Origin of the sequence: Xenorhabdus sp. PB61.4, assembly GCF_963894935.1 — a bacterium.
In the GTDB taxonomy this organism is placed as follows: domain Bacteria; phylum Pseudomonadota; class Gammaproteobacteria; order Enterobacterales; family Enterobacteriaceae; genus Xenorhabdus; species Xenorhabdus stockiae.
Genome location: NZ_CAWQJR010000154.1, coordinates 1 through 40,600 on the forward strand (window position 1 = coordinate 1; position 40,600 = coordinate 40,600).

At 42.1% G+C, this 40,600-nt stretch carries 34 protein-coding genes; 23 read left to right on the forward strand and 11 right to left on the reverse strand.

What is annotated here, in order from left to right:
- Positions 1-365: 365 nt before the first annotated feature.
- Positions 366-1,223 (reverse strand): queuosine precursor transporter, encoded by an 858-nt coding sequence (locus AACX68_RS09835; RefSeq protein WP_228858986.1) that lies wholly within the window; start codon positions 1,221-1,223, stop codon positions 366-368.
- Positions 1,207-1,821 carry a helix-turn-helix domain-containing protein gene (locus AACX68_RS09840; RefSeq protein WP_228858987.1) on the reverse strand — a complete coding sequence of 205 codons (615 nt, stop codon included), beginning with the start codon at positions 1,819-1,821 and terminating at the stop codon, positions 1,207-1,209. The genes AACX68_RS09835 and AACX68_RS09840 overlap by 17 nt, the downstream gene beginning before the upstream one ends.
- A 410-nt stretch (positions 1,822-2,231) precedes the next feature.
- Between AACX68_RS09840 and AACX68_RS09845 the strand changes: the two genes are divergently transcribed.
- On the forward strand, positions 2,232-2,927 hold the full coding sequence (locus AACX68_RS09845) for a helix-turn-helix transcriptional regulator (RefSeq protein ID WP_228858988.1): 696 nt from the start codon (positions 2,232-2,234) through the stop codon (positions 2,925-2,927).
- A 17-nt stretch (positions 2,928-2,944) separates the two neighbouring features.
- Positions 2,945-4,234 (forward strand): cytosine permease, encoded by a 1,290-nt coding sequence (locus AACX68_RS09850; RefSeq protein ID WP_228858989.1) that lies wholly within the window; start codon positions 2,945-2,947, stop codon positions 4,232-4,234.
- A gap of 113 nt (positions 4,235-4,347) precedes the next feature.
- Here AACX68_RS09850 and iolB read toward each other — a convergent pair whose 3' ends face one another.
- The 8 genes from iolB to AACX68_RS09890 all read right to left on the reverse strand — a co-directional run bounded on the left by iolB (position 4,348) and on the right by AACX68_RS09890 (position 15,975).
- A complete protein-coding gene (gene iolB / locus AACX68_RS09855; RefSeq protein ID WP_228858990.1) occupies positions 4,348-5,178 on the reverse strand; it encodes a 5-deoxy-glucuronate isomerase in 831 nt (276 codons plus the stop codon).
- Between the two features lie 36 nt (positions 5,179-5,214).
- Positions 5,215-6,105 carry a myo-inosose-2 dehydratase gene (iolE, locus tag AACX68_RS09860; RefSeq protein ID WP_228858991.1) on the reverse strand — a complete coding sequence of 297 codons (891 nt, stop codon included), beginning with the start codon at positions 6,103-6,105 and terminating at the stop codon, positions 5,215-5,217.
- Entirely contained in the window at positions 6,102-8,075 is a 1,974-nt protein-coding gene (locus AACX68_RS09865; protein ID WP_228858992.1) for a bifunctional 5-dehydro-2-deoxygluconokinase/5-dehydro-2-deoxyphosphogluconate aldolase, read from the reverse strand. The genes iolE and AACX68_RS09865 overlap by 4 nt, the downstream gene beginning before the upstream one ends.
- A gap of 73 nt (positions 8,076-8,148) precedes the next feature.
- Entirely contained in the window at positions 8,149-9,282 is a 1,134-nt protein-coding gene (locus AACX68_RS09870; RefSeq protein ID WP_228858993.1) for a Gfo/Idh/MocA family protein, read from the reverse strand.
- 30 nt (positions 9,283-9,312) lie between these two features.
- Complete coding sequence (locus tag AACX68_RS09875) at positions 9,313-11,001, reverse strand: solute:sodium symporter family transporter (protein ID WP_228858994.1); 1,689 nt, start codon at positions 10,999-11,001, stop codon at positions 9,313-9,315.
- Positions 11,002-11,027: 26 nt separating this feature from the next.
- Positions 11,028-12,014, reverse strand: coding sequence for an inositol 2-dehydrogenase (iolG, locus tag AACX68_RS09880; protein WP_228858995.1), 987 nt, complete (start codon positions 12,012-12,014; stop codon positions 11,028-11,030).
- Between the two features lie 435 nt (positions 12,015-12,449).
- A complete protein-coding gene (iolD, locus tag AACX68_RS09885; RefSeq protein WP_228859015.1) occupies positions 12,450-14,414 on the reverse strand; it encodes a 3D-(3,5/4)-trihydroxycyclohexane-1,2-dione acylhydrolase (decyclizing) in 1,965 nt (654 codons plus the stop codon).
- Between the two features lie 49 nt (positions 14,415-14,463).
- Positions 14,464-15,975, reverse strand: a complete 1,512-nt coding sequence (locus tag AACX68_RS09890) for a CoA-acylating methylmalonate-semialdehyde dehydrogenase (protein WP_228858996.1) — start codon at positions 15,973-15,975, stop codon at positions 14,464-14,466.
- Between the two features lie 327 nt (positions 15,976-16,302).
- Here AACX68_RS09890 and AACX68_RS09895 point away from each other — a divergent pair, with 327 nt between their 5' ends.
- Positions 16,303-17,136, forward strand: coding sequence for a MurR/RpiR family transcriptional regulator (locus AACX68_RS09895; RefSeq protein ID WP_228858997.1), 834 nt, complete (start codon positions 16,303-16,305; stop codon positions 17,134-17,136).
- A gap of 550 nt (positions 17,137-17,686) precedes the next feature.
- Here AACX68_RS09895 and hpaR read toward each other — a convergent pair.
- Positions 17,687-18,133, reverse strand: coding sequence for a homoprotocatechuate degradation operon regulator HpaR (gene hpaR, locus AACX68_RS09900; RefSeq protein ID WP_099121413.1), 447 nt, complete (start codon positions 18,131-18,133; stop codon positions 17,687-17,689).
- A gap of 386 nt (positions 18,134-18,519) precedes the next feature.
- On the opposite strand from hpaR, the gene AACX68_RS09905 reads away from it, so the two are divergent.
- The 20 genes from AACX68_RS09905 to pgk form a co-directional block, all read left to right on the forward strand.
- Positions 18,520-19,167 (forward strand): fumarylacetoacetate hydrolase family protein, encoded by a 648-nt coding sequence (locus tag AACX68_RS09905; RefSeq protein ID WP_228858998.1) that lies wholly within the window; start codon positions 18,520-18,522, stop codon positions 19,165-19,167.
- On the forward strand, positions 19,164-19,928 hold the full coding sequence (locus AACX68_RS09910) for a fumarylacetoacetate hydrolase family protein (protein WP_228858999.1): 765 nt from the start codon (positions 19,164-19,166) through the stop codon (positions 19,926-19,928). Before AACX68_RS09905 ends, AACX68_RS09910 begins: the two co-directional genes overlap by 4 nt.
- A complete protein-coding gene (gene hpaE / locus AACX68_RS09915) occupies positions 19,925-21,391 on the forward strand; it encodes a 5-carboxymethyl-2-hydroxymuconate semialdehyde dehydrogenase (RefSeq protein ID WP_228859000.1) in 1,467 nt (488 codons plus the stop codon). The genes AACX68_RS09910 and hpaE overlap by 4 nt, the downstream gene beginning before the upstream one ends.
- 110 nt (positions 21,392-21,501) lie before the next feature.
- Complete coding sequence (gene hpaD, locus AACX68_RS09920; protein ID WP_099121417.1) at positions 21,502-22,377, forward strand: 3,4-dihydroxyphenylacetate 2,3-dioxygenase; 876 nt, start codon at positions 21,502-21,504, stop codon at positions 22,375-22,377.
- 12 nt (positions 22,378-22,389) lie between these two features.
- Complete coding sequence (locus AACX68_RS09925) at positions 22,390-22,788, forward strand: 5-carboxymethyl-2-hydroxymuconate Delta-isomerase (protein WP_228859001.1); 399 nt, start codon at positions 22,390-22,392, stop codon at positions 22,786-22,788.
- An 86-nt stretch (positions 22,789-22,874) separates the two neighbouring features.
- A complete protein-coding gene (locus AACX68_RS09930; RefSeq protein WP_228859002.1) occupies positions 22,875-24,347 on the forward strand; it encodes an NAD-dependent succinate-semialdehyde dehydrogenase in 1,473 nt (490 codons plus the stop codon).
- A 20-nt stretch (positions 24,348-24,367) separates the two neighbouring features.
- Positions 24,368-25,171 carry a 2-oxo-hept-4-ene-1,7-dioate hydratase gene (hpaH, locus tag AACX68_RS09935; RefSeq protein WP_228859003.1) on the forward strand — a complete coding sequence of 268 codons (804 nt, stop codon included), beginning with the start codon at positions 24,368-24,370 and terminating at the stop codon, positions 25,169-25,171.
- A gap of 64 nt (positions 25,172-25,235) precedes the next feature.
- Complete coding sequence (hpaI, locus tag AACX68_RS09940) at positions 25,236-26,045, forward strand: 4-hydroxy-2-oxoheptanedioate aldolase (RefSeq protein WP_228859004.1); 810 nt, start codon at positions 25,236-25,238, stop codon at positions 26,043-26,045.
- A 20-nt stretch (positions 26,046-26,065) separates the two neighbouring features.
- Positions 26,066-27,415, forward strand: coding sequence for a 4-hydroxyphenylacetate permease (gene hpaX, locus AACX68_RS09945; protein WP_228859005.1), 1,350 nt, complete (start codon positions 26,066-26,068; stop codon positions 27,413-27,415).
- A 63-nt stretch (positions 27,416-27,478) separates the two neighbouring features.
- On the forward strand, positions 27,479-28,378 hold the full coding sequence (gene hpaA, locus AACX68_RS09950) for a 4-hydroxyphenylacetate catabolism regulatory protein HpaA (RefSeq protein ID WP_228859016.1): 900 nt from the start codon (positions 27,479-27,481) through the stop codon (positions 28,376-28,378).
- A gap of 263 nt (positions 28,379-28,641) precedes the next feature.
- Complete coding sequence (gene hpaB, locus AACX68_RS09955; protein ID WP_228859006.1) at positions 28,642-30,204, forward strand: 4-hydroxyphenylacetate 3-monooxygenase, oxygenase component; 1,563 nt, start codon at positions 28,642-28,644, stop codon at positions 30,202-30,204.
- A gap of 21 nt (positions 30,205-30,225) precedes the next feature.
- A complete protein-coding gene (gene hpaC, locus AACX68_RS09960) occupies positions 30,226-30,744 on the forward strand; it encodes a 4-hydroxyphenylacetate 3-monooxygenase, reductase component (protein WP_099110478.1) in 519 nt (172 codons plus the stop codon).
- Positions 30,745-31,146: 402 nt separating this feature from the next.
- Positions 31,147-32,307, forward strand: coding sequence for an iron-containing alcohol dehydrogenase (locus AACX68_RS09965; RefSeq protein ID WP_228859007.1), 1,161 nt, complete (start codon positions 31,147-31,149; stop codon positions 32,305-32,307).
- Positions 32,304-33,302: a zinc-dependent alcohol dehydrogenase gene (locus tag AACX68_RS09970; protein ID WP_228859008.1), complete on the forward strand. Its 999-nt coding sequence runs from the start codon at positions 32,304-32,306 to the stop codon at positions 33,300-33,302. Before AACX68_RS09965 ends, AACX68_RS09970 begins: the two co-directional genes overlap by 4 nt.
- Positions 33,302-34,369, forward strand: coding sequence for an N-acetyl-gamma-glutamyl-phosphate reductase (gene argC, locus AACX68_RS09975; protein WP_228859009.1), 1,068 nt, complete (start codon positions 33,302-33,304; stop codon positions 34,367-34,369). Before AACX68_RS09970 ends, argC begins: the two co-directional genes overlap by 1 nt.
- On the forward strand, positions 34,359-35,288 hold the full coding sequence (locus AACX68_RS09980; RefSeq protein WP_228859010.1) for an NAD(P)-dependent oxidoreductase: 930 nt from the start codon (positions 34,359-34,361) through the stop codon (positions 35,286-35,288). Before argC ends, AACX68_RS09980 begins: the two co-directional genes overlap by 11 nt.
- Positions 35,289-35,348: 60 nt before the next feature.
- Positions 35,349-36,200, forward strand: coding sequence for a phosphoenolpyruvate mutase (gene aepX, locus AACX68_RS09985; protein ID WP_228859011.1), 852 nt, complete (start codon positions 35,349-35,351; stop codon positions 36,198-36,200).
- Positions 36,201-36,296: 96 nt separating this feature from the next.
- Positions 36,297-38,477: an FAD/NAD(P)-binding protein gene (locus AACX68_RS09990; protein ID WP_228859012.1), complete on the forward strand. Its 2,181-nt coding sequence runs from the start codon at positions 36,297-36,299 to the stop codon at positions 38,475-38,477.
- A 114-nt stretch (positions 38,478-38,591) separates the two neighbouring features.
- Entirely contained in the window at positions 38,592-39,893 is a 1,302-nt protein-coding gene (locus AACX68_RS09995; protein ID WP_228859013.1) for an aminotransferase class III-fold pyridoxal phosphate-dependent enzyme, read from the forward strand.
- On the forward strand, positions 39,890-40,600 hold a 711-nt coding region (gene pgk, locus AACX68_RS10000), incomplete at its 3' end, for a phosphoglycerate kinase (RefSeq protein WP_228859014.1). The genes AACX68_RS09995 and pgk, both read left to right, overlap by 4 nt.

Genomic DNA, 40,600 nt, shown 5'->3' on the forward strand with positions numbered 1-40,600 from the left:
ACATTAGGTTATATAATTGATTTATATGAATAAAAATTTAAAATATTGTGTTTGTTACTAAACGCAAAAAAATAAGCATATTTTACAAAATTTATTGCATAGATAACGTGAATATGAAAAGTACTACTGTATAAATATACGGAATTTATAGCATCCTTTTAATCACGATAAAATTTAAATTGAAGGATAACCATCAGCCATTTCATCAATATAATCCCATGAGTTTCGAGTTGTATTACGACAATAAAGGCGCCCATACAACAAAGAATCAACATGGAAAACAGGGGATATAGCAGGATGTTATACTACATTAGGCAGGATTTTATCGATGAAATAGCATGGAGAAATGCTCTCCATGCGGTTGATTAATGTGCAGCCTTAACAACCCAGCGATTGAACAAATAACGCGAGCCATAGGCAGGAAAGACGTTAAACAAAGCAAAGAAGATTTTAATTAAGATCTGCACTACCATCATTCCAATGATCTGATTGGTAGGAAGTTTTCCGTAGAATGCAACAAAACAGAAAACAAAACTATCAAGGATTGATGCTATAAACGTACTAAAAAACACCCTCAGTGCCAGAAACCGAGAATTTGTCATGTCTTTTAACTTACACAAGACATACGAATTAACCAGCTCTGAGACTAAAAATGACAATGAAGAAGCAAAAATCGCCGACAAGATGTGATTCATCAAAGCATTATACTGCTCATTCAACCCCCAGCCCGGAATAGCCGGTAGACCCGTCGATATACTTAATAACGAGACAATAATCAGATTAGAAGCCAGAGACATGTATATGGCTTTTCTTGCCAGCCGGAATCCGTAAAACTCACTGAGCAAGTCAATAACTAAAAATGAGAACGGATAAATGAACGTCCCCGGAGTCACAATAATATCAAAATATTCAATATAGACAGGTTTCGCTGCTGCTATATTACTGAAAGTATAGAAAATTGTTAGCAACAGGGCGAGAAGTGAATAAACACCCCAGGACTTTTCGTTACGCTCCTCAATTTCATAGATTGAGGGGGAATTTGGAAAACTAGAGTATATTTTTCTGTAGAGCGATTTCGTTTCGTGACTATCGAAGTCATCTGCTATTTCACTCTTTTCTAACTCCTTCACATTGATTTTTAAAACTTTTCCTGTTGATAAAATCAATACATTGGCTGTATTATCGTAACTGTTAAATCCCAATAATTTATATTTTTTTCCCATACCCAAACCGCTCTTCCATTATATCTCCAATCACTGCAAAATCGTCTGAATTCTCAACACAAGACTCATTGATATGAAACTTTTTCTGTTTTGGATCGAAACATAATTTAGGATTATCGCTCTGATAATTACCTCTCCTGACTATTAGTAAATCACCAGCATTATATTTACCCGAAAAATCATTCTCAAGTAAAATAGCGACAATATTAGGGCCAGAACCAAAATAATAAGTTAGTGTTCTTCCAACAATAAGTGTGCCAATTTTACTTTCATAAAACTCGGCAGTAACACACTCAGATTGCATAAACAGCGGGACAGCACACGGATTCATATTCCCTTCATAAGAAACAATTGCATCAATGCGCTCTTTTTCTGCAATATCAATCGCTTCGATCTCACTGTAAGAAATACCAAAAAAATTAGATACTTTTTGGATTGTTGAGGAGTGAACACTTTGTACCCGACCATCTAAAATATTGTAGATCGTTGTTCGATTAAGCCCCGTCCGGTCACAAAGTGACACCCGGGTTTCCCCTCTAGAATCAAGTAAATACTGTAAATTTTTTCTCAGGTATTCCATTTTTTGTTTTTTATACATAGCAATGCCCAGAAAAATATGTAACCATCTAATTTATATGACCTTTTAGAATAAACATTTTTTATTAAACTTCGGAAGAGTGAAGAACACTCTTGCTATAAAACTTAAAAAATGATAGCAACTTACTTGCTAACCTTATTATTTAATAATACAACTAAATTGTTTTTTATGGAAAATATTAATTTTTCGAGTTATATTTTGATTAACACCATTAAAAAATAATAATAAAAATACAAAAATAATATTAAATAAAGTGAATATGACTTATGCCAATGCTTTTTATTAAAAGATCGCCCATTCCATCTCAAAATGATGACTTCTATTTAAAGATAGATGAGGAATAACATATAGATATATTGGTTACTATTTACATAATAAAATTTACCACATGTAAACTATATGAGATAAAAATGAGTTCACTCTATAAAAATAATGAACCCTACTTGAAAGGGTTGATCGCTATGATGGAACATCTCAGCGATCCTTGGGGCATTAAGGATTTAGAGTCCCGTCATATCTATATGAATAAAGCAGCCTATCTATACACTAATACACCTGAAAATTTTGACGTAGAGGGTAAACTTGATTGTGAATTTCCGGCTCACTGGTCTGAAGATCAATTTACACAGGATTTAAAAGAGCATGACCGGAGAACCGAAGAATCAAAAGACAGGGTTTCCATCATCGAAACCCATTATTGGTACGGAAAAAATAGCCTCGCCCCTTTTATCAGCGAAAAATTCCCTGTGTACAACGATGAAAAAGAGTGCATTGGCATTGTCTGGAATGCCAAGCCACTCAGTAGTCTTTCCCCTCTGAAATATATTAATCAACATAAACCCAGTGTGTTAACAACAGAGGCTGAAACAGACCTGTTTACCAAGGGAGAACTGGACGTCATCTTTTTGATGTTGCAAAGGCGTTCAAGTAAGGAAATAGCTCAGATTTACAATGTCACTCCTAAGACAATAGAAAATCGCATATATAACATCTATCAGAAAGCGAATGTTCACTCGCATCAGCAATTTGAGGAATTTTGCAGGCATTTACAATTAGATAGCTATATTCCTGAACGTTTAATTGAGAAAGGCGTTCTATTTATCTAAAAATCAGGGAATGATCGATGGTAGTTGTCAAAATTGAACACAGCCCACTAAGCCGAGTACCACAACAACAACGTTTATCTTTGCTAAGCGTGGCTATCGTCCATATGGGCATGTTAACCGCATTGGATCAATTTATGTTAGGTGCTGTCCTCGGCAACGCTATGACACTGACCGATGCATTTATTGCTATTTTTATTGGCAGTCTGATATTTGGCATTGTAACTTTTGGCCTCGGCTTTGCCGGCATGCGTGAAGGCTTATCCGGTAGTTTATTGGCCCGGTGGTGCGGTTTTGGACGAATAGGCTCCGTGTTGATCGGTCTTGTTATTGCCGTCAGTTTATTAGGCTGGTTTGGCATTCAGAATGCTATTTTTGCTAAATCCCTTAACTTCGCTTGCGGGGATAAACTTGGCTTTAGTCTAGCGGCAATCATATCCGGTACTATATTGACGACTCTTGTGGCTTTTGGTTTTAAAGCATTACGATTCACCGCCAGAGTTGCTGTCCCCATGTTTATCCTGTTAGTTGTTTATATTTCCACCATTGTACTGTCCGGTGATTCTGGCCAGAATTGGTATGAAATTATGCAGCTACCTCATTCAGATGAAACTTTATCTATCAGTGCAGGTATCACGATAGTTGTCGGTGGCGCAATTGTTGCCAGTTTGATGACTCCTGATCTGACTCGTTATACCAAATCAGGGCAACATGTTTTTGGGATCACGCTGTTGACGATTCTTGCCGGTGAGTTTGTTATTAATGGTCTGGCTATTTTAATCGCGAAAGCACTAAATACAGCCGATGTTGTCACCATTATGTCCCAGGCCGCGGGCGGGACGGGTTTGTTCGTTGTAGTGTTTTCAACATTAAGAGTGAATGACCTGAATCTGTACTCTTCATCATTGGGAGTTATCAATGCGGTCGAAGGAGTCACCGGGAAAAAACTACATTACCCTCCAACAACAATAGTAATTGGGATATTGGGAACCCTATTTTCTATTTTGGGTATTCTGGATCGATTTGTGGATTTCCTTACTGTACTCGGCGTTGTCTTCCCACCGATTTTGGGAGTCATGCTGGTTGATTACTATATTTTGCGTTCTTATCGAAAGGTATTGGATGAAAGTAGACAAAAAGGACAACTTCCTCCTGAAACACCGGTTATAGGCTGGGCTGCTATTATCGCCAGCCTCGTTGGCAGTATTATTGGGTTAACTGTTGAATGGGGAATACCAGCACTTAATTCATTATTAATAGCAAGTGGAGTTTACTGGTTCACTAAATCTGCTGTTAAACGCTTACCATGATTCTCCCCAGATATTGCTCCCTACTGAGGGAGCAATCTACTTTTCGTCTTTTAATTTATTCTTTAACCATCAAGTATTATCTTTAAGCTCATTGTGCACATAATAAAAAACTCTTAGTTCTTACTGTGCTTTTCAGCGTATCTGTCACTATTAACCCATTGATGATCTGTTTCCCATGTAAACAGCCACTTACGCGTAGGCCCAGCCATTACGTTCAGGTAATAACTATCATATCCGGCAATTGTTGCTACAGGGTGATACCCTCTCGGAACCATCACAACATCTTTGTTATACACTGCCATTGTTTCATCTAATAAGCGATCATCAGTGTAAACACGCTGTAAACAAAAGCCCTGCGGTGGGTTCAGACGATGATAATAAGTCTCCTCCAAATAGGTTTCCTGAGGTTCATTATCAGTGTCATGTTTATGGCTAGGATAAGAGCTGGTACAACCTTCATCAGTATAAACTTCCACTACCAATAAACTATCAGCTGGCTGGTGATCAGGAAGAATGTTATGAACATAACGACGATTATGTCCATTTCCCCGCTGTTCAGCCCCAATATCCTGTGGTGTAATTAAGCGAGTTGGATAATTTCCTTTCCCTTTTGCCTGACAAACCGCCAGTTCAAGATGGGTTTGAGCAATAATCTCTATCGCCTCATGTGGCGCGATATAAACAGCATAAGGTTTTTTACGCTCAAACGGACTCATACGATCACCAATTTGTTCAAATCGCTGTTGAGCAGTGTTCACTGTTGCTTTTCCTGCAACTAAAACCAGACAGGTTTCATTTTCAGAAGCAGCTAATGTTATTGACTCCCCCGTATCCAGCTCGTAAACATCAAAATGAACATATCCCCAGTTTGCGATTTCTGGCGAGATATGTTGTGTCCGCTTGTTTTGATCGGGTTTATGATATTTTGACAGCAGCTTAGACATACAATCTACCTCAAGGTCACTTTTTAATGTCAGTGTTCACATCAGCCCTGCATCTTTAGCAAGCCGATGTAAATTTTTATACCCTAATATGGCGTAAGTCAGCGGATGTGCAACTGCAGGGTCCTGCTCTGCTTCAACAACTAGCCAGCCGTGATAGTCGTTATCTCTCAATACATTGAAAATATCTGAATAATTTACACAGCCATCACCCGGCACAGTAAAAACACCACTTAACACTGCATCCAGAAAACTGGTTTTCCGGTTTTTGACATCTTCCAGTACCTCCGGCCGTATATCTTTGCAATGCACGTGGTTAATTCGTTTACCCCAGCGTTTTGCGACAGTCAGCGGATCATCTCCGGCAAAGGTTAAATGCCCTGTATCCAGCAACAGCCCAACCTCTTCACCCGTGTTTTCCATCAGACGATTAATGTCTTCAGCACTTTCAATCACTGTTCCCATATGATGGTGATAAGCAATCTGAACCCCATGAGACTGAGTATAACGGGCAAACTCTGTTAATTTTTCTCCATACTCCTGCCAGCGCTCCGCCGGAAAAAGGGGGCGTAAATACACAGGCTTAGTCTGGTCACCGTGTATACAGTCTGTCACTTCGGCAAAGACCATCACCGTCGCTCCCAGTTCACGCAGCAGCGTTAAATGTGGCTGAACAGCTGCAATTTCTTCTTCGACACTACGTGTCAACAATTGCCCGGAATACCAGCCAGATACTAATTTCAGATAATGGGAAGCCAGAATAGGCCCTAATATCTGCGATTGGCGGGGGAATTTATTACCCAATTCAAAACCCGCAAACCCTGCTTGACGCCCTTCTGATAAACAGGTTTCCAGCGATGTTTCTGCTCCCAGAGAAGGCAGGTCATCATTAGTCCATGTCAGAGGGTTGATGCCAAGTTGAACAGTCATGACGGTTCTCCTGTATATTGAGGATTCAGTTCTTCTTTTGCATTTTTTTCATCACGCTGACGCCAGTCATTAATCAGATTGTGGTAGTTCTTTTTTACTTGGAGAACGAGTGTCTCATCATCAATTTCGCCAGCCAGCCATTTCTGTGATGCTTTACCGAATAATGTGCGACCAACGGCAAACCCTTTGACAATGGATTTACCTGCTGCCGCATTAAAACCTGCCTTGAGTGTTTTTGCGGGTGCATCCAGCCCCAGAATCACAACTCCGCGACAATCAGGGTCCCGTTGCATAATCAAATCTTCAATTTGATCCCACGTTGTAGATTGCATGGGAGGCAATTTCCACCAGTCAGGCTTGATACCAAGATTGTAGAACCGCTTGAGTGCACGTAGATAAAATTCATCTGAACGAGTCATGCCAGATGGTAAGATCACTTCTAAGAGTAGCTCATGGCCTGACTGGCAACAGGCTGCATAAACTTCCTTCACTATTTCTTCCTGCTCCAGACGCAGAGTGCTGTTATCTTCAGGATGGAAGAACACCAGACATTTCACGATATGTTCCAATGGCCAACTAACCAGCTGGGAACCAATATTTCCATGTTCTAAACAGAGTGGACGGGAGCCGGGTAATTCAATCGGACGCCCTATCCATAACCCCTGCCCGGTCGCAGCATCAAGAACGTCCTGTCCAAAAGTACTGTCACATAATATGCCTGAGTGACCTTTTAGATTAGCTTCTGTACTCACCTCCTGACTGGCTTGGAATAACAATTTTTTCAGAGGTGGAATGAGATCAAGACTGGCATTCACTTCACGTGCCATTTCAACAAATTGAATCCGGTGATCAAACGCCATCACACACAATTCCTGCCACTGCTTATGACGGCTACTCACGCGATGAAGATGATTCAGGTGGATATCTAAATCAGGGCGATAACCTGTTGCTGTTGACGCAAGTTTTTTTGCTCGCACGATATAGTTATCCAGTTCTGTTTTATCCGGCATTGCAGGCGCACAGCCATGTCGTGAAACGACCAAAGCACCACAGGCATTTGCATAAGCACAACTTTGTTCCCAACTTTCGTTATTCAGGTAGCCACGCAATAGACCAGACATAAACGCATCACCCGCCCCCAACACGTTCAGTATTTCTACTTTAACGCCTTGAATAGTGATCCCTTCATCAAGAGTCTCAGGAATATTCCCGGTAAATACAGAGCACCCTAGAGCCCCACGTTTACAGACCAGAGTGGCAGAACTCAGTTTCCTGACGCTGCGTAAGGCATCTAAGGTATTTTTAGAGCCACCAGCGATATGAAATTCTTCTTCTGTACCCACTATCAGATCAAATTGAGAGAGTACTTCCTGTAATTGAGCAGTCACCTGCTTTGAGGCGATATAACGGGTTTCACCGTCACCCAGTGAAGTCAGCCCCCACAAAACAGGGCGATAGTCGATATCAATAACTGTTTTTACCCCATTACGGCGGGCATATTGTAATGCGGTCAGCACGGCAGCTCTGGTTTTCGGGTGAGAAAGATGGGTTCCGGTAATCGCCAAACAACGGGCAGAAGCAATATATTCCTCACTGAAATCATCGCGGGTAATCGCCATATCAGCACAATTGTCACGGTAGAAAACCAGCGGGAAAGTTTCTTTGTCTTTTATACCGAGTAACACCAAAGCCGTAAGACGCTCTTTATCAGTAATTAAATGGCTGGTATCACATCCTACCCTCTCCAGCTCTTCACGTAGAAAACGCCCCATATGCTCATCACCGACTCTGGCCAGCATGGACGATTTTAATCCCTGACGCGCTGTACCATAAGCTACGTTGCCAGAAGAGCCTCCCAGATATTTAGAGAAACTGGTCATGTCCTCCAAACGTGCACCTATCTGCTGACCATATAAATCGACCGCAATACGTCCCATACAGATAACATCAAACTTTTTATGTTGCTCCATCGCTCCACCTCTTACCCAATGTGCGTTTTGCTAACTTATGTTGCTAACCCATGTATGTTGCTAACTGCGAGATTTAATTAATTTCAGTGACGTTAACCCAGCGTTTTTGTTCATGAGAGCAGACAATCGCATCCAGAATGCGAGAGACTTTCCAGCCTTCAGTAAAATCAGGCCAGATATCCTGATCCAACGCGATACCATCAACTAAATCTTTCACTTCCACTGTTTTCTGGTCATTGAAGCCAATACCATGCCCGGTGCCGTGACAGAAAGGGGCATAATCCGGATGTTCCGGCCCGACCAAAATAGTTTTAAAACCCTGACGATTGGCCGGTTCATCGTGCCGGTAGAGTTTCAGCTCCGCCATTCGTTCCTGAGTAAAACTTAGAGTACCTTTAGTCCCTGTGACGACATAAGTCAGCCCCATTTTTCGTCCACAGGCTATGCGGGAAGTTTCAATCACACCTATAGCTCCGCTATCAAAACGTACCATTGCATGAGCCTGATCTTCGTTTTCAACGGGGATCAATACAGAAGAACCTGATATTTCAGGGCGTACTTTCACAATTGTTTTCATATCACCACAAACAGTTGTGATATCTCCCACCAGATACTGCGCCATATTAATAATATGCGCGCCAAGATCGCCCAATGCACCCAAACCGGCCTCATTCTTAAAGCAGTGCCAATGAATCGGACTCAGGGGATCAGCCATATAATCTTCATTATGTGTGCCGTAAAAATGCACAACTTCGCCAATCTCACCACTCGATATAATCTCTTTAGCCAGCTGAGCAGTCGGGTTTTTCATATAATTAAACCCCACCAGCGTCTTCACTCCGGCGATAGTGGCTGCTGCTGCCATCTGTTTTGCATCATGTGAATTCAGGGCCAGTGGTTTTTCGCAATAAATATGTTTACCGTGCTTAATGGCTTCTAATGCCATTTCTTTGTGCAAATAATTTGGCGTACATATATCAACTACATCAATATCAGGATCAGCAACCAGTTCTCGCCAATCGCCCGTTGAGCGTAGAAAACCGAGTTCTTTTGCTTGAGTCTGAGCAAGCTCCGGTGTGATCCCAGCAATCATTGCACGTACTAATTTCCCTTTTAATGGAAATACCGTCGGTGCTTGCGCATAGGCTATAGCATGGGCTCGCCCGATATATCCCGCACCAATCAGGCCAATCCGAATTTCTTTCATATTATTTGGATTCCCCATCACTCAGATTTTTTAGGCGTTTTCACGATGAATGGAGCGCTTAGACAACACCTTACTGATTTGATAAGCGACATATCCCAGAATTCCGGCTGCAAACAGATAATAAAGTGTCATTACATAATTCGGCACATTCTGAGCCAGAAAAACGTACATTGAGACAGCAGCCAGTGTAATTAGCCATCCCATAGGTTTCACCATTGACCACGGGGTAATATCTACCTGTTTTGTATACACTTCTTCATAACTTTCAGCAGGGAAGAAATAACCGACTGTCAGCATAAAAATGACATTCAGCACAAATAAGATGCCGACCAGATGGAAGAAATGGATATCAATATGCAGGATAAAGTTACAAACAATATATGCTGACATACCAAACAGCAGCCCCAGTTTTGCCGCAATCGGAGGAACCCGTTTTGTCATCAGTCCGACCAGCACAACACTGAGAATAGGAGCATTAAAAATCCCCTGTAATTGCTGGATCAGGTAAAACAAACCATCGGGTGCATTTGCAACGAGCGGAGCGATCAGCATGGTTACCAACGCCAGAGCAATACCTAGATATTTTCCGACAGCTACACTTCGAGCTTCACTGGCATTCGGGTTAATTCTCTGTTTGTAAATATTGACAGTAAATAAAGTAACGGAGGAGTTCAGACCACCACTGAATGTAGAGAATACAGCCCCAACAACCACCGCAGCAAAAAAGCCAACCAGAATTTTAGGCAAAACTAATTGTACTAATGCGGGGTAAGCATTATCCGGGTTATCTATTTGCCCATTAAAAATATGGAATGCAATAACACCCGGTAAAATAATGATGGAAGGAATAAGCAATTTTAATACAGCGCATAACATGACCCCTTTTTGCCCTTCCGCCAGATTCTTCGCACCCAATGATTTTTGTACAATGGATTGGTTGGTGCACCAGAAGAACATATTGGAAATAATTAATCCGGTAAACAGGGTTGAAAATGGAACAAGTGAGTCTTCACTACCAATAGAGTTAAATTTATCAGGGTGCGCCTGATAAACATCAGTTAGCCCTTGCCAGGCACTGCCATCCCCGACATACAGTAAGGCGAAAATCGTAACGATGCCTCCGCCGATAATTAACCCAATGCCATTGATGGTATCAGCTACAGCAATCGCTTTAATCCCGCCAAAAATAGCGTAAATTGCCCCCAGCCCGCCGACACCCCAAACCATAATCCATAACGCGGTGGTTTTATCGACATTGAATACCTGAGAAACCTGAAATAAACTTTCCAGCGCAATAGCTCCGGTATATAACACGATAGGCAATAACGAAATAACATACATAGCCAGAAATAAAACAGAGGTAATCAGCAAAGTATTTTTGTCAAATCGCCGTTCTAAATATTCTGGAATTGTTGATATCCCCAATTTTAAATATTTGGGCAGGAAGTAAATGGCAAACAGTACAATAGTTAAGGCGGCTATAACTTCCCATGCCATAACAATAAATCCCGTTCTGAATGCCAGCCCATTTAAACCGACCAGATGTTCTGTAGACAAATTCATTAATAACATGGAGCTGCCGATATAAACTCCGGTCAGAGAACGCCCACCTAGAAAATAACCTTCAGTGGAATCAATTAAATGTTTATTCCTTGTTTTATAATAAGCAATCCCTGCCACCAGCAGGGTAAAACCAATAAAAGAAAGAAAAGCTGACATGTAATGCTCCCCTGTTTTTCTATGATCTATAATTTGATTTCTTTACCGGACAACAGGGATTCCAGCGCCTTATCAGCAAGATATAATGCCTGTTCACCATCAAAACCGGTTGTTTCTGGAATAGCTCTGCCAGCCATAACATCGACAAAATGATTCCATTCCGCGATATATGCCTCACGATAACGTTGCAGGAAAAAATGTTCGGGTTTAGCAGAAAGACACCCGTTGTCTCCCCATAATTCCACACTGTTTTCCTTAATATTACCGGCTGTCAGTAAACCTTTTTCACCATGCAGTTCAAGACGCTGGTCATAGCCATACCCCGAACGGCGGCTATTAGCGATGCTCACCATAGCGCCGGAAGGAAATTTCATCACAATAAACGCAGTATCAATATCGCCCGCTGAGCCAATGGCAGGATCAACCAGATTACTGCCTTGTGCATAAATAGCACACGGCTCTTCTCCGATAATAAAACGTGCCATGTCAAAATCATGAATCGTCATATCCCGAAACATACCACCGGAAAACCGGATATATTCAGCGGGTGGCGGAGCAGGATCACGGGATGTGATCATCAGGGATTCTGCTTTACCGATTTTTCCTGCATGAAACAGATTTTTCATCTGACGGAACTGAGGGTCATAGCGGCGATTAAAGCCGACAAACAGAGGAACCTGACTCTCTTTTACCACAGCAAGACACTGCCGCACCCGTTCAAGCTCAAGGTGAACCGGCTTCTCACAGAAAATCATTTTATTATTGCGGGCAGCCTGTTCGATTAAATCAGCATGTGTATCTGTTGCTGAGGCAATAAGTACGCCATGAACCTCCGGATCAGACATGGCTTCTTCAGTTGTTTGTATTTTGACCTGATATTTCTGTGCCAGTGTTTCAGCATTTACCTGATAAGGATCAACGACAGAGTAGAGGCAGGTTTCTTTATGACTGGCAATGCTAACCGCATGCACCAGACCAATTCTGCCAGCACCAAATAATGCAATATTAAACATGAATGCTCCTTGATACCTCTGTATCCCCGTCGTCTTTCAGATTGCTGCGTTATGGGCCATTTTCTGAAATCCATCGGGTATATCTGCTTTGGGTTTGAATAAAAATATATCAATCAAAATATTTATTTCAATTTAACAGACATTGGAAATTTTATTTTTTAGAGGCGGTTAGCATTTTGAGATGAAAATGATGTAATTAGTGTTATATCTATCACGAAACATAAGCTATCAGGTCTGAGTAAATTAATAAAAAATCATTAAAATCATATAATAATAACAATGAAGCACTCAACTACAGCAAAGTTGAACGCATTGAGATCACAACTGTGGTGAAGAAATAACGAAGGAGTTTGGTATGAAATAAATATTCCATACCTTGTATAAACAGAGCAATTTCACGGCCAGATGAAAGGCATGAAACAATATATAAGAATATTAGTACTGCCGAGTATATTTCTCCACATACCGCCTGATGTTTTCAGCCGCAGTGGTAACCGCCGGGTTATCTGCAACCTGCGCTGTTCCTGTTCTCCACCATGATTCATAATCGTGGGTCATGGTTTTCGGCAACACTTTAATATCAATCAGAGTGGCACATGGTTGTTTACGGGCATCCTGCAAAGCAGTAATCAATTGTTGTTCGTTATGCACCCGATAACTTTTGCAGCCGTAACTTTCTGCATTTTTGGCAAAATCTACCGGAACCAGTGCGCCATCCAGCCGCCCGCTTTGTTGATTACGATACCGATTTTCTGTCACAAAACTGCCCATGCCCTGACTCATCTGTAAGTTATTGATGCAGCCAAACCCCGCATTATCAAATAACAGCACAGTAATTTTGATGTTTTCCTGAATCGCCGTTTGTAGCTCACTGTGTAACATCATATAAGACCCATCCCCCACCATTGCGTAAACTGGCTGGTTAGGGCAGGCAATTTTTGCCCCCAGTGCTGCGGCAATTTCATATCCCATACAGGAATAACCATATTCAAGGTGATAGGTATCCGGCTCTTTGGGTTGCCACAGGCGTTGCAAATCCCCCGGCAAAGAACCGGCTGCACCAACAATAATGGCGTTATCTTCCAGATACTGATCCATCAGCCCAAGTACGCGCGTCTGCGCCAGATTAGTCTGCAATGCGTCACTGTATTCATTTAATTTCTCATCCAGATGACCTGCAATTTCTGGCCTGTCTCCGGCCTGATACTGGATAGAAAACAGCCGTGACAGTTCTTCCTGCCAGACTGATTTAGCCTTAACAACCTCCTGTTGCCAACCGGAATGCCATCCCGTTTTTGCTAATGCCTGAGTCATCGCAGATAACCCTTCTCTTGCATCAGCAATCACTGCGACAGCATCCAGTTTGTAGGCATCAAACTCTGCCACGTTAATGATAAGAAATTCGGCTTGCGGATTTTGGAACAAGGATTTGGATGCTGTCGTAAAATCAGTAAAGCGCGTGCCGATACCAATAATTAAATCTGTCTCTTTAGCCAGTAAATTAGCCGCCAGCCCCCCCGTTGTACCGATTCCACCGCAATTCAACGGATGTGCCGCAACAATGGCGCTTTTTCCTGCCTGTGTTTCTGCAAATGGGATATTAAAAGTTTCTGCAAACTGACGGAAAGCTTCATGTGCGCCGGAATAACGTACTCCTCCTCCACAAATCAGTAATGGCTTTTTCTTACGCTGTATCAGCTCTACGGCATTCTGAATACGGGATAAGGAGGCAGGCCGGCGTTCAAGATGATGTACCCGTTTCTGGAAGAAGTAATCAGGGTAATCCCAGACTTCTCCCTGTACATCCTGCGGCAAACAGACAGTCACTGCCCCGGTATCCGCCGGATCAGTCAATACCCGCATGGCCTGAATCATCGCTGCCATTAATTGTTCAGGTCTGGATATGCGATCCCAGTAGCGAGAAACAGGCCGGAAACAATCGTTAGTACTGATAGTACCATCCCAATACTGTTCAACCTGCTGTAAAACCGGATCCGGCTGGCGGCATGCAAAAGTATCTCCCGGTAATAACAGGAGTGGGATCCGGTTAGCCGTCGCTGTAGCTGCGGCTGTAACCATATTGGCAGCGCCCGGCCCGACAGAGGAAGTGACGGCAAAAATCTGTTGCCGTTTTTTCTGCCGGGAAAAGCCGGTGGCTATATGTGCCATTCCCTGTTCATTACACCCCTGATAGATTCGAAGATGCCCCGGCTCCTGTTCCAGCGCTTGCCCCAACCCCACAACATTGCCGTGACCAAATATAGTGAAAACACCACAGACAAAGGGTAATTCCTCTCCATCAACGTTGATATACTGCTGATTGAGAAACCTGACCAAAGCCTGAGCCATAGTCATTTTTTGAGTGTGTCTTGTCTGAGAAGATGTTGCCGATGCTTTCATGGAACTGATATTTACAGAGCCAGTATTTATGGGCTTGGTATTCATAAGATTACTCCATCGTTGGCATGACAAAACTGCTGCTATGGTGTTCCAGACGAACGCTGGCAGGCCAACGGCTCGTGACTGTTTTCATGCGAGTATAAAAACGTACACCATCATTGCCATGTACATTCAGAGGACCAAAGATAGAACGTTTCCAGCCCCCAAAACTATGGAATGCCATAGGGACAGGAATAGGGATATTGATGCCAACCATACCAGCCTGTACATCTTCACTGAATTGACGGGCAGTTTCACCATCACAGGTAAAAATAGCAGCGCCATTACCGTACTCATGGTGGTTAATCAATTTCAGTGCCGTGTGATAATCAGGTACGCGCACAATGGACAGTACAGGCCCAAAGATCTCTTCTTTATAAATTTTCATCTCTGGGGTGACATAATCAAACAAAGTTGGCCCCACGAAATAACCCTTCTCATGGCCTGTGACCTGATATCCTCGCCCATCCACCAGCAGCTTTGCTCCCTGCTCTACGCCACTGTTAATGTAATCACAGATTTTTGACCGGTGTTGTTCAGAAATGACCGGTCCCATATCGTTTTCCCGCCCCTCGCTGATCCCAGCACCCACAACCATTCTGTCAATTTGCTGCCGAAGTTTTGTTACCAGCTCATCCGCTATTTCATCCCCTACGGCCAGAACAACAGACAGTGCCATACAGCGTTCTCCTGCGGCACCAAAGGCGGCCCCTATAATGGCATTTGCCGCCATATCCAAATCAGCATCCGGCATAAGAATGCTGTGGTTCTTAGCGCCACCCAGCGCCTGACAACGCTTACCATGTGATGATGCCGTTGCATAAACATACTCGGCAACCGGTGTTGAACCCACAAAACTGACAGCTTGAACATGCGGATCAGTCAGCAAGACATCAACGGCTTCCTTATCCCCTTGTACGACGTTGAATACACCATCCGGCAATCCCGCCTGCTGTAACAATTTAGCCAGTTCAATAGAGAGAGAAGGATCTTTTTCGGAGGGTTTCAGAACAAACGTGTTGCCTGTTGCTAACGCAATCGGGAACATCCACATTGCAACCATAGCAGGAAAATTAAATGGGGTGATCCCTGCGCATACGCCCAGTGGCTGCATCAGGGAATGGCTATCCACTCCTGCCCCTACATTGGCTGAGTGCTCGCCTTTTTGTAAGTGAGGAATGCCACAGGCGAACTCAACCACTTCAAGGCCACGGGTCAGTTCTCCCACAGCATCAGAATATATTTTCCCATGTTCTTCAGAAATCAGGCGAGCCAGATGTGCCTGATTTTCCTCAAGGAGTGACTTAAATTTGAACATGATCCGGGCTCTTTTCAATGGCGAGGTTTTAGACCACTCCTCAAAAGCCTGATGGGCAGATTCGATAGCAGATTTTGTTTCATGGGCTGTGCTCAATGCAACCTGCCGAATGGATTCCCCCGTTGCAGGGTTAAAAACAGGTAAGGTTCGTACACTTTGACTACTGATAAATTTCCCGCCAATAAAATTTTTAATCTGTTCCATTTTGAGCCTCTCTCAATACAATTATATACACTTCGTCTTTCAAGTTTCCTCTTTGTTGGCTGCGCTCGCTCACCCCAGTCACATAGCTATCTATGCTCCTGGAGATGAACTCCCTTGCCGCCGCGATGCATCTTGAAATCCATTGTGTATAGGCCTAACCACATACAGGCTGAACCACGTAAGATGAGTTGAATCATTATGAATTGAATCACGATGCTAAAGATATATGAAATATCCATTTCATTTTCAATCTGAATTGAAATACTATTTTATTAATGTGATCAACACGCTATTTTTGTGCAATTACAATTTATTAGGGAGACATTTATGTCTGCTGCATCGAATCTGCCCGAACTACAGGAACAAATTCACTCTCGTTATGACGAGTTAAGTAAGCGGTTACAACAAGTGGCAAGGTATGTTCTGGATAATACCAATAGCGTGGCATTTGATACGGTTGCGGTTATTGCAAAAGAAGCTGATGTTCCACCTTCTACTCTTATCCGCTTTGCCAATGCCTTTGACTTCAACGGATTCAATGAGATGAAACAATTATTCCGCATGAATCTGGTAGAAGAAACCGCCAGTTATACCGACCGTGCCCGCCTGTTCAGGGCACTGAATAGTGATAACCAGCAAGTGGAAGACCCGCAACATATTTTGCAGGAGTTTGCCCATTCCAATGCACAGGCTATGCAGCAACTTGCCGCCCGCACTCCGGCAGAAGACTTAAATAAGGCAGTAGATTTACTGGCAAGCGCTCAAAATATCTACATTATCGGGCTGCGCCGCTCGTTCAGTGTCGCATCATACTTAACCTATGCCCTGAGCCATCTGGAATGTCGCCCTTTGCTGGTAGATGGTCTGGGAGGTATGTTCCGCGAACAAATGAATATGATTGGGGCAAATGATGTAGTTGTTTCCATCAGCTTTACCCCCTATGCCGAAGAAACCGTGATGGTCAGTGAAAGAGCTGCACAGGCTGGAGCAAAACAGATTGTGATTACTGACAGCCAAATCAGCCCATTAGCGAGTTTTAACGATGTTTGTTTTGTGGTGAAGGAAGCAAAAGTTGATGCATTCCGCTCCCAGTCTGCCACGTTATGTCTGGTGCAATCACTGGCTGTTGCTTTGGCTTACCGGCAGGAAAATGCCGGATAATCATCCTATACCCTATGGATTTCGAGTTGCATCGCGGCGGCAAGGGAGTTCATCCCCGGGAACATAGATAGCCGTATGTTTATAAAAACGGTGACCGGGGTGAATGAGCGCAGCCAACAAAGAGGCAACTTGAAAGACGACGGGGATATTAATTTCAGGTTGTTGGCTGACGGGTTGCAGCCTGAAATATATTGCTTAATGAAACAGAGAATAACCCCTCATCAAAAATTAATTATTTCCGTCAGCCTATAAACTGTGATTATTTTTTCATTCAAATAATCACCAATCACACTCTATTCATTCTTTGAGTCAATAATCAATATTTATTATGGGTTATTTCATCCAGAGGTGTTTTAACATAAACATATTTTATGAAAATACGGCATTATAAATAAAATCTATAATACGATCAGGCGGCCAAATTTTTCTTAAATCAAAGAAAACACCGCAATAAACTGTTCAAAAAAATAACAGCCAGTTTATTCCGGTGCTCTTTCTCTTATTATGGAGAGATTTGATTAATTAATATATTAATACAAATATGTGTTTACTATTCTTCGTTTTCATCTATATCGGTTTGGGAATGATTGCCGATAGAAATAAGATCATCCAACAATTCTAACAACTGAGCTAATTTTTCTGGGGAAAAAGCAGCTTCAATTGCTTTATAGCCTTCATCGACTTCTCCTTTTGCCTGTTCATACAGCTCCTGACCTGCCGGAGTCAGAGAAACGTACAGCTTCCGCTGGTCATTCATTGGTTTTAAGCGAAAGATAAGACCGTCACGCTCCATGCGGGTCAGAATGCCCGTCAAACTTGGGCGTAAGATACAGGTAAGGTTAGCCAAATCATGAAAATCAATCGAGCGACTGCTTGCGAGTACGCGAACAATACGCCATTGCTGTTCAGTCAAATTATAACTCTTCAATATCGGGCGGAAAAAACCCATCGAGGTTTCCCGAGCTTGAAGCAATGCTAATGTCAGGGATTCATGCATAAGTAAAGGTGACTCTTAAGTTAACCACGGGCAATTCTCTATAAGTTGAACGCATGCGCTACCGATTATAGACAACATTAAAGTCGAAAAGACTAACATGCTCATAACTATCCACAAAGGAAAAAGAATTCAATATTAACAAATAAATAAAATTATTTTGCCATAAAAAGTTAACAGAAAGTTAAACACAATACCAAATGACCCTATCAGATAATATAACGGTTTGATCTTTATGTACTAAAAATAATCACGAACAGAATGTTGTTACAGAGATCACAATTAAAATTAACAATTAACTTAACATATTGAACATCATCGATTCTTGCTTTATTAATATATTAATAATTTATCTTGCGATACATCGCTCAGCTTGCAAGGAGTTGTTAATGAAAGGCACCGTCTTTGCCGTCGCTCTCAACCACAACAGTCAGCTCGATTTTTGGCGTAAGTCATTTCACAAAGCGCCATATAACGCGCTTCCTCAAACTCCAGTTTGGTTTATCAAACCCCGTAATACAGTGATTACGTCCGGTGATGTTATTCCCCATCCCATTGGGGAAACGGTGCAAAGCGGTGCGACGCTGGCACTGTTTATCAGCACAAATAACGCCGGCAAAGCTGCCCGCAAAGTTTCTGCCAAAGATGCCGAACAATACATAGCCGGATATGCACTGGCTAACGAAGTCAGCTTACCGGAGACTTCATTTTATCGCCCTGCCATAAAAGCAAAATGCCGCGATGGTTTTTGCCCAATTGGTCAGATGTCGGATGTGAAGACTATAAACTCACTGGATATCATCACCGAGATAAACGGGCAGGAAGTTGATCGCTGGTCAACTCATGATCTGGTGCGTTCCGCACCAGAACTTTTATCCGCATTAAGCGACTTTACCACCCTGAATGAAGGGGACGTCATTCTGCTGGGAACGCCTCACCAACGTGCCACTCTGCATCCCAATGATACTGTCACAATCAGGGCTGGTGGTTTCCCCATTTTACAAAACACCGTTGTATTGGCCGGAGGTCAGGCATGAAACACGCCAGAATTCACTATCAGGGTCAGGATTTACATGTCACTGTTGATGAGCAGGAGAATGTACTGCTACCTGATAGCAGCCGGATCAGCGGGCTTGATGTTGTATGGCTTCCGCCAGCCACCGGAACACTGTTCGCATTGGGTCTGAATTATGCCGATCATGCCACAGAGCTGGAATTTAAGCCGCCGGAGGAGCCTCTGGTATTTATCAAGGCAGCTAACAGTTTCACAGGCCACCGTCAGGTTTCCGTCCGTCCTGATAATGTGGAATATATGCATTATGAAGCCGAATTAGTTGTTGTCATTGGTAAACCAGCCCACAAAGTTTCCAGAGCTGATGCCATGGATTACGTTGCAGGCTATACCCTCTGTAACGACTACGCCGTTCGTGATTATCTGGAGAATTATTATCGCCCCAATCTGCGTGTAAAAAGCCGTGACACGTTAACGCCCATCGGGCCGTGGATTGTTGATAAGCACGAGATTGCCGATCCGCATAATCTGATCCTGAGTACCTGGGTTAATGGTGAATTACGCCAGCGTGGCACAACCGCAGATTTAATCTTTGATATCCCCTTTCTGATTGCCTATCTGAGCGATTTCATGACATTACAGCCAGGAGACATGATCGCCACGGGCACACCCAAAGGTTTATCCGATGTTGTTCCCGGAGATGAAGTGATTGTGGAAATCGAAGGTATCGGACGTCTGGTAAATCATATTGTCAGCCAGCAAGCATATGAGGAAAGCCTGTCATGACCACAATTAATCATTGGATCAACGGTAAAAACGTTGGCAGCAGTACCTATTTTGAAACAGTCAATCCCGCAACCGGTGAGGTATTGGCAGAAGTCGCTTCTGGCGGAAAAGAAGAAATTGCTCAGGCGGTGGCTGCCGCAAAAGACGCTTTTCCTAAATGGGCAAATACCCCAATGAAAGAACGCGCGCGTCTGATGCGACGTTTAGGCGAATTAATCGACCAGAATGTACCTGAAATTGCTGCAATGGAAACCAGTGATACGGGCTTGCCAATTCATCAGACAAAAAATGTCCTTATCCCACGTGCTTCCCACAATTTCGATTTCTTTGCGGAAACTTGTCAGCAGATGAACGGGCGCACTTATCCTGTCGATGACAAGATGCTGAATTATACCCTTATCCAGCCTGTAGGCGTCTGCGCACTAATTTCCCCGTGGAATGTGCCGTTCATGACTGCCACATGGAAAGTTGCCCCCTGTCTGGCTCTGGGAAACACCGCAGTCCTGAAAATGTCCGAGCTTTCACCACTGACCGCTAACCGTCTGGGAGAACTGGCTCTGGAAGCCGGTATCCCCGCAGGAGTACTGAATGTAGTGCAGGGATATGGCAATACTGCCGGTGATGCGCTGGTAAAACATCATGATGTCCGTGCCGTTTCTTTTACCGGCGGGACAGCTACCGGTCGCCTGATTATGCAGAACTCAGGGCTGAAAAAATACTCCATGGAACTGGGCGGCAAATCGCCGGTACTGATTTTTGAAGATGCCGATATTGAACGTGCGTTAGATGCTGCCCTGTTCACCATTTTTTCCCTCAATGGCGAACGCTGTACAGCAGGCTCCCGTATTTTCATTCAGGAAAGCATCTATCCTGAATTTGTGAAACGTTTTGCAGAACGCGCCAGCCGCCTGCGCGTTGGTGATCCGCAGGATCTGAATACCCAGGTTGGTAGCCTGATCAGCCACCAGCACTGGGAGAAAGTTTCCGGTTATATCCGACTGGGTATTGAAGAAGGCGCAACGCTGTTAACCGGAGGGCCGGACAAACCGGCAGACCTGCCTGATCATCTGAAAAATGGTCACTTCCTGCGACCAACCGTCCTCGCCGATGTAGATAACCGGATGCGTGTGGCACAGGAAGAAATTTTCGGCCCGGTCGCCTGTCTGTTGCCATTCAAGAGTGAAGAAGACGGCCTTCGCATGGCTAACAATGTGGAATATGGGCTGGCATCTTATATCTGGACTCAGGATGTGAGCAAAGTCCTGCGTCTGGCACAGGGAATTGAAGCTGGCATGGTCTTCGTCAATTCCCAGAACGTACGCGATCTGCGCCAGCCATTTGGTGGAATAAAAGCCTCCGGTGTCGGACGGGAAGGCGGAGAATATAGCTTTGAAGTTTTTGCTGAAGTGAAAAATGTTTGTATTTCAATGGGAAATCATCCCATTCCTCGCTGGGGACTTTGATCTAAGAAAAGAGATATATCCGAGGGAATTCAGACTACAGACTGAATGATGCGGGTATATCTCTTCCAGCGTTAACCGCTTTTCATCATCCTGATACTGAGTGAGGATTTATGGGCAAGTTAGCGTTAGCAGCAAAAATTACACATGTACCTTCCATGTATCTGTCCGAATTGCCGGGTAAACACTATGGCTGTCGGCAAAGTGCGATTGACGGGCATAAGGAAATCAGCCGTCGCTGCCGGGAATTGGGTGTCGATACCATTATCGTGTTTGATACCCACTGGCTGGTAAATAGTGCCTACCATATTAACTGTGCAGAACATTTCTCCGGTATTTATACCAGTAATGAATTACCGCATTTTATCCGTGATATGAGTTATGAGTATGACGGAAATCCCGAACTGGGACGGATGATCGCAGAAGAAGCGCGCCAGATGGGGGTTCGTGCAAAATCACATGAGATTGCCAGCCTGACACTGGAATATGGCACATTAGTGCCAATGCGCTATATGAATAGTGACCGCCATTTTAAAGTTATTTCAATTTCGGCTTTTTGTACTGTTCATGCTTTCGAAGATAGCCGTAAGTTGGGAGAAGCCATTTTACGGGCTATTGAGAAATATGATGGCACCGTTGCCGTGCTGGCCAGCGGTTCACTCTCCCACAGCTTTATCGATGATCAACGTGCCGAAGAAGGCATGAACAGCTATACCCGCGAGTTTGATGAGCAGATGGATAACCGGGTTGTCAAACTTTGGAAAGAAGGTCGCTTCAGGGAGTTTTGCGACATGCTGCCTGAATATGCCCTCTACTGTCGGGGTGAAGGCAATATGCACGATACCGTCATGTTACTCGGGCTGCTTGGCTGGGATAAATATGACGGCAAGGTTGAGTTTCTCACGGAATTATTTGCCAGTTCAGGAACAGGACAGGTGAATGCTGTTTTCCCATTACCACATTCTGTTAACCAGACAACTTCCGTCTGACAGGAGTTAGCTATGCCACATTTTTACGCTGAATGTACCGAAAATATCCGCAAAGAAGCCAAATTACCGGAACTGTTTGCGAAAGTGAATCAGGCGCTTGCTGATACCGGCATTTTCCCTCAGGGCGGGATCCGCAGCCGGGCTATTTGGCTGGATACGTGGCAAATGGCAGATGGAAAACAGGATTACGCTTTCGTTCACATGACACTGAAAATCGGTGCAGGACGCAGCGCTGAAGATTGCCAGAAAGTCGGGGAAATGCTGTTTTCACTCATCAAAGCTCATTTTGCCGATTTAATGGCACAGCGTTACCTTGGTCTCTCTTTTACAATGGAAGAACTTGATCCAATACTGAATTATAAATCCAATAATGTTCATAAGCTGTTTAAATCAAAAAATGAGACATTATGAGTGTCATAATTCAATGTAACTGAAATTCAAAGTGATTGAAGTACAAAAACGTTAAGTTCACCTTTTTGTTAAATGAAGAGAAAACCATGACAAACCATCTTGATGCTGTATTACACGATTCCTTGTTATTACGTCAGCAGGGTTATATTGACGGAAAATGGCTTGATGCTGACAATAAAGCCACTTTTGCTGTGACCAACCCAGCCACTGGTGACATCATCGCCAATGTCAGTGATATGGGGGCAGCAGAAACTCATCGTGCGATTAAAGCTGCCGAAAAAGCGCTTCCTGCCTGGCGTGACCTGACAGCCAAAAAACGTAGCCAGATACTCAGGCAGTGGTTCAATCTGGTCATCGATAACCAGAAAACACTGGCCGAACTGCTGAGTATCGAGCAAGGGAAGTCCCATGCTGAGGCGATGGGTGAAATTGCTTATGGTGCCAGTTTTATCGAATGGTTTGCAGAAGAAGGCAAACGCGTTTACGGCGAAACTATCCCTTCCCCAATGCCGGGTTGCCGCACATCCACCATCAAGCAACCCATCGGAGTGGTTGCTGCGATTACACCGTGGAATTTTCCTAATGCCATGATTACCCGCAAAGTCAGCCCGGCGCTGGCCGCAGGTTGTACTGTCGTCCTGAAGCCGGCCGCAGAAACCCCGCTTTCCGCACTGGCTCTGGTTGTTCTGGCTGAGCAGGCAGGGATCCCGGCTGGGGTCTTTAATATTGTCACCGGAATGGACGCCAAAGCGATTGGGGAAGCCCTGACTTCAAGCCCTATCGTACGCAAACTCTCTTTTACCGGATCGACACGAGTAGGTAAATTGCTCATGGCACAAAGCGCCGATACGGTGAAAAAACTCTCTCTTGAATTAGGTGGCAATGCACCTTTTATTGTTTTTGATGATGCCGACTTAGATGCCGCAGTTAAAGGTGCAATGGCAGCGAAATTCCGTAACAGCGGCCAGACTTGTGTCTGCGCAAACCGGATCCTGGTTCAGGAAAACATTTACGAGGCATTTGCTGAGCGTCTGGCTCAGTCAGCCAGAGAACTGCATGTTGGGCCAGCCAGTGATAGCTCCTCACAGCAGGGCCCTCTGATTAATCAGGCTGCGATAGATAAAGTTCAGGCGCATGTCAGTGATGCTGTTTCCCGTGGTGCAAGGCTTCTGACCGGAGGAAAATCCCATAAACTGGGTGGCCTGTTCTTTGAGCCAACCGTACTGGCTGATATTGATGAAACAATGCAAGTCGCCCATGAAGAAACATTCGGCCCTCTGGCTGCCCTGTTCAAATTCCGGGATGAAGAAGAGGCCATTCGCATTGCCAACAGCACAGAGTACGGGCTGGCAGCCTATTTTTATTCCCGCGATATCGGCAGGATTTACCGTGTAGCAGAAGCGCTGGAAAGCGGCATGGTCGGCATTAACGAAGGGCTGATTTCCAACGAAGCTGTTCCGTTCGGGGGCATAAAACAGTCTGGTCTCGGGCGTGAGGGGTCGCGCTACGGCATAGAAGATTATCTGGAAGTGAAATACCTCTGTTTCGGAGGATTATAAACCAAAGGAGTTTGACACATATGCTACAGCAAGAAGTCGTATCACAGGTTGCTCGTCGTTTATATCTGGCAGAGAAAGACCGTAAACAGATCCGTCAAATCTCACTGGATTATCCGGAAATAACCATTGAGGATGCATACGCCATTCAGCGTGAGTGGGTCAGTATGAAAATGGCGGAAGGCCGGGTATTGAAAGGACATAAAATTGGCCTGACATCCAGAGCCATGCAGCTCAGTTCACAAATTGAAGAACCGGATTATGGCGCACTGCTGGATGATATGTTTTTTCAGAGCGGTAGCTATATTCCCTGCGAACGTTTTATTGTTCCGCGCATTGAGGTGGAATTGGCATTCGTACTGGCAAAACCGCTGCAAGGCCCAAACTGTACACTGTTTGATGTTTACAATTCGACCGATTACGTTATTCCGGCACTGGAGCTGATCGATGCCCGCTGTCATAACATCGATCCGGAAACCCAGCGCCCGCGTAAAGTCGTGGATACGATTTCTGATAATGCAGCAAATGGGGGCGTCATTATGGGAGGACGCCCCATCAAACCCCATGAGCTGGACTTAAGATGGGTCAGCGCTCTGCTCTATCGCAATGGTGTAGTTGAGGAATCCGGCGTAGCCGCAGCAGTGCTTGACCATCCTGCCAGTGGTGTTGCGTGGCTTGCAAATAAGTTAGCACCACACGGTGTCCAGCTTGAAGCGGGCCAGATCATACTGAGTGGCTCTTTCACCCGACCGGTTGCAGCCCGCAAAGGTGATACATTTCATGTGGATTATGGCGCATTAGGTTCAGTGAGCTGTTATTTTTATTAAAAATCAGTCTGGTATAAAAATGAATTAAAAATTTAATTAAAAAATCGGAGCATAAGGCGCACTCATGGATCAACTGACAAATAGATTCAAACGGGCCCTGCAATCGGGGCAACCACAAATCGGTTTATGGCTTGGGCTTTGTAGTTCATACAGTGCTGAAATTCTGGCGGGAACTGGTTTTGACTGGCTATTGATTGATGGCGAACATGCCCCCAATGATATCTCTTCCACCCTGAATCAGTTACAGGCTATTGCTGCCTATCCAAGCCAGCCCATTGTTCGTCCACCGTGGAACGATCCGGTTATTATCAAGCAACTGCTGGATATCGGCGCTCAGACACTGCTCATCCCGATGATTCAGAATGCTGAGCAGGCACGTGAAGCTGTACGGGCTACCCGATATCCACCGGAAGGCATTCGGGGTGTAGGCAGTGCACTGGCAAGAGCTTCGCGCTGGAATCGTATCCCTAATTATCTGGCTCGTGCCAATGAAGAAATGTGTGTGCTGATCCAGATGGAAACCCGTGAGGCTTTGAATAATTTGTCAGAGATGCTGACGATTGAGGGTGTTGATGGCGTATTTATCGGCCCCGCAGATCTCAGTGCTGACATGGGGCACCACGGCAACCCCCAACATCCTGAGGTTAAGGCGGCGATCGAACAAGCTATCAGGCAAATCAACAAAGCAGGCAAAGCTGCCGGGATATTGATGACCAATACTGAAGCGGCTGAGCACTATCTGGATCTCGGGGTGAAGTTTATTGCCGTTGGTGTTGATACCACACTGCTCTCCAATGCAGCCAGTTCGCTGGCGGCACATTTCGGTAAAGGACAGGAAAACACCGTATCGTCTGTATCCAACGCTGCATATTAATCAATAAAAAGGTCACAACCATGAGCAGCTCACCTGAAGCCATACAGAAACATGATGCACCAGACTATTCACATAAAAACCTCACGGCACAGCAGCAAAGTGTTATCAAAAAATTATTTCGCCGCCTGATCCTGTTTCTGTTTGTCCTGTTCATATTTTCTTTTCTGGATCGTATCAATATTGGTTTTGCCGGTTTAACGATGGGAAAAGATCTGGGTCTTACATCGACCATGTTCGGGTTAGCTGCAACACTGTTTTATGTGACTTATGTGGCTTTTGGTATTCCCAGTAATATCATGCTGGGCATTGTAGGAGCCAGACGCTGGATTGCCACGATTATGGTGCTGTGGGGGATTGCTTCCACCGCAACAATGTTTGCTACCGGTCCCACCAGCCTGTATATCCTGCGTATGCTGGTCGGGATTGCAGAAGCCGGTTTTCTGCCCGGTATTCTGGTCTATCTGACATATTGGTTTCCGGCTTATTACCGTGCCCGTGCTAATGCCCTGTTTATGATTGCTATGCCTGTCACAATGGCATTTGGTTCACTGGCATCCGGTTATATTCTGGAAATGGACGGCATCTGGGATCTGCGTGGCTGGCAGTGGCTGTTTTTTCTGGAAGGCTTCCCTTCTGTTCTGCTGGGTGTTGTCGTCTGGTTTTATCTGGATGATTCACCAGAGAAAGCAAAGTGGCTGACAAATGAAGATAAAAAATGCCTACAGGAAATGATAGAGAACGATAAAGTTTCTTTAGCACACCCTGAACCTTCACACGCAAAAACCAGCCTGTGGCGTGAAATTTTTACCCCGATTGTCCTGATGTACACCTTCGCTTATTTCTGCCTGACCAATACGCTGAGCGCCATTAATATCTGGACGCCACAAATTATGCAGAGTTTCAATCAGGGAAGCAGTCACACCGTTATTGGCCTGCTAACAGCTATACCTCAATTCTGTACCATTTTGGGGATGATCTACTGGAGCCGTCGGTCAGACCGCCTGCAAGAACGAAAAATGCACACAGCTCTGCCTTTTCTGTTTGCGGCAACAGGCTGGATCCTGACGTCACTGACAGACAACAGCATGATACAGCTTTTAGGCATCATCATGGCATCAACCGGCTCGTTTACTGCGATGGCAGTATTCTGGACGACGCCCGATCAATCCATCAGTCTGCGAGCACGTGCTATTGGGATCGCGGTGATCAATGCGACGGGTAATGTGGGTTCGGCTGTCAGCCCTTTATTGATCGGGTGGCTGAAAGATCAGACCGGCAATTTTAACTCTGGTCTCTATTTTGTTGCCGGGCTACTGGTTATCGGGGCACTGATAGTTCTGCTGATCCCAATGAAACACGCAAGATCATAAAATTTGTCTAATTTACGACGTCTCAAAAAATATCCTGATGACCACCTTGAAGGGAATAAATTGATGTCAGCCAGCCAGATAAACAGCGAAGTTATTAGCAATATTGATATCAGTAAAGATTATGATGAAACTCAGGGATCAGATGATGTCCATTATCAGACTTTTGGTCGAATGGCCGCATTTTTTGGTCGTGATATGCAAGCCCATCGCCATGATGGCTTTTTTCAGCTGCACTATCTGGTCACCGGCCGGATTGAATTACAATTGGACGATCTCCGTTACTCGGTACAGGCTCCGCTGTTTATCCTGACTCCCCCTTCCGTACCCCATGCATTTTTTACGCAGGAAGGCACCGATGGTTATGTACTGACTGTGCGTCAGGAGTTAATTACTCCCCTACTTAATTCGCTCTATCCTGCACATCGGGAACTGATTGATATTCCGGCTTTCTGCCTTTCCATCGCCGATAAACCGGACGAACTGGAAACATTCAATCACTACTGGGCATTAATTAGTCGTGAATCAGCCAATCAATTTGCTGGTCGCGAACAGTCACTGACTTTCTTGGCACAATCCCTGTTTACTTTTCTTTTACGCAGTATTCCCCTTGAAGATCATCGTGCTGGTGGAGTCAGAGGAGAACTGAAACTCTTCCAGCGCTTTAACCAACTGGTCGATCAGCATTACAGCCAACATCTTACTGTACCGGAGTATGCTCAGATTCTGGGAATTACAGAATCACGCCTGAAAGATATGTGTCGCCGGTTTGCAAATCGTCCCCCCAAGAGATTGATCTTTGACCGTCAATTAAGGGAAGCAAAACGGTTACTGTTGTTCAGTGATAGCCCGGTATTTGAAGTGGCATACCAGTTAGGATTCAAAGATCCGGCTTATTTCGCCCGGTTTTTTAATCGGCTGGAAGGGTGTTCACCGAGTATCTGGCGAGAAAATAACGTCAAATAACCATAAAATACCTTCATCATAAAATACAATCATATTCAGATATAACTTCTGATCGGACGCGCTTATATCAAAACACAAAGCTGATCACATTTACGTAACAAATCACCCGTTTTACCGAAAAGTACCTGCGGTTCTTCTGAAAGTCTCTTCAGATATTCTCCCTCAGTCGCTTCAATTAAATATATAAGTCAACATTTATTTAACACTTAACCTACCATTAAGATAACAAATCAGAATGGAAGGCTTCGGATGATGAGGTAGCTATGAAACCAGAAGATTTTCGTGCCGATAAAACACGTCCGTTAACCAGTAAAGAATATATGCAGTCATTACAGGATGGACGGGAAATTTATATCTATGGTAAACGGGTCAAGGATGTGACGACGCATCCCGCTTTTCGCAATGCTGCTGCCTCTATCAGCCAATTATATGACGCTCTGCATGACCCAAAGACTCATGACATTCTCTGTTGGGATACTGATACCGGCAGCGGCGGTTATACTCACAAATTCTTTCGTTTCGCAACCAGCCCAGATGACATCCGCCAGCAACGCGATGCCATTGCTGAATGGTCACGCCAGAGCTATGGCTGGATGGGACGCACACCGGATTATAAAGCGGCATTTTGTTGTGCTTTAGGGGCTTATCCGGAGTTTTATGGGCAATTCGCCGATAATGCCCGTAGATGGTATAAACGCATTCAGGAAAATGCGCTTTATTTTAACCATGCAATCGTCAACCCTCCGATTGATCGCCATAAACCCGCCGATCAGGTTAAAGATGTTTTTATCCAGATAGAAAAAGAAACAGATGCGGGGATTATTGTCAGCGGTGCCAAAGTCGTGGCAACCAATTCCGCCTTAACTCACTATAATTTTATCGGTTTCGGCTCGGCGCAGGTTATGGGTGATAACCCTGATTTTGCCCTGATGTTTGTCGCTCCAATGGATTCTGACGGCGTCAAATTAATCTCCCGAGCTTCTTATGAACTGACAGCAGGTGCGACCGGATCACCTTTTGATTATCCACTTTCCAGCCGGTTTGATGAAAATGATGCCATTCTGGTGATGGATAAAGTGTTAATTCCGTGGGAAAACGTGTTAATTTATCGTGACTTTGATCGCGCACGTAATTGGGCCGTTCAAAGTGGCTTCGCCCGTCTGTTTCCTATGCAGGCCTGTGTACGTCTGGCCGTTAAACTGGACTTTATCACCGGATTACTGCAAAAGAGCCTGGAATGTACTGGTGTGGTGGATTTTAGGGGTGTTCAGGCTGATTTGGGTGAAGTCGTGGCATGGCGCAATCTGTTCTGGTCGCTGACAGATGCAATGTGGGCAGAAGCAAAACCGTGGGAAGGTGGAGCCTACCTGCCGGACACTCAGGCAATACAGACTTATCGGGTCATGGCACCAATGGCTTATACAAAAATTAAAAATATCATTGAACGTAATGTAACCAGTGGATTAATTTATTTGCCATCCAGTGTACGGGATATGAATAATCCTGAAATTAGTCAGTACCTTGAGAAATATGTCCGGGGTTCAAATGGCATTGATCATGTTGAACGCATTAAAATTCTGAAACTAATGTGGGATGCCATTGGCAGTGAATTTGGCGGGCGCCATGAATTGTATGAAATCAACTATGCTGGTAGTCAGGATGAAATTCGCCTGCAATGCCTGCGCCATGCGTATGGTTCCGGCAATATGAAAAAAATGACTGAGCTGGTGGATCAGTGTCTCTCTGATTATGATGTAAATGGCTGGGTAAGCCCCCACTTACATAACAACAACGATATAAATTTATTAGATACGCTACTGAAATAAATGAGTAGCAGGAGACTTATGATGTCTTTAGAAAATGAACATCGCTTGCTATTCAGAGACGCGATGGCAAGCCTTTCTGCGGCGGTGAATATTATCACAACCGACGGCCCGGCCGGGCGTTGCGGTATGACAGCGACGGCAGTATGCTCTGTGACGGATACTCCGCCGACTTTGATGGTGTGCATAAACCGTAACAGTGCTATGAATCAGGTATTTCAGGGTAATGGGCAACTGTGTGTCAATATCCTGAATCATGAGCAGGAATTGCTGGCCCGCCATTTTGCAGGTATGACTGAAGCCAGTATGGAAGAACGCTTTAGCTGGGATATCTGGCACACAGGCTCATTAGGGCAACCCATGCTGAAAGGAACACTCGCCAGTCTGGAAGGAAGCATCGAACAGGTGCAGGAAATCGGCACACACAATGTTTATCTGGTCGAAATAAAACAGCTTCATGTTCTGGAAGAAGGCCACGGGCTGATTTATTTTAAGCGTGCTTTTCATCAGGTGATGAACAAAACTCTGGCTACCGCAGTTTGACGTGAAGATAAAAATTAGTATTCTATCACTAGTACCCCCATTGAAAATAATGGGGGTTATTTTTGAGCTCAGTATCAATACCCCCCGCCTAATACATAATAATATCCATCAATAAGAATGGTTCAAAAATTAAATATCTACTTCACCTTTTCAAAAATAAATAAAATAAAAAACTGCAATATAAAGACAAAAATAATTAATAAAATATTTAATTTTTTACGCAATCAACATTGCAACGATAAAAGCAACGCGATATAACACAAAAAGAACAAATCAAAAACAAACCGAACACAATTAGGAAATTGAAATTATGATAATAAAATAAAACCACCATGAAAAATAAACAATGCTATTTGTTCCTGTGCTTATAAAAAATAACTATTAAGAATCATGAGGGCTAGCATGGTAATCAGATCAATAAAAATTGAAAACATCCCATTTAATTTACCAACAAAAATAATTTATGAACGAAATTCACTAGAAAAAATTTGTCGTTATCTTAGTGAAAATAAACTGACCAAAACATTGCTAATTACTTCTCTAGGAGCCTTTAAAAGATCTCCCGGATTGAGGGGTATATTTACCCAAAGCAACAAAAATTCAGAAACAAAAATAATTCCCTATTTTATTGAAAGTAATGTCAAAGCATCAACTGAAGAGTTACAAAAGATAAAGAATCGTTTATACAATGACAATTTTGATTCGCTCATTTCAGTGGGTGGTGGCAACATACTGGATTTAGGAAAAGTAGCCTCAATTTGCCTCGACGATGCAGTACAAATTGAAACAGTTGTTGGTAATACCTTTGAATATGTAAATAAAAAACTATTTCATATTGCGGTTCCAACCACGTTTGGCACTGGCGCTGAAGTCACCAAAGGTGCAATTATTCTGGATAATAGCAATGGTAATAAAGACGGAGTTCGGGGAATGGCCATTTTTCCTGATATTGCTTTAATTGACGCTAATTTTGGCCATACTTTACCTGATAACGTATTACGGGAAACAATATTTGATAGTTTTACGCACGCCTTTGAAGCAACTCAGGCCATCAAGAAAAGCAGAATTATTGAATTAATTGCGTTAGAAGCATTATCTTTAATTAACAAGATTGTAGATCAATATTCCAAGGGCAATATTGATGAGCAATTTTATGATGATATTGCCTATGCAGCTCTATTAGGTGGTATCTGTGTCTGCCATAATAGTACTTGTTTACCCCATAGGTTTGAACAAGCCTTCTCCCCCATATATAAACTCTCTCATGGCGCTGGTTTAGCAGCCTTTTATCCAGAATGGATAAAGTTATTGATAAAATATAAAGTAAATACACCTTTACCAGAAAACATTACACAACACATGCCTCTTGATAAATATATTTCAAGAATACTTAAAAAGTTAAAGTTAAATAAATTAAAGGATAGATTAAAATCATTACCCACAAGCAAAGAAGATATATTAAAAAGAATCAAAGGTAATATAACCAACGATCCCATAGTAAATAAGATAGGTAAAGAAGCAGTAAACATGCTGATTATTCATTACTTAGAGATAAACCCATGAGTTACTCATTAATATGCACAGCGAAAGGCTGCCAATTCTATCAAAAAGAATCGATTCCCAAACTTGAATCTGGTTTTTTATTACTGGAAATTCAAAAAGCGACTATTTGTGGTTCAGATTATATGGTTCTCCACGGTAGCCATCCTTATAAAAAATATCCAGCTATTCTTGGTCATGAGTTTATCGGAAAGGTAATAAATAATAATGGTATTTCAATATTTAAAGAACAGCAATGGGTAACGGCATTATCTTATGGCTATTGTGGATATTGTGAATACTGTAGAGTTAAGCGTTACAACCATTGTTCCCAAAAAATCACTTATAACACTGCCGGCAGTGGTGGTGCATTTTCTAATCATATGATTGTTCATCATAGTTCATTAGCATTTCTCCCTGATAATTCAGATTTATTCGTTCTTTCTGAACCTCTTAGTATTGTTATACATGCACTCAATAAAATCAGTATTACACCAACAACAAAAATACTAATTATTGGAGCTGGTGCAATGGGTTTGCTCAGTGCCATTACCTGTCAGGAAACCTATGGTGCCTGTGACATCACATTTATAGAAAAAAATGTATCCAGGAAAAAATTTTTAATTGAGTTGGGTTTTACCGTAATCGATGAACAAGTCGCAGTAGTGGAAAATAAATTTGATGTAATGATTGTCGCAGGTGGAAATAAATTGAACTTCAGCCAAATACTCAAATTAACGGCTGTTGGAGGTGAACTCTTATTCATTTCCTATTTTGACACTATTAGTCAATTAGATATGAATACAATTGTACGGAAAGAGTTAAAATTCAGTGGTTCATTCCTGAGTACTCTTGATGACTTAAAACAGGCCATCGATATATTACACCTATCTACAACCACACACTCAAAACTGGAAAAAATAATTACTAAAAAAATTCACTTTAAAGAACTTAAAAATCACATGATTACGGGTAATTCAGACGGAAAAGTATTAATTGAATCAATAGGATATTTATAATGAAAATAACAGCATTTGTTATAGGTGCAACAGGTTGGACCGGATGTGAAGTTATTCGATTATTAGAAAATCATCCCTACATAAAAGAAATTTATCCCATTTCCCGGGAGTCAGGTATTGATCTTGAATCTTTACATCCGAATTTAACCGGCATTGCTAAAAAAACATATACGCTAGAAGAAATACAGCATATAACACCTGATATTATATTTCTTTGCCTTCCATCCGGTGAATCACATACAGTAGCCCTTGCTTTCAGCCATACTCAAGCCAGAATTATTGATTTAGGTGCTGATTTCCGCTTTTCCGAATCTGCCCTGTTTGAAGAAATTTATGGAAAACCGCACGGTGCAAAGGAATTACAGGGAAAATTCACTTACGGTTATGTTGAAGAATATCGGGAGTCAATTAAAAAAAGCCACTATATTGCTAACCCTGGATGCTATGTCAATGCCGCTCTATGTGGTTTAATTCCCCTGATTAAAAAAGATATCATAAATACTGACATGATTTTCATCAGTGCCATTAATGGGACTTCAGGAGCAGGTAATCAGCATAAAAAAGAATTACTTCATTACAATCAATTTGGGAATATTCTGGCTTATTCGCTCAATGGCCATCGTCATACTGACGAAATAGAAAACATCATTAAAGAGACGACAGGTAGACAGGCAAATATCTCATTAGTTACTTCACATGGTAATTTCGCCAGAGGCATTTTCATGATACAAGCCATGAAATTAAATACAAAAGTAACCTATAACAGAAACGAAATTCTCGAATATTTACAAGATTATTATAAGAATAATGAATTTGTTTCCATTGTTGGATTAAATCAAGGTTCTCAAGGTATTGAAAAAGATTATGGTATTTATCCTCAACTATCTAAAGTTATTGGTTCAAATTCCTGCCATATCTCTATCGATATTGTTCAAAAAACAGGTGAATTACGTATTGTCAGTATCATTGACAACTTAGTCAAGGGCGCAGCGGGAACCGCTATTCAAAATATGAATCTTATGCTGGATATCAAAGAATCAACAGGATTAACACGTTATGGTCTCTAAACTGAGAATACTTGTTGTAGACCCTATTCATATAAAACTAAGAAACTATATAGAAGAAAATTTTACCGTTACAGTAAAACATCCTATTACACAACAAGAACTTATACAATGTATTAATAAATACGATATTTTAATACTTCGTAGCGGAGCACAAGTGGATAGTGAGTTACTTAGTCACGGAAAAAACCTGAGGGCGATTATACGCGCAGGTACGGGAACAGATAATATTGATTTACAAGCTTTATATAACGCAAAGATTCTTTTTTATAACACACCGAATACTAATTCCAGAGCTGTCGCGGAACTGAGTATTGGTTTGATGCATTGCCTTTTTCGCCATATAAAACGGGCAAGTAATGAAATAGAAACTAATATTTGGAATAAAAAATCACTGATGGGATTTGAATTAACCAATAAAAAATTGGGGTTAATCGGTTTTGGTAGCATAGGGCAAGAAATTGCTAATATTGCCAAAGGCTATAATATGTTAGTTTCTTGTACAGTTGCTCACTATTCGACAAAACGAGCAGCAGATATGAATACAAAAAATATCACTTTATTTAACCATCTTGAGGAGTTAATGGCATTTAATGACATACTAGTCGTCTGTTGCCCATATACTAACTCAACAAAAAACCTAATAAATAAAGATAATTTATGTTACTTAAACCCGACATCAATTTTAATCAATGTCGCCAGAGGGGGAGTTGTTTCCGAACAAGACCTTTATCATTCTTTGATTAATAAAAATATTTATGGTGCAGCCAGTGACGTATTCGAACATGAGAGAAAAATTTCTCCTCTATTTACTCTAAATAATTTCATTGGAACACCACATATTGGTGCTATGACAAATGAATCGCAAGAAAAGATTGCTGATTTGATTATTCAATTTTTAAAGCGGGAATTTTCAGATTAAATACCTTAGTTAGTCATAATTAAATGTAAATAAATAAGCGATAATTCAGGAGTCGTAATAATGTCTATTCAAGAAAGATTAAAAAATAAAAAACAAACCCAATTTATGGAAGCACATAATGGTCTAAGTGCAAGAATTGTTGAGCAAGTTGGTTTTGAGGCTATTTGGGCATCAGGGCTTTCCATCAGTGCTTCAATGGGACTTTCGGATCGCAATGAAGCTTCATGGACACAAGTAATCAATATACTTGAACAAATGTCGGATAATATAGAAATTCCAATATTAGTTGACGGTGACTCAGGATTTGGCAATTACCTGAATGTCATTCGTTTTGTAAAAAAACTGAAGAATATCTCTATCAATGCAATGTGCATTGAGGATAAACTTTTCCCAAAAATAAACTCTTTTATCGGAGAAAATCAAGAACTTGCCCCTGTTGAAGAATTTTGTAACAAAATTAAAGCAGCTAAGGATACCGGTGGGAATAATTTCACATTAATAGCCAGAGTAGAAGCATTAATTTCTGGTAAAACAATGGCAGAAGCATTAGACAGAGCAGAGGCCTATAAACAGGCTGGTGCTGATGCTATTCTTATTCATTCGAAACAGAATACAGCAATCGAAGTATTTGAGTTTTCTCAGCACTGGAAAGAAAAGCTACCACTCTTTGCCGTCCCAACAAAATATTACAACACAAAATATTCAGAATTCGTTGATCATGGAATTAACAATTTAATCTGGGCCAACCATCTTATCAGAAGCTCTATTTATAGCATGAAAAAAACAGCCGAAACAATTTACAATGATAAGTCTCTCATTAATGTGGAACATAATATTTCAACATTAGACGAATTATTTAATTTGACCAATGAAAGAAATATGAAAAAATTAAATAAACTATATAACTCGTAAAATTTTAAAAAAACATACATTTTAAAATTAAGTATTCTATATATCCTTTTTAATTATGGATATACCCCTATGTATGTCTAAAATATGGAGAACGAAATGACTAGCATTGCAATAATCGGCGGTGGCCCTAATGGCATGTATCTACTCAATGGAATATTAAGTATATTAAATGAAAAACCAGAACAAAAATTAAGTATAACATTATTCGATAAATATGGAGATTTTGGTTCCGGTTGGGCCCACTCCCCTCACCAACCTAAAACCAGTATGCTTAATCGTATCGTTGGCCAACTTGCCTATGCTCCAGATAACTCAAATAATATTAGTGAGTTTTATCCAAAATCAACAAGGACTACTTTTATTGAATGGTGTAAAAGAAAATACTCTCTTACACAAGACGAAAGATATAACAAAAATGCCGATGAATTTCCTACTCGTGAATTATATGGAGAATCATTGAAAGAAGTCTTTAATGCCTTAGTTAATGAACTATTATCTGCTGGTGCAGATATAAGGCTAATAAAAGATGAAGTAAATGGAATCAAAAAAGAATCTGATAACAAATATAAAATAACGACACAAAACGGGTTAGATGATGACCTCTTTACATTTGTGATCCTCGCTACCGGGCATCAGGAAGCAGAAAATAACTTTGTATTATCAGAAAAGTTGCGAAAATATACAGAGTATTATAATTTTGCTTATCCTTTATTTGATATTCCAGATTGGCAGAAAAAAAGAATCGGCATTATAGGCATGGGACTTACTGCCATCGATGTCATGCTTTATTATACTGAGAATAAAGGAGGAGTATTTCTCAGGGAAAATAACAAACTGATATATCAGCCATCCGGGGAAGAACCAGAAAAAATCTTCGCATTGAGTCGTTCTGGGTACTTTACTTATAGCCGTCCCCATAACTTCAAAGAAGTTGATTTAAAAAAATATGAACACAGTGGCTATTTTTATACCCGCCCATTTGTGGACAAGCTGCGTGAACAATTAGGTGCACCTTCTCATCTAGATAGTTCCCCTGTTAACCATTCACAACAACTGGATTTTGATCGCCATATTTTTCCTGTCATTCTATTGGAACTTAAGTTGTGTTATTACCGCATTCTATTCGGTCAGGAAATATTAGAACTCATGATCGAACAGACCCGGCCATTAGTGAGTACTTTCAGCTCCGGGCATAATCAACACAACATGCAGAAAGAAACAGCTATTGAGTTTTTAACTAAAACCGTCGATATCTTAGCCAGAGAAACTATTTTCAAAATCAGGTGCTATCTTAACAATCAAGTCACCACCTTTATTCAACATATTCCTATAGAATCCGTCGTTAAACGGTTTGTTCATGTGGTTTATGGTCAACATATTGCAGAAAGCGGTAATATTGCTCAAGTTGTTCAACAACTCGCCTCAATAAGCAGTCCCTGGGGCCATAGCCCTGAACCTGAAAAACACCTGTTCAATTGGGATTTCATTGTCGATCCCATTACACATATGGATTTTGCTTCAGATACACCATACAGAGAAAGACTCCTTAAATTCATGGAGTTAGATCGTCTACAGTCAGAGCAGGGTAATCTGGATAATCCATATAAGGGTGCCTGCGATGATGTTTTTAGGGATTTACGCCAAATTGTGGTTTATGCAGTTGATTTTGGAGGAATTACACCAACTTCTTATTACCGGATGCTAAAAGATTTTTATGCTGTACATAACCGTGCTGCTAACGGCAACTGCATTGAGCTAATGGAAAAGATAGAAGCCCTTATTGAAGCTGACATTGTTGATGTTACTTATGCAAAATCAAACATCCAAATCGATAATAATATCGTTTACCTCCATAGCCTGAGCGATCCAGGAAGTTTTACCACTCTTGACGCCATGATCGATGCTAAATTACATCATTTCGATGCCAAAAAAGCCAAAAACCCGCTATTTTCTAACCTGCTTAATGAAGGAATAACGTCTCGTTGGATCCATAAAGATCAGGATGGTGTTGAAAATCCCATAACTAGTTTCAATATCACACGTGAATTTCAGTTTATTAACCATCATGGAGAAAAAGAACTGATGTTCTGTATCGGCCAGCCCTCAGAAGGGATCATGTTCTTTCAAAATGGTTCCATTCGCCCAAATGTAAACCATCATGTAGCCAATGATGTACTGGCCTGTATAGGTGCAGTAAAACGAGAACTAGATAAGCATACCAATACATCTGATACAAACACCCGACCTGATAAACAAGAAATACAACATTCAACCTAAGAATTCGAAAAATAGATGTGACCTTAACTAGCTGAGCCCTTATAGACCGGGCTACAGCTTTAAACATTACATTGCCAAAACAGAGCAATGAACATTGAATACTGAGGTGTATTTATGAGCTACATGTACCCATTTAAAGACTATGCTCCAGAATTACCTAAAGTTATTTCAGGCAAAGGAATATGGTTATTTGATGAAAACGGAAAAGGATATATTGATTCTTCATCCGGCCCAATGACCGTAAATTTAGGACACTGCCATCCGACAATAATTGAATCAATAAAAAATCAGGCTGAACGTCTACATTTTGCATATCGCTTTCATTTTCGCAGTAATGAGCCTGAAGCTCTGGCTGTACGTCTGGTTCAACTATCAGATGATAATAAACAGTATGCATTTTTTCTCAATGGTGGTTCAGAAGCCTCAGAAGCAGCATATCGTATTGCACTGGATTATTTCCGCTATCAAGGACAAGAAGGAAAAGTCTATGCTCTGGGAAGAGAAATAACTAACCATGGGAACACAATCCAGTCCCTCAGTTATGGGGATGACCGAGCTCGCAGGAATAACTTATTAGGCAATCCTCTTGATCCTGCAACAAGTACTGTCAAATTAACGCCCTGTTATTGTTTTCAGTGCCCCTTGAATAAATCACCTGAAAGCTGCCAGCTTGAGTGTGTTACTGAATCACTAAACACCATTGATAAATTCGGACCTGAGCGTATTGCATGTGTTTTCATTGAACCAATCACAGCATCATCCGGCGGTGCTCTGGTTCCACATCAAAAATATATGCAAACACTAAAAGATGGCCTTCGGGAAAGAAATATTCTCCTGATAGCCGATGAAATCGTAACTGGCCTCGGACGTACTGGTGAATGGTTCAATATGAAAACATGGGATGTTGAATCAGATATTACAATAATTGGGAAAGGCCTTGGTGCTGGTTTTACCCCTATTTCCGGATTATTAGTTTCAGAAGAAATCGGAAAAGTACTAGCACCTCAATCACCACCACATTTTATTGGTCATACCTATTCAGGCAATCCACTCTCAACCGGGATCGCTCTCTCAGTTTTAGATGTACTGACACATGAAATTGGCCTTAATACCATCAAAAAAAAGGGAAAATATTTCGGATTATTACTGAAAGAAATGCTATCCGATATCCCCTGTATAGTTGACATCCGAGGACAAGGGTTACTATGGGCGATTGAAACAACCCTCCATCAAAGCATGAGTACAAAATTCATACCAACAGGGCACAAACACGGTATTAACCTCTATGCCTGCCGCTCTTCCGGAAAAACTAAAGATTCACTCACATTACTGCTTACTCCTCCATTAATTATTACCCAAAATGAATTACACGAACTGGTATCCAGAATCAAAAAAGTATTCAGAGATAACTTATGAATAATAGAAATGTAATTTTATACAGTGCAGGGATAAATATTGATGAAGGGGTTACGCGTCATCCTCGTATTGAGGAAGAGGTGAATTCTTTATTACCTTTGCTGAAGAATAATAGGGCTATTGCGATCCTTAATCATCAAGGTGATTTCAAAAAAAATAGTGCCAGACAGACACCTTATATTGCTGAAGTCCTTTCACATCGACTAAAACGAAAAGTTGAATATTTTGAGCACTCCATTGGCAAAAAAGCTGTAGAACGTGCACATCAAATGCAGGAGGGAGAGATTGTTCTATTCAGTAATACCCGGTTACATGCAGAAGAGCAAAATAATGATATCAATTTTGCAAAACAATTATCCCGATTAGGGAATGAACTTATCATTGGTGGTTTTTGTAAATTACATCGTGAAAATGCATCAAATTCTGCCATCAAAAATTTCTTACCATGGCGCTATTCAGCAGGTGTCAATAAAGAATTGTATGACTTACAGCGATGGCAAGAAAATCTCTTCTCTCTCAAGAAAACCATATTAATTTTGGGAGGTAATAAAATAGAAAAAATTCACTTTCTATTTTCACATGAAAAAATTGAAAATGTACACCAAATCATTATTGGTGGTCTTGTTCTTAACAGCGTATTAAAGGCAATAGGCATAAATATTGGAAATTCAGATTATTTTAACATTCATATTTCTTCTGACTTATTA

Excerpts from the sequence above, each read along its gene's own strand:
- AACX68_RS09835 (WP_228858986.1), bottom strand. The coding sequence starts at position 1,223 with ATGGGAAAAAAATATAAATTATTGGGATTTAACAGTTACGATAATACA.
- AACX68_RS09840 (WP_228858987.1), bottom strand. The coding sequence starts at position 1,821 with ATGTATAAAAAACAAAAAATGGAATACCTGAGAAAAAATTTACAGTAT.
- AACX68_RS09845 (WP_228858988.1), top strand. The coding sequence starts at position 2,232 with ATGAGTTCACTCTATAAAAATAATGAACCCTACTTGAAAGGGTTGATC.
- AACX68_RS09850 (WP_228858989.1), top strand. The coding sequence starts at position 2,945 with ATGGTAGTTGTCAAAATTGAACACAGCCCACTAAGCCGAGTACCACAA.
- iolB (WP_228858990.1), bottom strand. The coding sequence starts at position 5,178 with ATGTCTAAGCTGCTGTCAAAATATCATAAACCCGATCAAAACAAGCGG.
- iolE (WP_228858991.1), bottom strand. The coding sequence starts at position 6,105 with ATGACTGTTCAACTTGGCATCAACCCTCTGACATGGACTAATGATGAC.
- AACX68_RS09865 (WP_228858992.1), bottom strand. The coding sequence starts at position 8,075 with ATGGAGCAACATAAAAAGTTTGATGTTATCTGTATGGGACGTATTGCG.
- AACX68_RS09870 (WP_228858993.1), bottom strand. The coding sequence starts at position 9,282 with ATGAAAGAAATTCGGATTGGCCTGATTGGTGCGGGATATATCGGGCGA.
- AACX68_RS09875 (WP_228858994.1), bottom strand. The coding sequence starts at position 11,001 with ATGTCAGCTTTTCTTTCTTTTATTGGTTTTACCCTGCTGGTGGCAGGG.
- iolG (WP_228858995.1), bottom strand. The coding sequence starts at position 12,014 with ATGTTTAATATTGCATTATTTGGTGCTGGCAGAATTGGTCTGGTGCAT.
- iolD (WP_228859015.1), bottom strand. The coding sequence starts at position 14,414 with ATGAAAGCATCGGCAACATCTTCTCAGACAAGACACACTCAAAAAATG.
- AACX68_RS09890 (WP_228858996.1), bottom strand. The coding sequence starts at position 15,975 with ATGGAACAGATTAAAAATTTTATTGGCGGGAAATTTATCAGTAGTCAA.
- AACX68_RS09895 (WP_228858997.1), top strand. The coding sequence starts at position 16,303 with ATGTCTGCTGCATCGAATCTGCCCGAACTACAGGAACAAATTCACTCT.
- hpaR (WP_099121413.1), bottom strand. The coding sequence starts at position 18,133 with ATGCATGAATCCCTGACATTAGCATTGCTTCAAGCTCGGGAAACCTCG.
- AACX68_RS09905 (WP_228858998.1), top strand. The coding sequence starts at position 18,520 with ATGAAAGGCACCGTCTTTGCCGTCGCTCTCAACCACAACAGTCAGCTC.
- AACX68_RS09910 (WP_228858999.1), top strand. The coding sequence starts at position 19,164 with ATGAAACACGCCAGAATTCACTATCAGGGTCAGGATTTACATGTCACT.
- hpaE (WP_228859000.1), top strand. The coding sequence starts at position 19,925 with ATGACCACAATTAATCATTGGATCAACGGTAAAAACGTTGGCAGCAGT.
- hpaD (WP_099121417.1), top strand. The coding sequence starts at position 21,502 with ATGGGCAAGTTAGCGTTAGCAGCAAAAATTACACATGTACCTTCCATG.
- AACX68_RS09925 (WP_228859001.1), top strand. The coding sequence starts at position 22,390 with ATGCCACATTTTTACGCTGAATGTACCGAAAATATCCGCAAAGAAGCC.
- AACX68_RS09930 (WP_228859002.1), top strand. The coding sequence starts at position 22,875 with ATGACAAACCATCTTGATGCTGTATTACACGATTCCTTGTTATTACGT.
- hpaH (WP_228859003.1), top strand. The coding sequence starts at position 24,368 with ATGCTACAGCAAGAAGTCGTATCACAGGTTGCTCGTCGTTTATATCTG.
- hpaI (WP_228859004.1), top strand. The coding sequence starts at position 25,236 with ATGGATCAACTGACAAATAGATTCAAACGGGCCCTGCAATCGGGGCAA.
- hpaX (WP_228859005.1), top strand. The coding sequence starts at position 26,066 with ATGAGCAGCTCACCTGAAGCCATACAGAAACATGATGCACCAGACTAT.
- hpaA (WP_228859016.1), top strand. The coding sequence starts at position 27,479 with ATGTCAGCCAGCCAGATAAACAGCGAAGTTATTAGCAATATTGATATC.
- hpaB (WP_228859006.1), top strand. The coding sequence starts at position 28,642 with ATGAAACCAGAAGATTTTCGTGCCGATAAAACACGTCCGTTAACCAGT.
- hpaC (WP_099110478.1), top strand. The coding sequence starts at position 30,226 with ATGTCTTTAGAAAATGAACATCGCTTGCTATTCAGAGACGCGATGGCA.
- AACX68_RS09965 (WP_228859007.1), top strand. The coding sequence starts at position 31,147 with ATGGTAATCAGATCAATAAAAATTGAAAACATCCCATTTAATTTACCA.
- AACX68_RS09970 (WP_228859008.1), top strand. The coding sequence starts at position 32,304 with ATGAGTTACTCATTAATATGCACAGCGAAAGGCTGCCAATTCTATCAA.
- argC (WP_228859009.1), top strand. The coding sequence starts at position 33,302 with ATGAAAATAACAGCATTTGTTATAGGTGCAACAGGTTGGACCGGATGT.
- AACX68_RS09980 (WP_228859010.1), top strand. The coding sequence starts at position 34,359 with ATGGTCTCTAAACTGAGAATACTTGTTGTAGACCCTATTCATATAAAA.
- aepX (WP_228859011.1), top strand. The coding sequence starts at position 35,349 with ATGTCTATTCAAGAAAGATTAAAAAATAAAAAACAAACCCAATTTATG.
- AACX68_RS09990 (WP_228859012.1), top strand. The coding sequence starts at position 36,297 with ATGACTAGCATTGCAATAATCGGCGGTGGCCCTAATGGCATGTATCTA.
- AACX68_RS09995 (WP_228859013.1), top strand. The coding sequence starts at position 38,592 with ATGAGCTACATGTACCCATTTAAAGACTATGCTCCAGAATTACCTAAA.